This is a genomic window from Butyrivibrio sp. YAB3001 (assembly GCF_900112195.1).
GTDB lineage: Bacteria > Bacillota > Clostridia > Lachnospirales > Lachnospiraceae > Butyrivibrio.
Map to the genome: position 1 here is coordinate 57,672 of NZ_FOKR01000005.1, position 57,671 is coordinate 115,342.

Below are 57,671 nucleotides of genomic sequence, written 5' to 3' on the forward strand. Positions count from 1 at the left end.
AAAAATTAATATGAATCCACAATGGTTTGAAGCTCAGCCATTATTTCTTCTATTCCTGCTTCCTTAAGCTCTTGCCTAAACTCCAAAACAATCTCCTCCGGATCAGAATCATATTTGCCATAGGAAATCTGAGGAATATATTCATCACATACTTCTATTACTTTGTTTAACTTTCTATTAATATCTTCCGATACGAAATTATAACCATCCCAAGGATAATCCTCCGCAACATGCTCATATTCATCCACGAGGTCATAGTATTCATCCCAGGAATATGTAGAATCCTGAATTTCAAGTTCATCCCTGCGGCCCCACCAGAAATTTGTCAGCATGCTATTGGCATTTTCATTGTATCCACTTGGTTTCTCTATCATCCCACTTGAATTGATCTCGTACTGAGTGCCCTGAATTCCATAACGTAAAAGTCTGTAACAATCAACATCATTCCTTATAACATCATAGACCATCAGCGCTTTCTCCGGATTTTTTGATCCCGAATATACTGCCATAGCACCATGTAAAATACTTGTTTTAAGTAAATTCCCGCACTCTTTCCCGAACCAGTAAAATCTTGCATCAGCCCCGGGTTGTTTCAGCTCCATTGTTGGTCTTATGGAAGTAAAATAATTCTGTGTATGATGTTGCTCTAATGCAGTATTTCCACTGTAAAACTCTTTCTGATTATTTCCCGCATCAGATAGCTTCTCTCTCCACGCCCCCATTTCGTCCCACTTTTTCATAAGTCTTGCAAATTCAACAAACTCTTCTCCCTCGTAATATGGTGAGACAATCTTTAGTTTGTCTTCAGCATAAGCTCCAAATAATCCATATATGCCAAGCTCATAAATAGGAACATATTTTTCTTTTGACATGATATAACCAAGAGCGACGATATTATCCGTTCCATCTGCATCCCAGGCAATTAACTCAGGCCTCTTTGTCGCAACATATTCTACATATTCTGATAGGTCTTCAAAGCTTTTTATATCACCAATTCCTGCTTCATCTGCTATGTCGCCACGGTACACAAAGCCATGATTTGTCCACTGAGTAAATTCATTCTCGGGAATAAAATAAATATTCCCATTATAGGAACATTTTTCCCATTGCTCATTGCTGACAGATGCATATGTCATAGGACAAAAAGTACTCAAAAGCTCTTTTGACATCGGATAAAAATTTCCTTTGAGAACATTGGGCCATCCATCAAGCCAGTCAGTTCCTGTTCCAATAAGGTCAAGAGAGGTTATTCCTTCATCCAGCACTCTGTTGTAATTGCTTAGATAATCATTCCATCCAACATAATATATATCCAACTGAGCGTTAACTTTCTTGATAAGAATCTTATTAAGTTCTTCAATCACTTTCTCTGTCTGGCCATTAACAGGCTTATCACCGATCGTCAGATAAGTGATCGTCGTAGGTTCTTCTCTGAAATCAATATCCCATTCTGAATATTCACTATAATGCTGCGGTTTACCACCTCCGCAGGCAGCTACCATGATTACTACACAAATAGTCGTTAGGACGGATATCAGCTTTTTCACGAAAGGTTCCCTTTCTGCTCCTTTTCAGCTTTGTTCCTGGCTCTAAGTTCAACAAAAAACTTCTTAAGTAAATCTCCGCACTCCTCTTGCAAAACTCCCTTTTTTACCATCACCTGATGATTAAACTGAGGGTTATTTAAAATATCCATTACAGATCCTGCACAGCCTGCTTTAGGATTCATGGCTGCCATGATAACCTCGGGTATCCTTGCCTGAACAATTGCCCCGGCACACATCTGACACGGCTCAAGTGTTACATAAAGCTTGCAGTCTTCAAGCCTCCAGTCGCCTATCACCTTGCCTGCTCTTTTTATTGCAGTTATCTCTGCATGTGCCAATGGCGTTTTATCTGTATTTCTTCTGTTATATCCTCTCCCAATTATTTTCCCGTCATGTACAATCACGCACCCGATTGGCACTTCCCCAATTTTATATGCCTTTTTCGCCTGCGCAATTGCAGCTTTCATATACTTAATATCAAGTAACTCCTCGTCTGTAAGTTCATTTAAAGCCTTTACTTTTGAGGTTCTTGGTTCTATATTCATCTTTCTTTCCATTCATTCATTTTTGTAAATCATTTTCCTGCAAAACACGTAGCACAGCGCACATTTTATGTATAAGCAATTTCTTTAGTATTACTTATTTAGCTATATACCTAATATTCCCTTGCAATAATTCAAAGAAACAAGTATTATATTACTACGGCTTTAAAATATGCCGTAAAAAATAACGGTTTTGTGAAGGGTGCATGTAGCAGTCCTTTTGTGTAGGCTCGGGTCTTATGCAATGGAAATCTGCGAACCGTGTCAGGTCGGGAACGAAGCAGCACTAAGTGGAATCTTCCATGTGTTGTAAGGTTGCCTGTTCTTACCAGGAGTAAACGTGCATGTATCCTTCTCAGAACCGTTTTTTTTATCTTTATCTGTTCTCCAAATACTTCATGTAGCTTATGACCATAAGCGCGATCTTAAATGTAAGCGCATCGTCAAAGTTTCTTACATCAAGCCCGGAACTCTTTTCCAACTTCTCAATTCTATAAACAAGTGTATTTCTATGTACAAATAATTGTCTTGAAGTCTCAGAAACATTAAGATTATTCTCAAAAAACTTATTTATGGTATTTAAAGTTTCTTCATCAAGATCATCCGGAACTTCCTTGTCACCAAATATCTCGTCTATGAAAATCTTGCAAAGGCTCTCGGGAAGCTGGTAAATAAGTCTTCCAATACCAAGGGTATTATAGGCATTTACTCTCTTTTCAGCGTAAAAGATCTTTCCTACTTCAAGCGCCATCTTTGCTTCCTTGAAGGATTTACTAAGATCCTTTAATTCATCAACAATTGTTCCATAAGAAACTCTGACATTAAGCATCGCCTCAGTATTCATCATATCAACGATTGTTGTGGCAATCTTATTTACTTCCTCATAGCTCTGGCTTCTTCCAAGGGCTTTGATCAGAATTACACTGTTTTCATCTACTGCAGTCACAAAGTCTCCCGAATGCTGACCATACATGCTTGATAGAAGTTCCTGTGCATAATTATCCTGAGAGTTCTGTGTTTCAACCAAAACTATTACTCTTGGCGCATTCACTTCAATTTTCAATTTACGCGCTCTGTTATATACATCAATAAGCAGCATATTGTCCAGCAAAAGATTCTGGAAGAAATTATTCCTGTCAAATCGTTCTTTATAAGCGATCACCAGATTCTGAATCTGGCTAACACCAATCTTTCCAACCATGTATGCATGTTCGCTGTCACCTTTGGCAAGCAGAACATATACCGGCTCGCCTTCATCCAGCACTTTAAAAAGATGTATATCGCCTATAACCTGTGAATCCACAGGTGAATTTGCAAAGCTTATAACAATTGATACATCAAGCAGATCCTTTTCAGTTGTTGATGCAACTGTCTCCCCTGTCAGGTCCATTACACAAAGATCAACCTTAGTAATGGCTCCAAGTTCCTCTATGCTTGTTCTTATTGTCTGAGCTGAAATCATTTATCTGTGCCTCTCTATTGAAAAAATATTATATCTTTATACAAAAATACTCCATCATTATTATATATCATAAATATTCTTGCGCAAAGGTGGTAGTGCGATGGCTTATTTATATTTAATGAATTACAGAACATAGAGTTTTGCCTGCAAAACTCTCGCGCCGAGTGCGGATGCTTTAGCATCACCTTCATTTCGCGCGAGTGCGCTTCCATAGCGGAGCGTTTTTTATTGAATAGGAATTTCCTATTCAATAAAAAAGGCCACGCATAAAGCGTGGCCCCAAAATCATATTTATTAGTTTGTGATTGTCTTCTCTGTCTCTTTATCGAAGATGTGAATCTTCTCAACATCGAATGCAAACTTAACCTTATCGCCAGGTCTAGCTGTTGTACGAGAATCAACTCTAGCTGTGATAGGGAAATCAGCAAGATCAAAGTACAGATAAACTTCTGCACCAAGAAGCTCGTAAACGTTGATTGTTGACTCGAATACAGCCTTAGATGTGCTAACAACCATCTCTGAATCATCAACATCTTCAGGTCTGATACCGAATGTAACCTTCTTACCAGCATAACCGCCTTCGATAACCTTCTTAGCCTTTGCAGGTGGAAGTTCGATAGACTGACCAGCAATCTTAAGGCAAGCCTTGTCTCCGCTAACTTCTACATCAGCATCAAGGAAGTTCATCTGAGGTGATCCCATGAATCCAGCAACAAAGAGGTTGCCTGGCTTGTCATAGAGGTTCTGAGGTGTATCAACCTGCTGAACAACACCATCCTTCATAACTACGATTCTTGTACCAAGAGTCATAGCCTCTGTCTGGTCATGTGTTACGTAGATGATTGTTGTGCCAAGTCTCTGGTGAAGCTTAGCGATCTCAGTTCTCATCTGTACACGGAGCTTAGCATCAAGGTTTGAAAGAGGTTCGTCCATAAGGAATACCTTAGGGTTACGAACGATAGCACGTCCCATAGCAACACGCTGTCTCTGACCACCTGAAAGAGCCTTAGGCTTACGATCAAGAAGCTTCTCAAGGTCAAGGATCTTAGCTGCTTCTCTAACCATCTTATCGATTTCCTGCTTTGGAACTTTTCTAAGCTTAAGTCCGAAAGCCATATTATCATAAACTGTCATATGAGGATACAGAGCGTAGTTCTGGAATACCATCGCGATATCTCTATCCTTAGGCTCAACGTCATTAACTACTCTGTCACCAATTTTAAGTGTACCTGAAGAAATATCCTCAAGTCCTGCAATCATACGAAGTGTTGTGGACTTTCCACATCCTGAAGGTCCTACGAAAATAATAAACTCTTTATCCTCGATATCAAGGTTGAAATCTTTAACAGCCTCGAAACCATTAGGATAAACTTTAGAAACATGCTGAAGTGATAAACTTGCCATACCTGAATTTTCCTCCTAATTTGCAAATACAATAAACGCTATAAAGAAGTATAGCTTTTCAATTGTTTATTATCTATTCACTATTTTCACAAAGATTTTAGCATTCATTAGCAAATCTGACTAAGTAGTCGCGCATTTTTCCACAATTCAAAAAAATTGACGAATATTCTCCATTATAGCTGTGCAACTTGTCTATTGTTTTATTTGTAAAAGACTATACTGTTCCTTCCGTCGCCTTTAGAAACCGCCAAAGCATCTCTTGCAGCAGACACAATTTCCTCGCCGCAGCCTCCATCTTTTGTAAAAATAGCTCTTCCTGCACTTACATTTACTTTTGTTCCAAACATCTTGTTGTCAGCCTTTATGTCATGCATAAACAGCTGTAACGCATCTGTTTGCTTTCTGATATCCTTCTCTTCTGAAATATCCCGCAGGAATATGAAGAACTCCCCATTTTTTCCTCTTCCAAGAAAATCAGAGCTTCTGTAATTCTTTGTCAGTTTTCCCGAGAATTCTTTTATCTGATTGTCCAGATCTTTGCTTAATGTATCATCTTTCCCTAAAATATCGATATTCAATGCAAAAAGGACTCCGCTATTTACTTCAGACAGTCTGGAATATTTATCTATAGCCAGGATAAACGCTTCTTCATTAAGAAGTCCTGTTTGTTCGTCAAATTCTGTTTCTTCCTTTTCCTTTTTGCCCAAAAACTTTGAAAGCATCCTTTCAACATAATGAGAAAGCAAAAGAATCAGGATATACAAACATATCGCTCCGAATAAAACTCCAACAAAAACCCTGTACCAAACCACATCTAATGCAGTCATTTCAGCTATTGTCTTATTCTCTATCAAAAGGACTGCCGCTCCATTTGTTACATCTGATGGCACCATGAGTACATAACCATATCCCGGCACTTCAGCAAAATATTTTTTTCTCTGTGAAATATTGAGTTTAATTGTATCTTTAGGCACAATTGCATCTGTATTTTCCCAGAAATTCGTGCCTTCATTATCTCCTGCTATAACTGTACCATTCAGTCCAATAAGTGCTGTCGTTATCCCGTTTTCAATTTGTGGAAAGATTCTCTCATGAAGATCAGGATAATAAACCGATGTAATAATAAAACCTTTCATACCATCTGCAAACCCAACATGATTTACAATAGCTATGCTGTGTGGTCTGAAATATCCTTCTTCACTGACCAGGACAAAGCCTTTTCCGCCTCTGCTATAATTATTCTTTACCTCTTCAAACATTGGTGTTCCTGAAAGTGAAATGCTATCGCCTTTTTCATTGTACCCCATGCCATTTTGGTCGCAGACAACTGCTGTTTGCGCATTTTCATATGAAACAGCATGTTTTAGCATCTTAACAATTTTATCCTTGTCTTCATCAAATCGCATTAACTCAAAAGAAACAGCCGCAGTATTATTACATACTTCGGCTGTTTTCACAGACAGATCAGCACTATACAGACTTCTAGTGACTTTCTCTGACAACATATTTATTGTTTGCATTACTGCATTTTTTTTAACAACACCGCCATAAATAAAGCAGGCTACGCCCACCATTACGCACAATGCTGCAATTGGAACCAACCATTTAAGATACGCCTTTTTCATAGGATACCTCTTTAATGTCAGTGTTCTTCGCCCTGTCCTTCCGGTGCAGATTCATCAATCTTCCTGATGGCTGCTTCTAATTCTTCTTCCTCAGTCATTTCTTCAACCTTGGGCTCAAAACGTTTAAATGTTCCATTATATAATAAAGCACAAAGAAATCCCGGTCCGGCAATTCCCATAAGGATGATTATCGGCATAGCCTTCATATCAAAGAAATAAAGAATAACCAGTGGAATAACTGAAACCAGCGCCATCAAAAATGTCTTAGGAAGTGCAAGCACTGCCATAAGCGCTGAATTCTTAAGTGTTCCGGGAACAGTATTAACAAATTTAGACAATAGCGGAAAAATATAAAGAGAAATCATAAAAAGAATGATCGCTATTGCAAAAACAAGATATACATATACTGCCGCGCTGTCTTTCATAAGCATGTAGTCCAATAAAAGAATTCCGCCAACCGCGAACTGAATTACCTGCAAAATAGCTCCCTGCTTGAAATTCTCTTTAAATGACTTAAAATAGGACTTTGTCACATAGCTATCTTCGTTACGAACAAGCTTAAGCAGTACAAAGTGCATTGCTGTAAGTGCAGGTCCCAAAGGTATAGAAAATACAATTCCTAAAAGCCATGCCCAGAAAATCAGGCCTACTGTAATCTGAAAATCCCCAAACAGAACAGGACTTAAAAAGAAAAGCTGTTCCAAAATAAGTGGTATTGCAAAAATCAAAGTAAGTATGTTGATCCACATTATGTCTGCAATCTTTGAAAGTGCCTGCATAAGTGGACTGTCGATGTCAAAAAATCTACCCATAAATCAAATATCCATCCCTTTTATAAACTTTTTCACTATTGTTTCATATCAGGCATTTTCAACTTTTTGTTTGCAGCATGTCACGTAATCTAAGTTCCATCGGAGTATATCTGATACCATCTGCTACAGTCTCAGGTCCCAAATCCTTAAATCCCCTCTTGTGATAAAACTCTCTGGCGTAAGGAGCGGAATTAACAGTTATTCTGTCAAGTCCCTCTTCTTCGGAAACATATTTGGACACATACTTAATAAGGGCACTTCCAACCCCGTTTCCGTGGTAGTTTTCATCAACAAACAAAAGAGAAATATGCTTTTTTTCCCTAAGCGTAAGCATTCCAACATATTTCTCTCTGTCCACAGCCACAAATAGCTGATAATGCCCAGCAATAAACATTTTCCGCAACATGTCATCATTGACAAAATTGTGGAAATTCTGTATTCCCTCCTGGGAATAGTCAGGAGCATCAAACTTGATGAAGGTCTTCCATGCAAGTTTCATTGCTCCATCCCAGTCAGAATGGTAAGCACATCTTACCATTATTTTTGATAAATCAACTTCTTGATACACGATTGGCCACTTCCAAAAGCCACTGATACTGCTCTTCAAAAATCTTTTCCCTGCCAATCTCCTGCTGAAGCTCATGTCTCATTCCATCATAAAGCTTAAGTTCAACATTCTTCATCTGCAACTGATTCTTGTAGATATCGTAGAGTTTCTCGGGTCCTTCACCGTAATTACCTACAGGATCTTCCTTTCCGGCTGTAATGAGTATTGGAAGATTCTTAGGAATGTCCTCCATCTTACCGACATCCTGAACTCTCTTAAGAAGCTCTGCCATTGTTGAAAAGCCGTTAAGAGTGAACACAAAATTATTAGCAGGATTAGCAATGTACTTATCTATGCTCTCTTCATTGTGAGACAACCAGTCAAATTTAGTCCTTGCATTAGGAATCTTCTTCAGATATCCCTTAAATGCCATGTTATTGATCATGTTAGATCGTGTCTTTGTTCCCAGGAACACCTGCATTGTACCAACAAGAGATGCCATCGATTTAATTGTACTTGCCGGCATAAATGCTGTGCCCTGAATGATTGCCCCCTGAATTCCGGTTCCGTAACGTGCAATATACTCCCTGGCAACAAAAGATCCAAAACTGTGTCCTAATATAAAAATCGGAACTCCGGGATACTCTTCCTGTACCATTTTCTTAAGCCTGTGAGCATCTCTTACAAGAACTGTCGCAGGGTCATCCTTGCAGAAAAATCCATATGTCCCGTTTGCTGACACTGATTTTCCATGTCCAAGATGATCATTTCCAGTTACAAGAAAACCCTTGCTTGCAAGAAAACGAGCATATTCATCGTAGCGGTCTATGAATTCCTGCATTCCGTGGATGATCTGAAGAATCGCTACAGGCTTCCCCTCCGGAATCCATTTAATTGCATGAATCATAGTTTCTCTGTCTCTTGATTTGTAAGTCAGTTCCTCTTTCCGTACCATTTGGAGTCCTCCCCATAGTTTGTTAGTTTATAATTATTATATACTAATTATCATATTTACGTACGTATTTTCACACTTCTTTAATAATTTAGAATCTTACTATACAATCAAAATAACCACTCAGTATGAAATAAACATACTGACTATTCTTTTTTTCTTATCAGATCAGCAAATCTCAGCTCCTGATGGCATTGGCTTTTCAGGTGTCATAAGAGCAAGATTTCCTTCAGCATCCTCAGCGCACAGAAGCATTCCTTCAGACATAACTCCTGCAAGTTTGGCAGGCTTAAGATTTACAAGAACCATTACCTTCTTACCAACCATTTCCTCTGGAGAATAGTACTTTCTGATACCTGAAACAATCTGCTTAACCTGACTTCCAATCTTAACCTTTGAGCAAAGAAGCTTCTTTGACTTCTCGACAGCTTCACAAGCGATAATTTCGCCTACCTGGAACTGCATTGTGCCAAACTGCTCATAGGAAATTTCTTCCTTTGCAGGAATATCGATTGGCTCCTGCTCAGAGTCAGCTTTCTCTTCCTTCTTAGGTGCCTTTGCGGGTGCAAGTCCTGCTTTAGCAAGATTTTCTGCTGCTATTCTCTGTGACTTTTCAAAATCAGCTTTCTGCTTCTTAGTGATCTCTGCTGCCTTTTCAAGAACATCCTTCAAATCCTTACGAGCAAAGAGCATCTCAGGTGTCTCAACAACTTTTGTGCCATTCTCGAGCACGCCAAAGTTTGAAAGGCTGTCAAATTCTCTTTCAGGAGAATTAAGCTGTTCTCTGATCTTCTGAGCTGTCTCAGGCATAAACGGATCAAGCAATGCAGCGCCAATAGAAATTGACTCAACAAGATTATAAAGAACTGTTGAAAGCCTGTCCTTCTTGCTCTCATCCTTGCCAAGTACCCATGGCTCAGTCTCATCAATATATTTATTGCATCTCTTGAAAAGAGCAAATATCTCTGTAAGAGCATCTGCTACTCTAAGGTCATTCATCTTAGCTTCAACCTTATCATAACATCCTGTAACAACAGCCTTGAGCTCGTCATCAACAGCTTCTTTTACGCCCTTATCCGCTACAACTCCGCCAAGATACTTGTTGCTCATGGCAATTGTACGGTTTACAAGATTTCCAAGAGTATTTGCAAGATCAGAATTAAATCTCTCTACCATGAGCTCCCAGGTGATAACACCATCATTATCAAATGGCATCTCATGAAGAACGAAATATCTTACAGGATCAACACCGAATAAGCTAACAAGGTCATCTGCATAAATAACATTTCCCTTGGACTTACTCATCTTCTCACCGCCCTGTAACAGCCATGGATGACCGAATACCTGCTTAGGAAGCGGTTCACCAAGAGCCATCAGGAAAATAGGCCAGTAGATTGTATGGAATCTGATGATATCTTTTCCGATAAGATGAAGGTCAGCAGGCCACCACTTCTTGTAATCCTCTGTACTGTTACCCTCAGCATCATAGCCAATACCTGTGATATAGTTTGTAAGCGCATCAAGCCATACATATACAACATGCTTGTCATCAAAATCTACAGGAATACCCCACTTAAATGACGTTCTTGAAACGCAAAGATCCTGAAGTCCGGGAAGAAGGAAGTTGTTCATCATCTCATTCTTTCTGGCAACAGGCTGAATAAATTCAGGATGTGTATTAATATGCTCAATAAGTCTGTCTGCATACTTGCTCATCTTGAAGAAATATGCCTCTTCCTCTGCAGGATGAACAGGTCCGCCACACTCAGGGCACTTTCCATCAACAAGCTGAGACTCTGTATAAAAGGCCTCACACTCTGTACAGTACATTCCCTTGTAAGAGCCCTTGTAAATGTCTCCCTGGTCGTAGAACTTCTTAAAAATCTTCTGAACCTGCTTAACATGATCATCATCAGTTGTTCTGATAAATCTGTCATATGATGTGTCCATGAGATTCCAAAGACCTTTAATTGTCTCAGAAACCTGATCTACAAATTCCTTAGGAGAAGCACATCCTGCTTCTATGGCTCTTGTCTCGATTTTCTGACCATGCTCATCTGAACCGGTCTGGAAATGAACATCAAAGCCATCCTTTCTCTTATATCTTGCGATTGCATCAGCCAGCACGATTTCGTAGCTGTTACCTATATGAGGCTTACCTGATGTATAGGCAATTGCAGTTGTAATGTAATATTTCCCTTTATTCTGCATATCCCCAAATCCTTTCTGTTTCATTATGTATTTGAAAAAACCGATCTGATCAATTTTTCCTTAATAGGCTTGCCGGAAAAACTTCTGACAATCCGTTAAATTGCGATAAATTATCACCAGCAAAGAAGCTCATAGCCGGTCTCAGTGACAAGCAGCTCTACTTCCCACTGTGCAGAAGGCTTCATGTCAGCAGTATATACTGTCCAATCATTTTCTTCATCGATAAATATCTCATCTCTTCCCATGTTGACCATAGGTTCGATTGTAAATACCATTCCCGGAACCATAAGCATTCCTGTGCCCGGTTTACTTACAAAGCTTACAAAAGGCTCTTCGTGGAAGGCATTTCCGCAGCCATGTCCACCAATTTCCTTAACTACAGTGTAGCCATTATCAAGCGCGTGCTGATGAACTGCATGTCCCATATCTCCAATCGGGGTCCACGGAATTACCGCCTTTAAACCTGCTTCAAGACATTCCTTTGTCACATCAACAAGTCTCTTTTTCTCCGGAGAAACATCACCAACACAAAACATTCGTGATGAATCAGAAAAATAGCCGTCAAGGATAGTCGAACAGTCAACGTTTATAATATCTCCATCCTTAAGGATAATATCCTCAGAAGGAATTCCATGGCATACCTGCTCATTTATCGAAGTGCAAACACTCTTAGGAAAACCTTCATATCCAAGATCTGCAGGAATACCTCCCATTTTCTTGGTTGTGTTAAAAACAATATCGTCTATCTCCTGGGTTGACATACCTGCATGGATCTTCTCGCCAATCTCATCAAGAACAGCCATATTTATGACTGCGCTCTTTTTGATTCCTTCAATATCCTTCTCTGTTTTAAAAAGAACTCTGTCAGGAATTATAAAGCCTTCATGCTCATAATGAATCAGCTTATCATCAAAAGCTGCATGACATGTCTTATACTTTTTCCCGCTTCCGCACCAGCAAGGATCATTTCTTTCTAATCTTTTATACATCTTTTTCCTTCTTCTATAACTATAAAATCCGACAAAATCTCAATATTAGTATGCCTTTTGCGCCTGTAAATGTCAATTATGCTCGACTTAATTCTCATAGGATACCGAATTTCCTCAGAAATACGGTATCCGTACTGGACTAGGCTTCACCTTTAGGTGAAGGCGTATCTGCCAAAGGCAGATTTCCGAACGATTTTTCCTTGTTATCGTTCGGAAAGTCATATATTCATGGATATATAATTCATGAATATATGAAAATAGCCTATTTGATCATTTAGCTGTAACAACTGAAAAGATGGAGTTCTTTATCTCTCCGACAGGACTGTGCTTTCTTATGTAATTTATAAGAAGGTCAGGCATTTCATCTGCATAGCTTCCAACGCTCTCACAATCCCCAATACACTGATATCCACCTGTTCCGGTAGCTCGATAATTACTTGTGACAAGAGTAAATGAAGCATCATCCAAAAGCTCTGTTCCGTCCATTTTACGAAGAACTACAACTCTGTCTCCGACAGGTCTTGTGAGGTCAAAAGAATACTCAAGTCCCGCATAATAATCATAGTTATAATGCTCAACTTTAGGCTGCAGGAAAATATTTGAAACCTTAACTTCACCTGTTTCCTGATCATAATCAAAATATTCAGCGCATCTCTCAAGAGCCTGCTTAAGCACTTTCTTAGTCACTTTCTTAACTTCAACTGTGTTTGCAAACTGGTAGATTCCAAGCACATCTCGAACTGTGATCTCTTTCTTTAGTCCAAGAGGATCATTAGCAAGGCTGGTGCACGAAAAATCAGCGCCTGTATAGTCAAGCTGAACCTGATTAAAGAGCGATGCAACCTTACTTCCATGTAAAGCTGTAGGAAGTTTCTCTTCGGGCGCAATCTCTTTTTCCAGACATCCGATAGGCTCATCAAGCCAGGTCTGAACTTTTTGAGATAATTCATCCATAAAAGCATGGTCTTTTGCCATTACATCGTATCTTTCATCCGGAGTATTAACAGTCTCAATTCTTGAAACAACCTGATATTCTGTTTTTCCAGACTTATCAGCATTCACTTCAAGATAGCAGTATTTCATTGCATTTGATGGTGGCTGTACCCCATAGGTTCCCTCTATAGTAAGTCCTTCAACTGTCATGTGCTGATGACCTGTAAGAAGGATATCAAAGCCCATCTCTCTCATTATTTTGCATGCCTGATTTTCTGCTGTTTCTGAAAGAAGCTTACCGGTCTTTAGATCTTCTTCAAATCCGCCATGATAAATGCATATAGTAATATCACATTTATCTTTAAGATATTCATATTGCTCCCTTAAAGCCTCAATAGGATCTGAGACAGTTATCTGAACAAGATGATCTTTTTGTTCCCAGACATTTACAAATCCGGTTACAGCTGCAGTAATTCCAACCTTTGTGCCATCCTCTAATGTGTGGATCACATTCTTTTTAATGTCCACTTTGCCGCCAAGATCATTTACGTTACAGCTTATAAGCTGAGCTTTCATATATTTGGCAAAATCCGCAATCGCATCATAGCCAAAGTTAAAATCATGGTTTCCAAGTGTGTAATAATCAAGTCCCATGGCATTAAAACCTTCAGCCATCGGATTAAAATCATAATCGTTTCTATGCTCCAGGTAATATGAAAGAAGCGGTGTTCCCTGAAGTGAATCGCCACCATCCAAAACCAGTGTATTTCCGTCCTTCTCTATCTGTGAAGCAATGCAAAAAAGCCCCGAATTCTCAGGGCAGTTTTTTGCATAGTTAATTGGATAAAGATGACCGTGTGTGTCAGAAGTAAAAATAATTCTCATTTCATTATCCTCTTGTTAATTTAACTCGTATTTTAGTTGATATGTACTCCATTATCAAAATCAGTATTATAAGTCCGGCAAGGATAGCTCCCGCTTCATTCCAGCGATAAGCATTCATTGCAAAGATAAGCGGAGCACCAAATCCTCCTGCTCCAACCATTCCAAGGATTGTAGCATCACGAAGATTGATATCAAATCTATAGATAGCTGTCGAAGCAAAGTTTGGCATAAGCTGCGGCAAAATACCAAACCTTATCTTTTCCCAGGTATTGCAGCCAAGCGCATCCAAAGATTCAAGTACATGAGTGTCAAGATCCTCGATCGCCTCGATATACATCTTACTTATCATTCCCACAGAACATACACCCATAGTAAGAAGTCCTGCAAATGCTCCCGGTCCGGTAACTCTTATAAACATAAGTCCATAAACAAAAGCTGGTATTGTACGAACAGCCATGATCAGGATTCTTCCCAAAAATGCAATTGGCTTTGGTGTTAAATTTGACGCTGATATAAAAGCCAAAGGAACAGAGATTATAGCTCCAACAATTGTTCCTAAAAATGCAATGCAGACTGTTTCAAGCATCAGATATGGAACACCTGATTTTGTAAGGTTAAAAAGAAATTTAAGGTCAGGTGTAAAAATTCCTTTTAACACATTGAGAGCAATCTGTCCACCACCATTTGTTGCACCGCTTGTTTCTACTGCGCTTGCGCTCCAGATTAAAAGAGCCACAACTATTATCGCAAGTACCATGTTATACACCCAGTTCTTGGGGCGTTTTTCATAAGCTTCTTCAATTCTCTTATTCATCACAAATCCCCCTGTCAAACCAGTTTTTTACGGAAATATCTGCTTATTGATTCAATAATGAATACAGTAATAAACAGAGCAATAAGTATCATTCCAACTGCAGGATAATCACGCCATCCTATTCTTTCGTTAAGAATAAGACCGATACCACCTGCACCTACATATCCCAAAACAGCAGCATATCTAACATTTCCTTCAAAGTTGAAAAGGCAGTTTGAAAGGAAAAATGGAAGTACCTGAGGTATTATTGATGAAATGAATGCTCTTGACTTAGTTGCTCCCATGGCTTCCATCGCTTCAAATGCACCCATATCTACAGTCTCAATCTCCTCATATGTAAGCTTACCAATATATGCAAAAGAAAAAACTGCAATCGCAATTGTTCCCGCAAGTGTTCCAAGACCGAATATAAGTGTAGCAACAAGCGCTGTAACAATGGTTGGCAATGTTCTGATAAGACTGAACAAAAATCTTACTACTGTAACAACAACCTTGTTAGGGCAGACATTTGTGCTTGCAAGCATTGCAAAAGGCACAGATAATAAAGATCCTATAAGTGAGCCCAAAAGAGACATCTTTATGGTATCAAAAAGTGGTTTCCATACTGCGCTTAAATATTCTGTCTTTGGTGGAAACATCTGTCCCAGGATTACAAAGAACTGACCAATACGTGTAACAAGGATGTTCATATCAAATCCGGTTATCTTAACAGACAACACGCACATGAATATTATGACTATTGCTGCGATTGGTGCCCTTGAAGCCTTCTTCTCAACGCTTTTTCCATTATCCAGGGTATATACTTTAGGTTTAAATATTTTGTCATACAAACTCATATTTATCACCCCGCTTCTTCCTTAACGTTTCCTTCACTATCAACCTGTCCCTTGTATATAAGTGAAAGAATCTCACCGTTAACTTCGCTCGAAGGTCCGTCATAAACAATCTCACCTTCTCTGATTCCGATAACTCTTGTTGCATATTTAAGAGCTAGATCAACATGATGGATATTGATAAGGACTGAGATCTTCATATCTTCATTGATTCTCTTAAAGTCATCCATAACCTGTTTTGCAGTAACAGGATCAAGCGCTGCAACAGGTTCATCTGCAAGTATGATATGAGGATTCTGAGCAAGTGTTCTTGCAAGAGCAACTCTCTGCTGCTGACCACCTGATAACTGATCTGCTCTTACAAAGGCCTTATCAAGAATACCAACTTTATCGAGGCACTCTAGTGCCTTCATCTTTTCTTCCCTGGTATATATGCCAAATGTTGATCTAAACCATGGCATGTCAGGAACAAATGCAGTCAGAACATTTTTGATAACAGTTGTTCTTGTTATCAGATTGAAAGACTGGAAAATCATACCGATATTTCTTCTGAATTTTCTAAGCTGTTTTCCAGACAGACTCATGACATCAACACCATCCACGTTGAGAGTTCCGCTAGTAACATCGTGCATTCTGTTTATGGTACGAATCAGTGTGGATTTGCCAGCGCCTGAAAGTCCGATAATTGCAACGAACTCCCCTTGTTCAATCGAAAGATTTATATGCTTTAATCCTTCAAAGCCATTGGGGTACTTTTTTCCTACGTCTTCAAACTTGATCATCTTTCTTCTCCTTAATATAAAAATCGGCTTTTAAAAATAGGGAAGACATTATAAAAATATCTTCCCCATAAAAATACTATATTATCTCAATAATCACCAATAAAATTACTGCATTGACATAATAAGTTCCTGAGCAGCTCTCTCAGAATCATAGTCCTCAGACTTAGCTTCAACATATCCGTTGTGGCTGTAGATAGAAATTACTTCCTTACCAGCCTCTGTGTTTCCAATGTTGATAAATGCCTGTGTAAGTGCAGCCTTAAGATTCTCATCCATGATAGGTGATGTCTTGCTTACGCTGATAGTGTCATTGTAAATACCATCTGTTACACCGATAACGTTTGTCTCATCCCAGATGCTTGCTTCTCTGCCGTACTCAGAATTCCACTTTTCTTCCTGGTCACGTCTTGCATCAGCATATGTTACAAGTACGTCAACCTGTCCTGAAGCAAGTCTTGCAAATGCTGTACCATAGTTATCTGAAAGTGATGTATGAGCAAGGTCTGTGAGGTGCTTGTCATACTTGTTCTGAAGCCAGAGTGAAGGATATACATATCCTGCAGGTGATGAAGAACTCATAACGCTCCAGTTAAGACCGTTTAAATCATCCCATGTAAGCTCTTCGCCATTGTTTACCTTATCTGCTACTGCCTGACCTGCTTCTGAAGGACCTGCAATAATAAGTGCACGATAGAATGTAACCTGTGTATCTACAGGACCTGTAGGCTTCTGATCGTTCCAAGTCTTAGCATCATCGCTCTCGATTGAAAGACCGTTTCTTGTTGCTGTAAGGATTACATCACATCCGTCATCATAAAGAACATATGTTGAACCAGGAATAAGTCCGATATCGATTGTACCAGCTGAAAGTCCTTCTCCAACTGCCTCAAAGCTTGTTCCAACTGTGATATCAACCTCACCAACCTCATAACCAAGGCCAGCAAGTTCTGTTGTAAGAAGCTCTTTAAGTGGTTCAGTTGCTGTAACGATCTCATCTGGTTCACGTGAAGGAACAAAACCAATTGTAAGCTTATCAAGCTTAACTGTCTCTGCAGGTGCCTCAGCGTTTTCTGTAGTCTCTGCAGTTTCTGTTGTAGCAACTGATGCGTCCTGTGTAGAAGCTTCTGTGCTAGTTTCTGTTGATGCATTGCTTCCGCATCCTGCAAGCATTGCCATTGTGGAAATACCTGCGATCATCATTGCGAAAAATCTCTTCATAATTTCCTCCTGCCAAAATTGGCTTTTACATAAAGATTAAAACCAAGCAAAAAGCTCACGTGAATTACACATGAGCTTCTCACTTATTTCACGACGCAAGTATAAGTTATTACTTCCGTTTTGTCAATTAAAAAAAATCAAGAGATGCAGCATAAAATACATCAAGAAATACAATTCAAATATTCCTTAAAATTTTTCCAAAAAGCCTTTTACATTCTCAGTAAGGTTTCCCTTAAACACACCAGAGCCAGAAACTATGACATTAGCGCCAGCTTCCAGAATCTCACTGACATTTTCTATGTATATTCCACCATCAACTTCAATGTCAGTGCCAAGATTTCTTTCATTCAAAAATGTCCTGAGCTTTCTGACACGGCCAACACTTTCAGGTATGAATTTCTGACCGCCAAATCCAGGTTCAACTGTCATGATAAGAATCATTTCAACTTTATCAAGATATGGCAAAAGAGTTTCAACTTCTGTACCGGGCTTTATTGATATTCCGGCTTTTTTCCCATGAGAATGGATTCTGTCTATCACTTCCTGCGCATTATCTGTGGCCTCAAGGTGAAATGTTATCATATCCGCGCCTGACTCCACAAAATCGTCGATGTACCTGACAGGGTCCTTTATCATAAGGTGCACATCAAAAACTTTTTTGGTAACTTTTCTTATACTCTTAATAACCGGCATACCATAGGAAATGGATGGCACAAATATGCCATCCATTACATCTATATGAATATACTCAGCTCCCGCTTCATCAATTTCTCTTATCTGCTCTCCTAAAATGGCGAAATCAGCAGAAAGAATTGAAGGACTTAAAATATTCATTATTTCAAAAATTCCTTTACTGATGCATAAACACCATCACCATCAAGACCATACTTCTTAACAAGTGCAGCAGCTGATCCTGACTCACCAAATCTATCCTGCATACCGATCTTCTTAACAACTGTTGGGCATTCCTCTGAAAGAACGTCACAAACAGCGCTTCCAAGACCACCGATTACAGAATGCTCTTCAACTGTTACAACTTTGCCTGTCTTCTTAGCTGTTGCAACTACAAGCTCTCTGTCGATAGGCTTGATTGTGCAGATGTTAACAACTTCTGCGCTGATTCCGTCTGCAGCAAGCTTCTCTGCAGCTTCAAGAGCAGCACCAACACCGATACCTGTTGCAATGATACTTACATCTGTACCTTCTCTGAGAAGTGTTCCCTTGCCAAGCTCAAACTTGTAATCAGGTCTGTCATTAACTACAGGGCAAGCTGCACGTCCAAAACGGATGTAAACAGGGCCTTCATGCTCTGCTGCAGCTCTTACGCAAGCTCTTGCCTCGATGTCATCTGCAGGGCACATAACAACCATTCCAGGGATTGTGCGCATAAGAGCAAGATCTTCGTTACACTGGTGGCTGGCACCATCTTCACCTACAGTGATACCTGCATGTGTTCCACCAATCTTAACGTTAAGATGTGGATATCCGATAGAGTTACGAACCTGCTCGAAAGCACGTCCTGTTGCAAACATAGCAAATGTGCTTACAAAAGGAATCTTACCAGTTGTAGCAAGACCTGCTGCGATACCCATCATGTTACATTCAGCAATACCGCAATCGATGTGACGATCAGGGAATTCCTTCTTAAACCAACCTGTTCTTGTTGCTGCTGCAAGGTCTGCATCAAGTACAACTACCTTGTCATTAACCTTTGCAAGCTCTATAAGTTCTTTACCATAACTATCTCTGGTAGCAATTTTCTTTACTTCGCTCATTCTAACCTCCAAATATTTTCATTGAATTTCCTAACGGAAATTCATCTGATCGATGCCAAACAATCCGTGTCAGGCAAGTGCCTCACCAATCTTGTTAAGATCATCCATAGCCTTTGCGTATTCTTCATCGTTAGGTGCTACACCATGCCATGAAACCTGGCCTTCCATGAAGGAAACGCCCTTACCCTTTAAGCTGTGTGCAATGATTGCTGTAGGCTGTCCCTTTGTCTCTCTAGCTTCCTTAAATGCAGCTCTGAGAGCATCAAAATCATGAGCATCAACGTTAATTACGTGGAAGTTGAATGCTTCAAACTTCTTATCGATAGGATAAGGTGAGCAAACCTGATCAATAGGTCCGTCAATCTGAAGTCCGTTGTTATCAACAATAACAACAAGGTTATCAAGCTTACGGAATCCTGCAAACATAGCAGCCTCCCAAACCTGTCCTTCTTCAATCTCACCGTCACCAAGGAGTGTATATGTTCTGTAATCTTTATTATCAAGCTTTGCAGAAAGAGCCATACCACAAGCAACTGAGATTCCCTGTCCAAGAGATCCGCTGCTCATGTCAAGACCTGGAAGATACTGCATACTTGGATGTCCCTGAAGTCTTGAACCAAGTTTACGAAGTGTTGTAAGCTCCTCAACAGGGAAATATCCCTTCTGAGCCATAACTGAGTAAAGACCCGGTGCAGTATGTCCCTTAGAAAGAACAAAACGATCACGATCAGGATTCTTAGGATCCTTAGGATCTACATTCATCTCCTCAAAATATAAGTATGTGTAGATATCTGCTGCTGACAGTGATCCGCCCGGGTGTCCGGCACCTGCTGCGTGAACCGCTGTAACAATGCCCTTGCGGACTTCGTTTGCAATCTTCTGCAATTCTTTGTTTGTCATAATTCCTCCACTTCTTTTGCCAATGTTATGCTATATGTGAAATCATCAATTGAAGTATATCCACTATGCAAGTCATATTTCACAAATTCACCGCAATACAATGGAAACTTTTAATTTATCCATTTATATATACCGTTCAGCACAAAAGTTTCATTCTGCTAACCGATATACCATCATGATAATGCATATAAAATGTAACATAACTAAAATCTATCGTCTATCGCATATTTTGCCTAAGTCTTACTATTTTATGCTATTACTTTTGTCCATAATATGCATTAGCGCCGTGTTTACGATAGTAGTGCTTATCCTGTAATTCCTGTGGTGCAGGCTGAACTCTTGGATTGATAACTTCACATCTGTAAGCCATCTTTGCAACTTCTTCTGTAACTACTGCGTTGTGTACTGCTTCATGCGCATCTTTTCCCCATGAAAAAACGCCGTGATTCTTGCAAAGAACTGCCGGAACAGCTACAGGATCTTTGCCCATACGCTCAAATTCGTTAACGATAAGATGTCCGGTATTTTCTTCGTATGCATCCTCTATCTCGTCCTTTGTAAGGCATCTTACGCAGGGAATATCGCCATAGAAATAATCTGCGTGAGTTGTTCCATAGCAAGGAATGCTTCTTCCTGCCTGTGCCCAGCTGGTTGCATAGGATGAATGTGTATGAACTACACCGCCTACCTCTTTGAAAGCCTTATAGATTTCCACGTGAGTCGGAGTATCTGATGAAGGATTAAGCTTTCCCTCAACCTTATTTCCGTTAAGATCCATGACAACCATGTCATCAGGAGTCATAGTCTCATAATCAACACCACTTGGCTTAATTACAAAAAGGCCGCTCTCTCTGTCAATCGCGCTGACATTTCCCCATGTAAAGGTTACAAGACCATACTTGGGTAAAAGAATATTTGCTTCATATACTTTTTTCTTTAATTCTTCTAACATTTTTCTTCCCCTTTTTGTCATATCAAAAGCTTTCCTGAGACCATATGAGCCCAGGAAAGCCATTTTTATCAATTATTTAAGTGAATCCACTGCAGCTCTTTCAATTGCAAGACCTGCGTTGTAATCCTTCATAAACTCATCGAAGCCTTCTGCATCCTCTTTTAAAGGCTCAAAAGTCTCTACCTTACCGGAAACAAATACCTTCTCGTTAAGGAACTTCTCAAGTGTCTCACCCTCTGACTTCTGAAGCATGAAACCTGCAAGAATTGCCTGTCCCCAAGGGCCGCCTTCTCCTGCTGTCTCCATGAGCTTTATAGGTGTGTTGAGGGCTGCTGCCATTACTCTGTCACCAACACCGCGAATCTTGAAGAATCCGCCCTGTCCAAAGAAGAAGTCTGCCTTTACGTTCTCTTCTTTCATAAGGATATCATTACCTGCCTTAAGTGCTCCAAGTGCTGTGTAAAGATGTGTTCTCATGAAGTTTGAAAGATTAAACTTATCATCAGGTCTTCTTACGAACAAAGGTCTTCCTTCGTTGAAGCCTGTAATGCTCTCGCCCGAGAAATAGTTATAAGCAAGAAGTCCGCCGCAATCAGCATCACCTTCCATTGCTTTGCGATAAAGTGTTCCATAAAGAGTATCATCGTCGATATCCTGACCGATAGCTCCTGCGAACTCTCTGAAAAGTCCAACCCATGCATTAAGATCAGATGTGCAGTTGTTGCAGTGAACCATGGCAACCTGCTCTCCGCTAGGTGTTGTAACAAGATCAAGCTCAGGATATGCCTTTGAAAGATCATGCTCAAGAACAACCATTGAGAATACACTTGTTCCTGCTGAGATATTACCTGTTCTTACGCCAACTGAGTTTGTAGCAACCATACCTGTTCCTGCATCGCCTTCAGGAGGACAAACAGGGATTCCTGCCTGCAGTGTTCCTGTAGGATCAAGTTTTTTTGCACCCTCTTCTGTAAGAGTGCCAGCTGCTGCGCCTGCAGGTAGTGACTTTGGAAGAATTTCACGAAGCTTAAAAGAAAAGCCTTTCTCTGCGATAAGTTCATCAAACTGTCCAACCATCTTCTCGTTGTAATCACATGTTGCAGAATCAATAGGGAACATTCCTGATGCATCACCTACGCCAAGAACCTTCTCACCAGTGAGCTGCCAGTGAATGTAACCTGCAAGTGTTGTAAAGAAATCAACTTTTCCTACATGCTCTTCGCCATTTAACATTGCCTGATATAAATGAGCAATGCTCCAACGCTGTGGAATGTGATATCTAAAAAGCTCTGTAAGCTTTTCTGAAGCCTCTTCAGTAATAGTATTTCTCCAGGTACGGAAAGGAACAAGAAGCTCTCCTGCCTTATCAAAAGCCATATAGCCATGCATCATAGCTGAAAATCCCATAGCTCCAACCTTTGTAAGCTTCTCGCCATACTGCTTTTCAACATCCTGTGCAAGCTTTGCATAACAATCCTGAAGTCCGCCCCAGATATCCTCAAGTGTATATGTCCAGATTCCATCATCAAGTCTGTTCTCCCAGGCATGTGAACCTGATGCAATCGGATTATACTCATAATCCGTAAGAACAGCCTTTATTCTTGTAGAACCAAACTCGATGCCAAGAAGCGTCTTCCCCTCTGCGATTAAACTTTTTACGTCACCCATTTTGTCTCTCCTTTATCTGTAAAATTTACTATTGAAACCAAGTTGTATATAAAACTACCTGAAATCCTCCATGTGACAAATCTGTCAATTATTCTTTCCTGACAGTTCTTGGATTGAATCCCTGATTATCACATCTTCTTCAAATTCATATGTGGCATTACAGAACTTACCGGAACTGTGTATAAGCCTTATCATGTTCTGAGCCGCCTTATTTCCGAGCCTTGCCTTAGGATGTGGAATGGAAGAGATCGTAACTCCGGAAACTCCTATCTTTGCCAAATCGGAATCATCCATGCCAATAACCGACATTTCTTCAGGAAGTTTCATCCCATCCTCGATCAGAACCTGCATCAGCATTCCTGCCACCTGATCGTTATAACAAAAGACCGCGCTGCACCCCTTTAGTCTCTCTTTGACTCTGACGAGACTTCTTTTCCCATCCTTGATATCTATCGTATCTATCCAGTTCACATGGTCATAGGTAAAAGAAAGTCCGCATTCCGTCATTGCCCTTAAATATCCACGATACCGCTCTCTCCCCTGCCCGTCATCGAGCTTAAGTACACATCCAATGTTCCTGTGCCCCGCATCCGCCAAAGCCTTAACCGCTCTGTAGGCACACTCCTCATCATTTATAGATACGTGAGGAAGATCAAGCTCAGGATAATAGCTATTAATGAAAAGAACTTTAATCCCCTTATCAATCAGCTTATGGTAAAGCTGTATGTTGGGATTTGGAAGAGCGCTTTTCACCGGTTCCATGATAACCCCTGCAACATCATTTCTCTCGATAAGATCCTCTAAAATCTGCTTTTCTTTACCCGTAGTATTGTTGGTAAAAGATAATTGCATCGAGTATCCCTTTGAGCTAAGGCTACTCTCGATACCTCTTATAGTACTTGGAAAAATATAATCATCCAGATACGTTGTAACCACCGCTACCACAGATTTATTGCTTCCGTCTGCCCTCTGATCGGCAACATACGTCCCGCTTCCTCTGCGGCTTTCCAAAAGTCCATCCTCAGAAAGCTTGGAAATTGCATGCCTCACTGTCTGCCTGCTTAGCCCAAACTTTTCACACAGGATATTTTCTGAAGGAATTTTCTCACCGGGACTAAGCTTGCCCTCATCTATATTCTTGTTTATCCAATCAATAATTGTTTGATATTTAGCCACCTTCTAACACCCAAAGAAAAGTTGTATTATTTTCATAAGTTGTACTGTTTTGTGTATTCAGCTTCACACGCCAATCATACGTGTTTTATCGTATAACCCACTCTTCTTTCGGTCAATGACAAATTTGTACAATTTTCCAAAGTTGTATATGTACAAATATATCAAAAAACCGGAAAGCATCATATTTTGCTCTCCGGTTTATATGACTTACTTCTGTAATTTTTCTTCTCTTGAATAAAAGAATAGATACTGCTGCATCACTCCATTGTACGGCCTGTATTTATCAAACAAAAAGCCTTCCGGATATTTAAGCTCCAGAACCTTATTTATCCATACATCTTTAGGAAAAGCATCAAGCCTGTGAAATCCAAACAAAATTTCACAGTTGGCGACCTTTACACCGACTCCGTATATTTCCAGTAGCTTTTCCAGCAGCTCTTTATCATCAAGGCTGCTCCATTCTCTTACATTCGAAACTCCGCTTGCCACATCAAGTGCCGCCTGATGGACATATTTGTCCCTATACCCAAGACTGCAGGCAGTAAGCTTTTCAAGTGGAACAACTACAAGCTCCTCAGGTGTTGGAAAAGAGTAAACTGCCTTACCCTTAGCATCATTTCCAATCTCTTTCCCGCAAAGCGCACATATCTTCTCAATAGAAGCTTTTATTGCCGGGATATTTTTTCGCTGGGATATTATAAAAGAAATCAACATTTCCCAGGGGTCCTGCCTCAGAATTCTGATACCTTTTCCATATTCAGAAGCAGCATAAAGATATCCGTCTTCATCTGCATCAATAAGGCCTCTTATCTTCCTGTAATCCGTCTTAAGGTCAAAATACTCTTTCCAAAAATTCTCATAATCCTCTTTGGAGCATGAAAAGTCATACTTCTTATCATCAACCTGTTTAATGAAAAGATATTTATCCTGTGCAAGAACGCTATACCCGTCAGCGCATTCATTAAACCTGAAGCACTGTCCACTGTCAGCTATTTTCTTTAAATCAAAATCATCCTCAATTGTTACGATCATAATCCTCGCCTTGCCTGTTTATCAGCACCTTATGGAAGTCTCTTAAGCCTTTTTTCTTTTTACTTCTTCCTCTTCCATGGCATCCACATATCCTCTGTCCCACAGAACAATCTTAAGTTTCTCTGCAAGTTCCATTGCAGGCTGAGTGAAATACTGATTAGTCATGACAACTCCAACCATGCAGTCATAATAATCTCTTCCGGCATAAATCTCCTGAACTGCCTTCACCCCAATTGGTTTATCATAGCATTTGCACTGTACAGCATAGGATATTCCATCCTTTTCAGCAAGAATATCAGCTCCGAAATCCCCGCTTCCTCTTGTCACTTCCACATCGATGAAACCGTGTTTTTTTAGAAGCTCAGCGCAGTAATACTCAAAATCATGCCCTTCCATCTCATCCATCGGAAGAGGCTTGTTCCTTATGGCCTTTATAACAAAAAAGATAACACCCGCCAAAAGAACAATTCCCGCCCCAATAAGGCAGGCAAAATAATACTCCTTACTCATCAACAATACTTCCTAACCAAGCCTTAATCACTCTGCCCATCTTACCATCAATCGAACATATATTCAATCAATATTATACTCTAATTATTTCTCACATCTTGATTATTCCAAGTACGTTAAGAATTGAGCTGATAAGGATTATTGCCACAAATATCGGGCAGATTTTTGTTATCATCACAGCAAAAGTCTTTTTCCTGCTAAAAGGATGTCCGTCCTGCTCAACTTCGCTCGTCAGTGTGTCGATTCCCATATATTTAGTTATCAAAATACATGTAAACAGTGCTGCGATTGGCATCATGATTGAATTTGTCAGGAAATCAAAGAAATCCAAAAGCTGCATCTTCATAATGGTAACTCCCGCAAGAGGACCATTGCCAAGAGAAGACAAACTTCCCAAAACAAGCATTATAAAGGCCATTACGACAACTCCGCGTCTTCTGCTCCACCCAAATTCATCTGAAAAAGTAGAAACAGCGCTTTCTGTAAGAGCTATAGCGCTTGTAACCGCTGCAAACAAGACAAGTGCAAAGAACATTATTCCAATCACCTTACCAAAGCCAAGACTTGCAAATATCTTGGGCATGGTAATGAACATCAAAGATGGTCCTGCTTTAAGCTTGGTCTGGTCTCCGTCATAAAAAGAGAACACTGCGGGAATTATCATAAGACTTGCCATAACAGCAATTGCTGTATCAAATATTTCAACCTGCCTTGTGGACTCATCTATACTTACTTCTTTCTTGATATAGGATCCAAAAGTGATAAGAATTCCCATAGCGATGGAAAGAGAATAAAACATCTGTCCCATAGCTGTAACAATGGTCATTATCGAGAAATTAGCAAAGTTTGGAACAAAAAGATATTTAACTCCCTCAAGCGCACCTTTCCTCGTCACAGAATAAACACACACAAAGAAAGCAAGCACAACCAGCACAGGCATGACAAATTTGGAAAATCTCTCTATTCCATTCGCAACACCCATAAATATTACTCCAAGAACCAAAGCAGCAAATACAATAAACCAGATTTCTGAATCAGCGCCATCTGTAATAAAATTCACAAAGAAATCATCTGATGCAATTCTGTTAATATCACTTCTTATGTATTCAAACAGATACTTACAAACCCATCCGCCAATTACCGAATAATATGGAACGATAAGAATAGGAATTATGGCATTTATCCATCCGCCAAATCCCATGACCTTGTTTTTACCAAGATTGTTGAATGCGCCTACAGGACTCTTCTTTGTATATCTTCCTATAGCAGTTTCAGCCACAATCATAGTGTAGCCAAACGTAAGCGCCAGCAGTACATACACAAGTAAAAATATTCCTCCCCCATACTTTGCGCAAAGATACGGAAACCTCCAGATATTGCCAAGGCCAACAGACGCTCCTGCTGCCGAAAGCACAAATCCGATTTTTCCAGAAAAAGATCCCCTATCCTTCTTCAAAACTACTTCCTCCCAAAATCAATAATTTCCGACCTGAAGGCCATTACACACTATACCATAAAAACATGAGCTTCTGTGCAGTTTATTTCATAACTCCGCAAAAATTATATTTATTTTTTATATTCCTAATACTTTGCCCAGATAAGACTCAAACTGCCTTTTCTTTCCGCATCCATATCAAGAAGGATTTCAAGCTCTTCCGTCTTAGGATTCTCTATTCCTGCGTAAAGCTTCATCCCACTCTTATGAAAAAGATATCTCGGAATCTGAATAGTACACTCCGTTTCTTCTCCCTGAGCAAGTTCTTTTAAATCTATATCAAGCTTTATCTTTACCATTCCTTCTGCATCAGTACCCGCCTTAGCATACCCATCATTGTTAAATGCTATATTCTCATCAGTTTCTTCCGGTAAAGTAATATAAAGGCAAGGCACTGAATCAAAATATATTGGCGCAACACCATCATTTATCATGGTTATTGTGACATTTGAGTATTTCTGTCCAATCGGATTTTTAATTAGAAGACTCTTTATTCTGTACCTGTATCCAACATACCTGAGTGCTCTTTTCGCAGCATCATAAAAATCCTTATCTTCCCTCTTCATATAAGGAACCATTGGTCCAATAAAACTCATATGGGATTTTTCCAAAAGACTTATCGTCTGGTCATAATCACTCCCAAGCATAGTGCTGATCGGAACAGAACTTGCAAATTCTCCTCCAACCGGCGCAGTCTTCCAAATTTCAGGGACTGCCTTAAGCGCATTCTTTTCCCCTGAAGCATTAAAATCTCCGCCTTCCTCTATCCAGGAAAGCCAAATACTTGTATCATGGCTTATTCCCGTCATATCATTGAACACTCCAGCACCTTCCGGAAGCTCCGCAAAAGGTCTTCTCATCAGCAGTTTGCAGTAATCAAAATACTTAACATAATGAGAGACATACATAGTTCTCACTGCAGTCTTAGGCATCCGTGGAAGACCACCGGTATAATAGGTGTGCCACTCTCCCCAATGTCCCAGACTTCCAAGCTCTACATAAACAAGGAAATCATCATTTCTAAAGTGATCTGCAATTTCTTTTATCACTTTTTCATGTTCTTTTATAAAAACAGTATTGTTGTAGTCAGGACAATACCCCTTTCCGTATGAAATATCATAGAATACTCCATCGCCTGTTTTATCATAGAGCCACTGAGGGATATCCATATGCTCACTTGTCTTTGGCGTATCACAGACAAATCTGAGGACAAGCTTCTTTCCTTCGTCCCGCCATCTTTCCAAATAAGCATTGGTTTCTATTGTTTCCCAATCATATACACCTTCCTTAGGCTCAAGGTCACTCCAGTGAATCTCCAAATAAACAAGACTGGTATTTTCACACAGACTGGTACTCGTGCAACTGGGAGCATAGCCAATATAGGGATTTGTCAATGTCTCATTTCCCTCATCATATTTATATGATTTTCCCGTAATACTCCTGATATACATTTTGTGAGCTCCCAAGCCTATTATCACTACAATAAGAAGAATAAATATTATCTTAAAAATCTTTTTTATCATTACAATGACCACCGTATCATTCCACAACCGTATAAACCGATATACTGTTATCTTTATTTATATAAAAGCATAAAACGCCGTATATCTTACCGCTGTCTACCTCATAGTAATCAAAAGGATCCTGTGTTTTCCCACTTTCATTAGTGGCCTGCACCTTCACAAAGTACTGTCCAGGAGAAAGCGCCTTCCCCGTATATTCAGGCCAGTAGTCCTCATAGCTTTCGACCACATCTTTAAACTCATAATCCCTCGCAACAGTCATCTTATACTTCACATCTTCCTGGTTAAAATCATAGCTCATCTCCCAGTTGTACTTTATCTTACCATTTTCAAAGACTGGCACTCCAATATAAAATGGCATAGGTCTGTCCAGAGTATCCAAATATTTTTTGTAATACTCATCCACAAGTCCGGGTAAATCCGCAGCTACCTTCTCATACTGCTGCTTCGTGATAGGCGCATAATTAAGATCCGGCTCTTTGTACACATATGGTTCAACTACTTTTCTGTATGCTTCCACCATTTCTTTTAGCCGGTCTTTACTCATATAATCCTTGAGTTCAAGAATGGCATCATTAAGCTCATCTCTGAACTGCTTGGACTTAAGACATCTTTGAAAAAGAACATTCCCCCAATAATTGCTTATTCCACATTCCCAGCTTTCTCCATCTGTCAGACCTTTCATGTGGTTTTCTTCAAGACGAAAAGATGCATCAAGATCCCAGCAGTACAGATACCAGGTATCTGAATTTTGTGGGCTGTACAGATATGTATTTCTGCTCTGCGTATCATAATTTCCGGTAAGTATATTAAAGGCCATCCAATATGCCAGATTTTCCATGTCAAAATGTTCCTTTATCACATCTTCTATAGGAACCGACATATTATTAACATCTTCCAGCATCTCTATCAGTTTGGTATGATCTTCATTACCCTTTATTTCCAGATATTCTTCAAAAGCCTTCTTGTCATACCCCGGTTCATCAGCTTTTTTTATCACATCTTCATATCTGTAAAATTCAAAGAAATTTATCTTGTATAAATGGCCTGTCCTGTCTAGTCCATGTGTTCTAAGCGCAGCTTTATTTAGCTGTTCCACCTGAGTGTAAAGCCCATAATCCTGAAATCCAAGATCTTCGTCATCAGTAAGATCATTGACATACAGATGCACAAACTGCGTTCTTAGCCCCATGAGCTGATCAATACCTTCCAATAGGTCAAAACCAAGCTTATTTCTAAATCTCAGTCCGTCAGTCATGTGCTTATTAAGCGCGATAGTTGTCTGTCCATTCCAGGAACCCTGATTTTTCTTAAGCTCTATCTTATAGTTCTTTTGAGGATTCTTACTCGATGTCTGTCCTCTTATCTGTACTGTGGCATTAGGCGCTTCTCTTCCATATCCAAGAGCCCCTTCCTTAACTCCATTCTCATCACCAACCTGCAAAAGAGCTTCCACTTTGTATCTGTCAATCCCACGCTCATCATAATAATATGCTGAATAGGTATTGACCTCTTCCCAGGTGTGATTAGTTCCATCTGATTTGTTGCCTTTCCTGACAGTCAGATACATAGTGACCACGCTGTTGTCATCGTCATAAATAAGCTTCTTGTCCCTGATATGAGTAACATCACCTGATGAAGCACTGTCTTTTTGCAAATTACCTTCAGCCTCACCATCATTCAAGCTATTATCTTCAGCGATTTCATCTTCTGTTTCCTCATTGGATGCATTATCTTCAAAGTTTTCTTTAGCCTGACGCCACATATTTGCACATAATATCGCAGCAAATAGAATAACAGCCGCTATAATAATTTTGATGGAATCTTTTTTCATTTATTTTCTGTGCCTCTTAAGAAACAATTGTTACTCTTTACCCGAAAACTTAAGTATCGCTATATAAAGCTTAGTCCCAAGGCCCTTCTTGGGTTCTACCAGAAGCGGCTGAGAGCTCAAAATGTGATAAGGCAACTTTTTGGTGTACTTCATAAGCCTGAAAATTGAAATGCAAAGAAATAAAATACTGCCAAACGCAAATGCAAAACCGTAATACTTCGCATCAATAAACAAAGAAGCAATGGATAAAACAGTTGTCGATAATGCAAATACTGTCGTCGCAATCTTTGCATCCTCATAAGCTGTAAAATACATGAGTATAAGGGTAAGAACATTTCCAACTGCATATGCCCCATAGCCAACGCATAGTATTCTAAAATACCCTTCCATCAGGGCATCAAATCCAAGAGGCAGTCTTTCAAGAATTATCAGGCCCACACTCAGCATCAGCGCTGTACCGTAAAACTGTCTTCTCGCAGTGTAGATAAGTTCATGATCAAGAACTGTAAGCATCTCTTTTTCTGCCTGTTCTATTTCCGTTATTGATCCCTTACCATTAAAAAGATCATAATATCTTCTATATTTCGGATATAGATTAACCTCAACCGATGCCACAAAATTTATAGTCGTAATAAGAATTGTCATAAAGGCAAAAAGGGCTGCTATATCATGCTGCGGAGCAGAATAAAAAAGCCCCTTTATCTGATGCCCGATACTGCTAAACCACGCAATTATAAGATGTGCAAAAAGACCAATATTTGTCATAAAGCTTATGGCTATAAGGTCAGAATACTCATCAAACCAGGGAAGAAAATCGAAATGTCTTTCTTCAGAGTTTGGAAAAAATCCATATAAAAGCGCCATATCAATCGCCATCATGATTCCATAACCAAGAACCACGCTGAACAATAGAAGTTCAACGCTTCCACCAAAGATCATGAATCCGACAATTGATGTTGAAAGCGCTGCCAAAATTGAAATCACATACGAAAGAAGGATTCCTTTGTAATCCTTTATTGCAGAGAGATAATTCATCTCAGTCCAGGCAGCAAGAAGTTCAACAAAAAGAGTGAAGGATAAAAAGCCTCTGGTAAAGGTTGCCCCCGAAAAAATAAGGAACAATATCCATAATGCTCCGCCGGATGGAAGCAGGAAAAACAATATGCCTTCAAGAGAGGGAATAACATCCTCTTCCTTTTCTTCGTACAAAAGGTCTGCGACAAATCTCGTCATTACCATTGAAAAAATACTGCTATACATCATCGAACCAAGAAGCGAATATGTGATAAGGCTTACCAATAATTCACTCTCACCATTACCAAGTCCCATTCTTTTTGCAATAAGCTGAATCGCAAGCAGGAAAAGAAAGCCCAAAAGCATTGGACCTGCTGTAACCATACCGGTATAGCCATATGCCCTTAATTTACTAAGGACACCGGTAGCCTTAAATAGTTTTTTTAACTCAAAGCCTATACCTGCCATTAATTTAACCCCTGATATAGTGAAGCAAAACGCTCTATCATCATCTTGTGTCTGAAAAACTTCTCAACTCTTGTTCTGCCAATCTCACCCATCTCTTCACGCCTTTCTTTGCTCTCACAAAGCTTCTCCATAGCCTGGGCAAGACCTTCTCTGTGCATTGGAGGAACGCAGAATCCCGCTATTCCAAAGAAATCACCTTCTTCTCCTTCGATAAGCTGCCTGCAGCAACCAACATCCGTTGTGACAACAGGGCGTCTTGCGGCAAAGGATTCAAGAACTGATAAAGGCTGGCCCTCTGAGATACTTGTAAGCATTGTAAAATCAAGTTTTTTCATATACTCTATGACATTGACCTGACCGGCAAATATTACATTCTTAAGATGAAGACTATCCACAAGTTCATGGCACTCCCTTGCATAATCCTCATCATCGGTTCCGCCAAGAATATGCAGCCTTATATTACTCCTCATTGCTTTAAGTTCATTAAAGGCATAGATCAAAGTCTTAACATCCTTGATCGGCGCAAGTCTGATAACCGCTCCGATATCCACGAAGCCGTCGTCTTCTTTTAAGGGAATATCACAAAATTTCTCGTAATGAATACCGTTTGGTATTACTTTGCACTTATTCGCCTCTGCACCAAGCTCTTGCTGAATCTTGCTTGCATTCCCAAACAAACTTGTTATAAACGTAGCTCTTTTATATGCCACATCAGAAAGCATGTAAAAGAACTTTATCCACTGTCTCTTAAATGCCGGTATAACCCAGTTTGCCCTTATTATTTCCTCTTCTCTCTCTCTTGAGTAAATGCCATGTTCAGAAAGGATTATCGGTCTTCCGGTTTTGAATTGTCCAAGCGCCGCCAAAAGCCCGCCATATCCCGTACATATTGTGTGATAGCAGTCTGCCACCGGCACTTCACTTCCAATAAGATAGAGCACAGGAAGAAGCATTGACCTTATCGTATGAAATGTCTCTGCAAAAGCCACATATGGATATTTTGTTTTGCAAAGGTCTGTAAGCACATCCAGAAAAGATTCACTCATAAGAAAACTGGCCGGATTATACTTTTTATCCTGGTACATACTAAAAAGCACGTTCCAATCAGGCCTCTCGCAATCTATAGCATCGTACAAAGCCTGTTTTTCATCATCATCAAGCTTAAACTTATCATTCTTGTTAGCTCTTACCTTAAGTGCATCATCCAAAAACACTTCTGTGACACCCGTAACATTTTCCGGAAGCTCATACTTAAACTTTCCTCTGTCACTGGCTCTTGCTCCAATAACCCAAAGGATAAATTCATGCTCCGGCATCGCCTTTATGTAATTGTGCATCCAGGATGAAACGCCACCATAAGCATATGGATAGCTCCCCTCCAGAATAAGGCATATTTTCATCAGAGCTTATCTCCTTGTTATTGTTACCCTATGGGACTTAACCTTTAAAAGATAAAGAGTGTCATTAAGCTTCGTAAGCTCACCACCATAGGCTTCTGCAATCTCTCCCTCATTTACTCTGATCAGATAAAATGCAGTATCAATAAGCCCTGTGGTATTTAGGACAATGTTCTCATTTTTAACGCTGTAATAACTCGGTATTAGATTTACGTATCTTTGCACTGCGCCGCCCATCTCTGAGCCTGTAAGATGCCTTATATTTTTTCCTGATTCGTCAACCCATCCCATATAGGCATCCAGCCTGTTCTTCTGCACTTCCCATCCAAGCTCAGCTCCTCTGTCTTCATCGAGAAGATCGTCAGGATGCATAAAATGAGAACAAACAAAATGAAAATTCAGCTCAGACAGCGCTGTTATTTTCATATAATCATCCAAAACTCCACCCGAAATAACCCTTGGAGTTTCAATCATTCCATCACTTGAAACTGAAAACTCCTGAACATACTCATCTTCGCCCTCCAGATAAATACTTGCTATTACCTTCACCTGCGGATAGCCTATACCAAGAAGCCTTCTTCCTTCCTCCGATAATATGTCTGATGGCGGCACATAAACCGTCATCTTCTGAGTTGGAAAAATACTTCCCGAAAATCTTACAAGCTCATCAAAAGACGCCTTCATGGTGTCATAGTTTTCCCAGATTTTATAGCCAAGTTCCTTGTGGTATACATAGTTTTCAAGACATAAGGGCTGATGATTATAGCCGTGATATCCCAACTCTCCCCCCTGATTCAAAAGCATATTTCCATAGTAGTAGTAGTTGGCTGTACTATCGTTTGCAGGAAGGTCTCCATAGGTCTGATCCCTATAAGTCTCTATAATAAGTCCGGTATACTTAATGTCATGCTTTCTTCCAAGGGTTAGCATATCCGGCCACCACACTCTGGAATAGAACTCAGCTATTCCCATGTTGTAGTCTCTTTTTACATATTCGCCATTACCATCAGGCACAGGAGATGGAAAATCATCCAGATAGAATGTCGAAGCATTTATTACAGGATAGATAAAATAATCTTCAAGCAGCGTATAAGCACTTGCATATATTCCTCTATAAGCTTTTTCTGAGTATCCGAAATTGCATACAACAAATTTCCCCTTCTGATAGTCTCTCGACCACACAAGCGGAACCTTCCCATCTTCTGTATGAGCATAAACTTTGCACTTATCATCCAGAACCACTGAAGTAGACGACTCATATCCGTCAACAATCGGATAGGTAATCTGCGCTCCGAGCATATAATCAGGCTCAGACACAAAATCATCCACTCTCGAATATGCATAATTTGAACTGATTATTCCAAGTTTAGAACTTACAAAATCAAATATATCAGTCTTAAATGGCGGGATTCCAAGTAGTAATCTTCCACCTTTTCCAACCCATCCCGTTATTGTCAGTATATTTCTCCCAATACAGTCAAAATCACTTATGGCTATCACCATGGTCTTGCATCCTGATAATGCTTCTTCATAGTCACCCTCTTCATTGACATCCATCACCTTGAAAGGGACGCGCATATCGATCAAAACCTGATTATATATCTTATAGGCATTCTGGCTTGTCGTGTCTTCTGAGTTCCATAACAAAAGACATGTTTTTTCTCTTGAGGATTCCTTCATATGAACAATCTGGTCATCGGGAAGAATCTGTATATCAGGTTCTTTTTCCTCATACATAATGCCGATTCGTTCAACCACAAGAACTGTAAAAAGGAGAATAAATCCAATCGCAACACCGATCAGGTCACGAAATCTCTTATCTTTCATGCCCTCTGCTCCTCTTTATTGCCAATATCCCAAAGATCAACCAGATCCCTGATCTCTCTGGAATAATAATTTCCACTATTCTTAACAGTATCCACTATTTCTTTGATCTTATTTCCCGCGCCGGTCTCATAATAATATCTAAGCCTTAGTTTGATGCACCTTTCATCCTTTGGCCAACTGGTCTCCATTTCAGAAAGCACAGTATCCGCAATTGAAAACTGTTTTTCTGCAAAAAGAGCATTTATAAACGAAACGTAGTCCTCCTGCCTTGAATTTCTCGAAACTTTCTCTGCAAGAAGCTGCATCAGTGTATTTCTCTGAATTTCAAGGAGCTGCCCCTGTATCATATTGCTGGAGACATACTGTTCAAGAAAAGATATATAGTCTTCCAAAAGCCCGTCTTCCTCAGGATTTTCCGCATATCTGGCACTATATTCCTGTGCCTTAAGTTCAAACTCTTTTGACAGCTCAACCATGGCAGTCGTGGCATAATGGACAACTTCCACATCATCATTCATTCTGGCTTCATTGATAACAGGGATATAGCTCTTTGTCCCGCTCATCAGAACATCAAGCATCACACTCCTTCTTACAGAAGGATCATCCATGATAAGGGCATCCTGCAAAGGCACTACATTCTCACTCTCAGGAGCTTCCACCACGATTGTGTCTCCACTTTCATCCGAACTCTTCATATTTTCAAGGTTCTTATTGTTTACTCCAACCCGCTCCGTAAGTATCATAAAGCTCACAATAAGCGCGCTTAACATACCCCAGAAGGGAATGCACACAATTATGACAAACATAATTCTGTCAATTTTGAGCATTCGTTTTTTCATGAGGAAAAAAGCAATAATTACTATGAAAATATGAAGAAAAAGCATTATAAATCCTATCAAGCCACATTCTCCACAACATCACATTTAAGCCCCATATCTCTAAAGCGCTTTAATACGATGCTTTCACTGTTATCGTCAACCTGAGCCGCTAAAAGATAGATATTCCCATCATTTCCAAGCCCCAATACATCGTTGTTTCTTATCTTTGACTGGAACATCTCATCGATTTCTTCCAAAGTTTTATCCTTAATAAAAAACCTGATAAGTCTGAAACTTGTCCTCTTGTTCACCATCATCTCTTTCTGAATCTCAAACTGAGAAATAAAGTATTCAGTTTTTGTTATAGAAGTTCCTTCTATAAATGTCTTTTCTGCAACAGCCCTCTGATATTCCCATGCCTTAATGATGAAGTTCTCCATAAGACCTCCGAGAATCCTTATCAGATTGGAGTAATAGGTGCTTATCTGAAGATATTCCACGTTATAGATCATTATCAAAACTGAAAGATGTCCTTCAGATTTAATGCCCGCAACATACGTTGGAAACCCTTCCCTTACACTGTTATTAAACCAAATATCATTTTCCTTTAATGTCTCCAGAACGCTTGCAAAATCCTCAAGGTTTATGGATTTCTTTAATTGCCTGCTTATTTTCTCAGAAGAAACGTTTAATCTTGCAAATCTTGCATTAGGATCATTTATTGTATAGATGGCAATAGACTTATTATCAAGTACATCCTCCATTACAGGTATTGATTCCGCAAAGATTTCTTCCGGCACTGTTGTACTAAGTCTTTTTACAACATCAAAAATACGTCCGAATCCGTCACGACTTCCGATAAGGTCTGCTTTATACCTGTTCTTGTAATCCATTGCTTCATGATACAACTGCGAAACGAACGCATTCTCAGATTTCAATGCCTCATTCTCTTCATTGACAAAAGAAATGTCCTCTTCCTTCTTCTGCTTGATATATCCGCATATTGCCGCCGCTACTAATAATAGGATAAAAGAAATCCAGTTTCCGGGATCGTAAAACAGCAATATGGCATTCGTTCCCTCTGCTTTGTATGCAAGAACAAGCGATGTAATCTCAATAAAAGCTGTAAGGACTCCGATTCTCGCCCCGTAAACTAAAGACATAAGTATTACGAATAACAGTCTTACATCTATCATGCTGAACTGAACGCTTCCACTGGAGAGATAGTTATAAACTTCAACCAGTGCCGTACCGCCGATCAGCTCTAAGATCATTAGAAATCTGCCGCCAACCTTAAATCTTTTTATCAATCTCTGGGTAATGGACGGCTTAACCCGAAATGCATTTTGAAAATTAAAGATGTACTCATCAAAATCCCAGCATGCATCATGCCTTGCAAACCAACCGTACTTTTCTCTGGCTATATTTTCGCCATGTTCTATTTGGCCTTTTATCCCCGATTTAGACAAAAGAATTTCCGCATTGGGATAAAACTCCTTAATTGCTTCTCTTATCTCTCCGTAAGTCGTTTTTGCGCCGCTCTTTAGATATATCCTTTCAATCTCATTTGACTCGGTATCAATCTCATCATTCCACACATCGAATAAGTGATAAAAAAACTCCATCAGGTCAGATGCTTTTAGAAAAAAAGCAATCTCATCTTCCAAAAAATTAATCTCAACCCTTTCCTTATCTTCAATTTTTTTCAGGATCCTACACCAGTAATCATCCTTATAAAGAGGATTCATAAGATACGGGCTATATACCATCTTTATATCTATATTGTAGTTTTCAGCATAATACCTGCAGATATTTTCAGAAGAATCAAAGATTACCGAGTCGCTGTTATTCACATCGACCAGTGCTTCGTCTGAGACAAGATAAACAAACTGGCTGATCTTATTTTTCTGACTCAGCGAGCAAACTCGCCTTAGCTGTTCGATCTCGCCAGTTTCATTGCTATCTTTATTTAGAGAATATGAAAAAAAGATAACTCTCTCAAAAGAAAAAGTATCAAACAATCTACGGAACTTATCGCTCATTATGTCCTGGGCAAAGAAACTAACGTTTCCATCCTTGTGGGCACGGCAGTCTGCATCACAAACAACTACGTTGTCAGATGAAAACGCAATCTCAATGGTTTCTTTAGTTAAATAACCTGTGTTGCCCACTAAAAGAGTATCCATTAAAGATTAGTCCTTTCAGTAAACCCAGACACCAGAGCAAAGTTCCATGATAAAATATATATATATTATCTTAATTACGTCATGGTTATTAACATTTTACCATACATTTATTTACTTTGTTAAGTTTGACTAATAAAGCTTATCTCAACCTTAGCTCCACAAGTCTCTTTAGAATTAGCGAGAATAATCTTTCCGCCGTGCTCCTTAGCGACTTTCTTTGCAAAGAACAATCCTATACCATAATGAGAGCCACCGGTTCTACTGGAATCATCCATGAAAAACTGTTCTGTGCCATGGGCAAGAGCTTCCGGCGTGAAGCCACATCCTGAATCCTCAACGGCAAAGACAAATTCTCCGCCTTTGTAAGTAGCCATAATATTCATTACGCCGCCCTTAGGCGTGTGCTCAGCAGCATTCCTCACAACATTCATAACAGCCCTGACAACGTGGTCATACACGATGCTTATAGCAGACTCGCTATTTTCTAATTCTTCCCTCCAATTTATCTGAAGCTGATAAACTTCCGAAAGTCCCAGTGTCTGCTTTTTGATATCAGCGATAACATCAGAGATATTCACCTTAACAGGCGCCTGTGAAATACCCTCCTGAGACTTCGTAACTTCTATTAGAGTCTGCACATAGTTCTGAATCTGAAGTGCGCTTTCTGAAATATAGTCCGCATAGTTCTTCTGCTCCTCCGTAAGCTCTGTCTCAAGTAAAAGCTCGGAATTTCCCCGAACCACTGTTAGAGGAGTCTTAATGTCGTGGGCAAGAGCTGACATCTGCCTGTTCTTTTCCTGCTCGGTCTCCCACTGCTTCTGAAGGGAAGTCTTAAGCGCATATCGCATGTCATCCAGTCCCGCCAGGCATTCATCAATCTCCCTAACGCCTGAATAGTTAATTTTAAAATCCAGGTTCCTGTCTCTAATCTGCTCTAAGGCATCTCTCATGGGGGTCATTTTCCTTCTGATGCTTGAGCCAAATTTTTTAGCAAAAATCTGCATGATTCCCAAGCAGCAGATAAGAATGAAAATCGTCAGGAGATTTTCAGGATTTGGCAGATGTTCATTCATCCACATGGATTTATACTGTGGCTTAAGTCTGTACTGCAAAACAACATATTCAGCCGGACGGATAATAATTTTATAGAATCTGCCGTCGCTATAATTATTATTTGACAATACATTCCATGCTGTTTCTACATCCTTTTCGCCAAGGTCACCGGAGAGGACTTTTCCATCCTCTGAAAAGACCACATAGCGGCATACTTCTGGAATCAGATCAGCCGTCACTTCGTCTGCTGTTTTAATCTGTTCAAAAGCATCACTTATCCTATATTCCGCGTAGTTAGCCGGGTAGATAACTCCGGCATTTATAAGCAGGTTAAACGCAAAAAGAGAAATGCCAGCCCAGATAAGGAGTGCAAATCCCATTAAAAGAATATAGGCCTCGAACATGCTTCCAAGACCCAGCGTACCTCTCTTATTCTTTTTATTCTTACTCTTTACTCCTCCCATTTATATCCAATCCCCCAAACTGTCTTAATCGGCATATACTCGAAGTGCGAGAGCTTCGTTCTTATGTTTTTGATGTGCGTAATGATTGTGCTTTCGCTACTCTCACTATCGTATCCAAGCACCTTTTCAAGTATCTGTTCTTTTGAAAAAATCTGACCGCGGTTCTTTGCCAAAAACTCGCATATGTCATACTCAGCCCTTGTGAGATTTATTTCTTTTTCATCAATCATCATCTTTCGTGCTTCAAGCATAAAGCAGATTCTGCCAAGGGCAAGTCTTGCCACGTGTTCGCGCTTTTCTCTTCGAAGGTGCGCACCGATTCTCGCACGTAGCTCCATTACTCCAAAGGGCTTGCAGATATAATCATCTGCGCCAAGGGCAAGTCCATTCACAAGACTTCCCTCATCCGTCTTTGCGGTGATAAATACAATCGGACAATCAACCACGTTCCTTATCTTCGAGCAAAGCTCAAAGCCGTCAATTCCTGGCATCATCACGTCCAGTAATACAAGGTCGAAGCGTGAGAGTTTATCCATCTCAATTTTCGTAGGATCATCAATTTTTGTAACAGTGTGAGAGTCCTTAATAAGAACCTTCTCAATCATGTTTAGAATGGCGTTTTCGTCGTCAACTGCAAGTATGTTTGCCATATTCTGTTTTCATCCTCTTTTTCATTATATGATGTAATCGTCAAAAGTGATAACACGGATTGTTCCGTACTTCGTACTCCCACAATCCTCCGAAATATTCGGATAAAAGTGTGACTTACGTCCCACTTTTATCCGAATATTTCCGCGGGTCTTAAAGTATTTCACCCACTTGCAAGCGAGCTTGCAGTGTTCTTATACTTTTGACCCTGTTATCATTATATTTGGAGCTGATTATTCAGATATCCTACTACCCTCATAGTTTGCAGCGAAAACAAAATATCCCACAAAGCATACGATGGCAACTACCAGGTAAATCGATGCCTGTGACTTGATCTCGGAAAGTGCTCCGCTATCTGCAAGCTTGTATACAAGGAATGTTTGTGGCATTCTGGCTGTCCATGAAAGAGGTACGATTTTCCATGCATACATTCCCATATCCGTAAGGAAAAGTGCACCGATAAGTCCAGAAATCAAACCTGCACCTATCACAAAAGCTTTTCCAAAAACAAATGCAAATATCTCAAATATCAGATAAAGCGGAATCGCGGAAAGCCACATCACAAAGGATGCCATAACGAACACACCCATTGAAGCAACACTCTGTCCGTGAATCATGTTAAAGCCAAATCCGAATAAAACTGCTGTGAATAACAAGGCGAAGAGACTAAGTAAAAGTAATGTCACTGCCTTTGAAAAGAGCGCTGCCGTCTTACTTCTTAAAGTAAGTAGATTTTGGAACGCTCCCGCATTTTGCTCCTGTTCCATTGTACTTGCAATGAATATTCCAATCAATACAGGAAATGCAAATCCAATAGCCTCATAAAAAGCGGTTATCTTATCAGTCTCATTCCATCCGGAAATCGCATAATAAGCAAGAAACATTGCACTAACCACAATCGGGATTATAATATGACTAATTGTCACTGGACTTCTTTTCATCTTATAAAAATCTGCACGAAGACATCTTAAAAACATTTTTATTTCACCTCTCTTTTTTCAAACCAGTTAAGATACAGATAAGTTAAAAGCACAAACCAAGCCAGTGCTATGAAGATTCCGGGAAGGATTACAGAAGCGCTAAGAAGCGGATCTCCTGTCTGCGCTCTCAGACCATTTGGAAGTACATGAAGAAGCGGAGTAACAACTCTCATGGATATTGCTGATACGAATAAAAACCATTTTCCTGAAGGTGCAACGACAATTCCAAGTACAGTTATGAACAGACAGACTATGAGTTCAACTACCATTCCGAATTTTTCACTGAGGAATAAGAACAGTGGTATCTGCCAAAGCTGTACGATAGTAAGAACGATAACCGTTATAGCTGCTCCAACTACCGGAACACTTGTTGTTAAAAAGATGCTCCCAAAGGTAGCTCCCGCAAACAGAACCGCATTTGATACAAGTACAAGGATTCCAAGATAGAATATTTTTCCAAGCATCAGATTTTTTTTCTCGATGGGCAGAGTCTTGATGTTGAAGTATCCGTTTTTCTTTTCTCTCATTACAGAAAGGTAACTTACAATAGCGATCATTCCTGGAAGAAGAAGCGTATACCACCAGTTCCATGCGCTCTCTGCATAGGCGTTTGTAATACCTGCTGTAAGCACAAACGCCATTACAAGTGCGATTATAGGGAATGCGAATATGAGTTTACTGCTCATGGTTCTCTTTGATTTTAAAAACTCTGCTCTTATTATGTTAGTCATTGCTTTAGTCCTTTCATCTAAACTATTACGTAGTTGGCAGTTTATGCTCTTTATGCGATATCCTGGAGCTTGCGGTTTTTCTTAACAACATCCATGAAAAGATCTTCTAGGTTCTGTTCCGGAAGAAGCTTACCTTCATATCCGAGCACTCCGTCTGAGATTATTCCGATATAGTCGGCACACATCTGAACCTCTGAGAGAATGTGGCTTGACAAAATCACGGTGATTCCCTGCTCCGGGAAGGATTTTATAAGTTCTCTAAGTTCTTCAATTCCGATTGGGTCAAGTCCATTTGTGGGCTCATCTAGTATAAGGAGCTTGGGATTTGCAAGAAGCGCAAGTGCAATTCCAAGCCTCTGCTTCATTCCCAGTGAAAACTGACCTGCCTTCTTTTTTCCTGTATTAGTAAGTGAAACTGTTTTTAAAACTTCATCAATTCGACTCTTTGGCACTCCAAGAAGAATTGCTCTTACTTCAAGATTTTCTCTTGCTGTGAGGTTTTCATAAATTGGAGGATTCTCAATCAGCGCTCCAATCTCTTCAAGCACTCCTCTGCTCCATGGCTTTCCGTCATAGATTATTTCACCGTCTGTGGGCTTCATGATTCCCGTTATCATCTTAAGAGTTGTTGACTTTCCTGCACCGTTAGGTCCAAGGAGGCCATATACACAACCCTTAGGTATATTCAGTGAAACTTTATTTACAGCTTTCTGATCTTTAAATATCTTGCAAAGTTCGTTAGTTTTAAGCATCATTTCCATTGTTTTTCCCCTTCTTTTCCGATATATAAATCTGTTTTTTGTTTTGTTATCACAGGTGTTTTTCAATCTGAAAACAGAATACGAAGAAAAAATAAAGATTTGATGAAGATTATTAGAAAAGTTTTCATACATCCATAAATATTTTGCCGCAAAAAATAAGAGACACTCTATAATAGAATGCCTCTTTCCCATCAAATCATCTTAAAATACTTAAATGCTTCTGTAATAGCCTTCTCCTTTTCCGGAGTCGTCCCTGGTTGTCTACTATCCTCAGATTTGGGCTTATTATAGTTTTCACGCTCTATAATCCCATGCTTCTGCTTTACCTGTGCAATATTCAGATTCGTCACATGAAATCCATAGTGCTCCTGCACCCATTCCTCAATCTCTTTATATGTTGCTTTAGCTTCCGCACTTGTAAGATCAAGCTCGTCCATATCTACCTTTACGTTGATATGGTGCTTCGCCTCATGAAGTTTGGACAATAAACATACAGTCTCGACATGTGTTCTAATGTACAAACCAAAGTAACAAAGAAAAAGAACGAGCAACCCGCACACTGTAACATGATCCGCGGTAAAAAACCCGTTCCCAAAGAATTCTTTCTTATGCAGCAGCATCAATCAGGATCTTGACATTATCCGCTGTGAATACATAAAAACATTTGGATGGGCGGCGTATCCATCATATCAGATTCCACTTAGGGAGCGCAGGGTGCCTTTCCTGCTCGTCAAATGTTCTTATATCCGGAGTATAACATCAGATATTTCGCGTAGTCAAGTGGTTTTAACGAGCCTTCCTGACCTTATGTAAGAATCAAGCTTTGCCCCCTTTATGTCAAACATTGTGGCTACATAATACCTATTTTTTTTACATCAAGTTTTATAGTGATAAAAATGTTGTCCTTATAGCATTTCACCATCTCGAGTATACTTCCATTTAAGCCTATATAATCCGGGTTTGTAATAATATCCGGCAAATAATCATAATATTTCGCAGCTTGAAAATGTTGTCTCTTAATCAGATGAGCAAGAAGTCCCTTAGAGCGAAAAATAATAAAAGCATCATAATCAGTATCCAAATACCGATTAAGCTCAGTATTAAAACGAGCTACCGCAATCAACTTATCTTTCTTCCCCATGTCAAGCCCTAATTTCAGCTTTAGTCAAGATTACGTTTCGTCTCCAGTCTACTATCCCCGGTATCAACACAATTTTTGCAATATTACCATTTGATAATAGATTCATTGCTATATCCTTGTTAATTCCTAAAGACACACCTGGCTTATCACAATACAACCAATCCCCTTCATCATCAAAATCAACCTTATTGAGCGTCCATATTAAATTCTCTAATATATTGAACTCCCTAAAGTCTCTGCCAAGTTTCACATCACTAATCTTAACATTATCGAAATCTGTATCGTCACAATATTCTTTCCAATATACTTCACCCGATAACACTCCGAAATCTGTATAGATATATTCGTCGTCAAAAAGGACCTCTTTAATACAGTTCTCACCTATAATAAACGCTAATAAACCGACAGAACCTCTCTCACATACGGTCAAAAATTGCAATTCTAGTCCGTTTTCAGCAATGCTATTCATATTGATGAATGCCGGATCTTTTAATTCCTGAAGTTTTTTATTATAAGATTTTAAGGATGAACTCCTGCTCTCAAAAGATTTGCTGATTCTTTTAATCTCATCAGGGATATCATTTTTGTTTATGAAATCATCAATATTGCTATATCCCGATTGATATGCCTGGTGTTCAAGTAATTCCTTTGCCAGCATATATTTTATTGGGTAAAGTTTGCAATAATTGTTTATCCGACACTCTAACGTTTCGACATATGTTATCTGCATATTAACTTCCGATGTATTATGCCTGCAATTAAGAAGATTATTGTACTTGCTTTCCTCGATAAGCAGTCCATATTCATCAGATACCTCATATGCATCAGGGTTCTCTTTAATAAAGACCTGTTCTGAACTATATCCTAAGGCATTAATACAATCTGCCATTCTCAGGTAAACTGTTTCATCTTTGATAATCCTATACTTAAAATCCATACGCCTATCCATTGAAAAATATTACCCAATGCGTTATAGTAACCATTGGATAATGGGTATTATAAGTTATCCAATGGTTACTGTCAATAAATTTTTGAGGTACAAAAATGGAAAACCAATTAATTCCGGAACGTTTGAAAATGGCTCGTGAAAAACTCGGGATTACCATGGCCGAAGCATCCCGAAGACTAAACTTATCTAAAATAGGATATTGCAGATATGAATATGGAGAAAGAGTACCTTCATATCAAACAGTAGAAGTAATTGCAAGATGCTTATGCACTTCTGTCGATTATCTTGTAGGTAAAACAGATGATATGTCCCCTGATTATCTTGTAATTAGTAAAAAAGATGCGCCTTATCTGTTTGAATTGGTGCAAAATGCCTATAGCTTTGATTCTGATACCCTGAAACGATTAATAACCTATAGCACAAGAATATGTGAATCACAACTTACCTCCAAAACCGACAAATAATTTATCAGGCATGCCAACAAGCCCTGAAATATAGGCAGAATTCACCTCGCAGAATCTACTGCCTTCCATTCGAACCTGTCGGAATTTCCAACAGGTTGATTTTTCATCTAATTTGCCCTCTTCCACTTACCTTGTCGAATATTCCGCTTTTTTAAAAATAGGCGCACTCATACTTACCGCCGAGTAAGTACCGAAGTGCGCCATTATATTTTTTATCTACGATTCTCATGAATATATAATTCATCGTTTCATCAGTAAATCACTCATATCATGCATAATACTGTGCCTGTGCATTCCAAAGTTTGAAATACTGACCATCTGTTTCTTCTACCAGCTTAGAGTGTGCGCCCTTTTGCACGATTTGTCCCTGATCAAAAACTGTTATTTCATCGCAGAACTGACAGGATGACAACCTATGACTGATATATATGGCTGTTTTATTTTCGACCATATTACTGAAGTCTTCATAAACCTGTGCCTCAGCCAAAGGATCAAGTGCTGCCGTAGGCTCATCAAGAATAATCATAGGCGTACCTTTGTAAAGAGCTCTAGCCAAAGCAATCTTTTGTGCTTCTCCTCCTGATACTTCCACTCCGTTTTCCGAGATATCTTTATACAAATATGTATCAGGTCCATTCTCCATAGACTGGTATCTTTCGTAAAAAGATACTTTTTTCATACACTCTTCAAGCTTCTCTTTATCGTAACTTGTATCCGCTGCGATATTTTGCCCCAAAGTAAATGCAAAAAGTTTAAAGTCCTGAAAAACAAATGAGAAGAGTTTTAAGTATTCTTCATAATCGTACTTCTTAATATCAATACCGTTTAGGAGTATCTCTCCTTCCGTCGGATCATACAATCTGCAAAGCAGTTTGACAAAAGTAGTTTTGCCGGCTCCGTTCGTTCCTACAAACGCCTGCTTTTTCCCTATACTTAGTTTTGTATTTATGTTCTTTAAAGCATATGTATCACTTCCCGGATATTTGAAGGAAACATTTTTAAATTCAATACTATAATCATTCTCACCATTGTCACAAAAATAGTCTTTGGGAACCGGTAATTTCCCCTGATACTTATTATTGGGAATATCAAGATATTCAAACAGTTTTTCCAAATGCCTTGTATATACTTTGTTTTCAGAATAAATCCATGTGAGCAAACCCACGCATCCCACAAGTTCAGTAAGTGCACCTACGTACTGCACAATACTTCCAACATCAAAAGCTCCCGTAGAAGCTTTGGCAACCACGAACAAGTAGCATAATGCGTTACAGATTCCCTGAGCAAAATAGAGCCGTCCCTGACAAAAACTCATTTTTCTAATGAATGCATTATCACTTCGGTTATGCTCCTCCATTTTTTTCATTTCTCTGTCAGCGATTTTTTCCTGGCCATAAATTCGTACATCCTTCGCTCTTGCAGTACTGTTATATAGCTCATGTCCATAAAACATAAAGGCTCTGTTATACCATACCGTTCCCTTGGTCCACTGCTCAAAAACCACATTTTCTTTGTGTGTCAGGTAGTTGTTAATAAACCCAAAAAAGACGAGCACGATAATGATTCCCAGTACCCAAAGCTTAGAATCTGTAATACTGTCCCCCGACTTTGACATAAAAAGAGAAGCTGTCAAGGAGATGGAAGCAACAATTCCAACTATTACTTTTACAAGGCTCGTTGTATCCCAGATGAGCTGCCCTAACCCATTTCCAAACATAAACAGATTTTCTTCTGCTTTCTGCCTCATTTTCTGAATGTCTTTATTTTCAAGAATGGCGTAGTCCATGCTCATTTGTTTATCTGAGAAGATCTTATTAAAGTAATTCCACATTCCGGATTCTTTGTCATTGACGATCTTCTCCATTATGTCCTTTATCATGGAGAACAACAAATGAATTCCTATTACCAAAATTACATAAAGGACAAGTACATTCTGTCTTCTGTCATTCAATAGTTCATTGATAATTCTTGCAGAAAACCAGACTGTTACAAACGGAGAAAGGGTTTCGAGTACAGCTGCGATTGTTTTCGCCCTGACAAGCCCCGGTACATATTTATTTAAAAGAGCATAACCGCGTTTGGTTATCTCAATTCTCTTTTGAATCTTCATCGGTGCTCTCCTTTCCTTCTCTATAATATTTAGCCTGAGTTTCAAACAGCTTGCTGTATATGCCTCCTTTTTTAAGAAGCTGGTCGTGAGTCCCTTCTTCCACAATCTTTCCGTTTTCTATAAGCAAAATACGATTGCAGAATCGTGTAGATGCTAATCTGTGAGAAATAAACACTGTAGTTTTATTCTTCATGATTTCATCGTATGACTCATATAAATTGTTCTCCGCTATGGGATCCAATGCTGCTGTCGGCTCATCCAATATAACAACAGGTGTCTGTTTATACAGCGCTCTAGCCAGCAAAAGCTTCTGCTTTTCTCCACCGGACAGATTGATACCATCATCCCAAAATGTTCTGTCAAACTTGGTCTTGATTCCATTATCCAGGGCCGATATCTTCTCCCACAGCCCCGCCTGTTTTAAGCATTTTTCCACTAAATCAGAATCCACATTTTCTTCAGTTTCTTCCGCTACTATTTCTTCTATTGTTACCGGCAAAATAGAATAATCCTGAAAAACAGCACCAAAAAGTTTATAGTACTGAATTCGGTTAAGTTCTTTTACGTCAGTTCCATCGTACAATACCCGGCCTTTGGTAGGGTCTGTCAGCCCACAGATGAGCTTAGCAAGCGTCGTCTTTCCCGCACCATTTAATCCAACAATTGCAATGTGCTCTTCGGCTTTTATATTAAGGTTCATATCCTTGATAATAGCTTCACCGTCATCAGTATAGCTAAAGCTAACATTTTCAAAGGTTATCACTCCCGGAGCATCGGTTTTCTCGACAGGAATTCCATCTTCCCTTTTATAGTACTCAGGATACTCCAGATAAGAACGGAAACGGTTCATTGCCATGCTTAGTCTTTTAAGATTATTCATCTGTCCAAGAATACTGCTAAGCCACACTGAAAAACCGGCAACCAGATTGAAATACAAAACAAACTCAGCTACAGTTATCTGATTTTTCCATATCATTCCGATCAAAACTATATAGGTTATTCCCTCTCTGATAAATGTCAGGCCGCTGTCTACTGCAGATACTCCAAATATTTTTGCAGTGTATCTGCGATACCAAGAAAGAAGTCCTGTCATGTTCTCTTTGTAGATCCGATCCATCCAGTCAGTCATATGGTAAAGCCTGATATCCTTAGCTGCCTGAATATCGTCTGATGCGCGGATGATATACTGCATCCGTTGTTCATATCCGACTTTTTCCTCGTTATTTGTATCAACCCACTTTAACAATCTTCTGTTTAAGATGAAGCTTATAAGCGTAGTTGCACACAAAATCAAAATCAGTAGCGGATTCAGGCTCATCAGAATACCTGTAAATGCCACAAACCCTGCTAAATTTGAGAAAAATAACACTGCCGAATCATAGGTCTGTGCATAATATGAAAAATTGCCATTGCAGCTTGAAAAGCTTTCACTCTGCAATTTTCTAAAATGCTCATTCTCCTGATTCCTGTAATCTGTCGTAAGTCCTTTTCGAGAAACCATCTGCAGGAAAAAGTCATTCATTGTAAACTTGTTCCAATAGATCAGTTTATCTAAATACTTCTGCAGGCCTGTCAATATAGCCAGAGAAAATGTAAATGCTACCGTCACTAATAGCAGATTCATCATTTGGCTTTTTCCAGTAATCATTCCTATTACTGTTTTGGGCAAAAAAGCCGTAATCACCGGAATAAGTGCATTTATCACGATAATGCATGAGCAATATACCAAAAGCGGAGGATACTTTTCTTTTGTAACCCTCACACAGTAGGCCAGATTTTGCAGGATTGTATACTTTTTATCTTGATTCATCCCTTTGTCCTTTCGAATTTCTTATGCTTGCCTCAATATACCACAAATAAAAAGCCACTCACGTTTGTTTCGCGAGTGGTCGTAATATGCACCTGAATGGCATCTATTTCATAGGCAATAATATTTCTGTAGCAAATACACCATCCTCATGCTGACGGTTTATAAATCCGTTATTCTTTTCAACTATATAATCAATACGTGAGAGTCCAAATCCGTGATTATCTCCACCCTTCGTCGATAAATACTGATTCTTTTTGCCCTTTTGGGGTTTCCCGTTCATAGAATTATAAACAGATATGTATAACTGCTCTTTCAAGATACCGACAAATATTCTCACAAATCTGTTGGAATCCTGTTCCTCACGCATTACTGCTTCCATTGCATTATCTAAAAGATTTCCGATGATTGTACATAAATCTATCTCTGAAACAGAAAGCTTTTCAGGAACAATAGCTTTTACATTAACCTCTATACCTTTTGAGTTCATTACAGAGATTTTACTGTTTAGTATTGCATCTACCATTACATTTCCGGTCTTTATGACTGTATCTACAGTTGTCAGATCAGCATTCAGATTCCATAGATACTCCCTGGTCTTCTCTTCATCCCCGCACAAAGCGAGCAAAGTCTGAATATGATTATGATAATCATGTCTCCAACCGCGCATAGTTTTATAAATATGCTGAACTTCTTCACAGTGTTTTTCAATCAAGTCAGACTGATATTCAGCGATACGTCTGTCTATCATTCTTCCAAATAGCCTATCAAATAAATTCATTGCCTTTTATATCTTTCCTTTAAAATACCGGATAAATGCAAGATTCACTTCATTATATTTTCGCCTGGACAGTGGCACTATTTCATCGTTTTCCAAAACAATTTCTGTTTTGCCGATTTGCTTAACCCTTTCAAGATTGACAAGATAAGAACGATGCACTCTAACAAACTGCTCTCCGAAACTTTTCTCCAGTTCAGTTATGGATACTTTTTGTTCAATCAAACCGCTTGTTGTATGAATCACGCAGGAATGCGAAAACACTTCAACATATAATATATTTCTTAAATTTAGCCTGAGAGTCTCGCCCTTTTCCTGCAATATGATATAAGGTTCAACCAGCCTTATACGCTCTATTGCTTTATCCATAGCTTTATAGAATCTATCTCGTTCCAAAGGCTTCATTAAGTAATGAATAGCGTCAACATCATATCCTTCTGCTATAAAATCAGGAAAACCTGTAACAAAAACGATTTGCAACTCGCTGCTACCCATCCGAAGTTCTCTGGCAAGCTCCACCCCATTCATTTTTCCCATTTCAATATCAAGGATCAAAACATGATAATCTTTTTCGTCGGCATATTGAAAAAGAAATTCCTCTGCAGAGATAAAAGTATGAATTTCAATAGATCTGTAATTTAAACGTGCCCATGTATTTAGGAAGCCTATGACATAGTCCTGATCCACATTGTTGTCATCACAAACAGCAATCTTATATTTCATAAGCTCCTCCTTTCCATGAACATTATAATTTTATAATTCATCAGGAATCATCTGAAAATGTCTCAAAGCATCCTCTATTGCTTTAACCTTGACTTTCTTACTGGGTATTTCGCCCTTGGAAAGCAAGACAACAGTCTCAACATGGACGCTGTGACTAAACATATCACAGGGACGTATTGCCTTAAGAGCATAACCACCATCAGTTAATATTCTAAGATCTCTTGCAAGAGTTGCGCTGTCGCAGCTCACATATACTATACGCTCAGGTCTCATATTAAGCATGGTCTCAAGGCACTTTTCATCACAGCCTTTTCTTGGCGGATCCACAACAATCACATCAGGATGAAGTGCTTTTTCTTTTTGTGAATCTGAGCCATTTGCATCATCATTCCTTGTAAAGCTTCCCTTCCCTTCATAGAAATCCGGCAAAACCTCCTCCGCTTTTCCACAATAGAAGTCAGCATTATCAATTCCGTTTCTTTTTGCATTTTCCTTCGCATCTTCAATTGCATCAGGTATTATTTCAACGCCATAGACATGTCCTGCTGCCTTTGCCATAGACAATGTAATAGTGCCTATTCCGCAGTACAAATCCCAGACAGTCTCTTTTCCTGTAAGATCTGCATAGTCAATTGCCTGCTTGTAGAGCTTTTGTGTCTGAACCGGATTCACCTGATAAAAGGACAATGGTGAAATATCAAATTTTAGCCCGCAAAGAGTATCTGAAATAGTATCTTTTCCCCAGATTGTATGTATCTCAGTTCCCATTATTACATTGGTCTTTTCTGTATTGATGCTGACAGAGATACTCTTCATTCCCTTTATCTGCGAAAGTCTCTTTACAAGTTTGCTTTGTTTCTGGATATATTCAACTGATAACTCTTTCGTGGCTGTCTTTTTTCCATGTGCAGCGCTATTATCCACTTTTCCTCTTCCAGCTCCTCTGTAGTTGATAACAAAGCATACCATTATCTCACCGGAAGAAAAACCCTTTCTTATAAGCACATGCCTAAGAAGCCCTTTTCCGCTTGCTTCATCATAAGCCTTAACATTATTCTTTTTCATATGTGAAAGAACAATGTCCAATATCTCTTTGTTTTCCTCAGTTCCGATGATACAGTCAGAGACTGGAATAATACTATGGGTTCTTCCCGCGTAAAATCCGGCAACAGGATTACCATTTTTGTCAGTCCCTATAGGAAACTGAGCCTTGTTGCGATATCTCCATGGCTCTTCCATCCCAATTATCGGTTCCATAATGCTATCAATAAATGACTCATCAAAGCCGCCAAGTCGTACTATATTATTCCTGACTTTGCTTTGTTTAAACAAAAGCTCTCTCTCATAAGTCATGTTCTGAAGCTGACATCCACCGCACTGTCTTGCAATCCCGCACGGAGCCTCTTGTCTGAACCTGGAAGGACTGATCACTTTTTCAAGATGAGCATAGGCATAGTTCTTTTTTGCCTTCATTACCTTTGCGCTCACCACATCTCCAATGACAGCGTCCTTTATAAAAAGGGTATAGCCATCAACTTTGCCTATACCCTCCCCATCAGTACCAATATCAGTTATTTCTACAGTTAATATATCATCTTTGTTATACATGAAATCTTGTTTTGCTATCTTTTTATTCATGAATTACTCTTTCCAATGCAGTCTGTGCAATTCCCCCTGCTGCTCAAGTCCTGCAAAATTATTTTGTCTAAGCGCTTCATAAAGCACAATAGCTACAGAATTTGACAAATTCAAAGATCTGATATCATGCCCCATTGGAATTCTGATACAGGTCTCCTCATTATCCACAAGAATTTCCTCCGGAATTCCTGCGCTCTCTTTACCAAACATGATAAAATCATCCATTCCAAACTGAACATCCGTGTATGATTTCTTTGCTTTAGTAGTAGCCATCCATATCTTTGCTCCGGGATGTTTTTCCTTAAAATCCTCAAAATCCACATATCTGGTAACGTCAAGATGTTCCCAATAATCCATTCCGGCTCTTCTTAAATCTTTTTCCCCAAGCCTGAATCCCAGTGGCTCTATCAAATGAAGACTACTTCCTGTTGCCACACAGGTTCTTCCTATATTTCCGGTATTCTGAGGTATCTCAGGCTGATGTAATATAATATGCATTTTATTCCTCTTCATCCATCGCAGCCGCTTTAGGCAGCGAGAAAATAAATTCTGTTCCAACACCGGTTGTGCTGATAACATTTATGTTTTCTTCGTGGGCTTTAATGATTTCTTTTACGATAGCAAGCCCCAGGCCTGTGCCTTTTTTATCTTTTCCTCGTGAAAGATCAGATTTATAAAATCTGTCAAAAATAAGCTTCTGATCCTCCTTGGGAATTCCGATTCCGCTATCCTTAACAGAGACAAAAACCTTACTGTGTTTCTCTGTAGTTTCAATCTTGACGCTTGATTCCTTATGACTGAATTTGATGGCATTATCCACAAGATTGTAAAGAACCTGTTGAATCTTGCTCATATCAGCGTTGACAAGCATTTTCTCATCAGTAAGTACAAGTTCTATCGCAATCTTTTTATCAATGCAGATTCCGCCAAAAGACTCTGCCACGTTTCTAATAACCTGGTTTATATCAAAATCACTTCTATCAAGCAACATTCCCTTAGTATTAAGGTTGTTCAGAGTAAGAAGTTCGTTGGTAAGCTTAGTAAGTCTGTCAGTTTCATTTATAACAATTCCAAGATACTTACTGTGCATCTCTTCCGGAATTGTCCCATCCTGCATGGCAACCAGATATCCTCTTATTGACGTAAGCGGCGATCTGAAATCATGAGAGACGTTTGCAATAAACTTTTTCTGATCATCTTCCTGCCTTGCGATCTCTCCTGCCATATATGATAGAGATGCCGCAAGATAGCCCATTTCATCTTCTGATTCAACAGAAAATTCATAGCTCATATTTCCTGCCGCATACTGCTCTGTTGCGGTAGTTATTTTCCTAAGCGGAACATACACAAGCTCCGTGAAGAAAATAAGGATTATCATTGATAGCAAGAAAAGAACTATCAGCATCAGGTAAGAAATGTTCAGAAATTCATTTGCAGAATTCTGAATATCCGCTATCGAAGTGTGTACTACAACATAAGCCTGTACCTTGAAATTGGCTGTTATCGGAGCAAATACACTAAGCACATCCCTGTCAAAACTTCCAAAAAAGTTTCCTGTCGTGTAATAAGAACTACCTGTTACCGTCGGATCAAATCCCTCGATCACTATCTCCTGTCCCGGTCCAAGATTTCTTGACGAGTCAAGAACCAGTCTTCCTGAAGGGTTTACTATCCATATAGATGACTTATCCATATATTTGGACAATGCAACCAGCTGCATATGCACTGTTTCAAGAGAAGTCTCACTGTTATACAGATCAGCCGCATAAGTATTGGCTATCTGGGTTGCAACCTGATACATGGAGTCAGCCTTGTCACGCCTTAGTCTTTCATAAGTCATGCTGTAAACAAAGGTAGCAACTACAACAAATCCGAAGATTCCAAATAAAAGATATGCCAGCAAAAATTTTAAATAAAGAGTTCTCTTCATTTACTGTTGTACCTCAAATTTGTAGCCAATACCCCAGATTGTAGCAAGTCTCCAATTATCGTGGTCGCTAAGTTTCTCACGAAGTCTTTTTATATGAACATCTACAGTTCTAGTATCACCGATGTACTCATAACCCCATATCTGATCCAAAAGCTGTTCTCTTGTGAAAACATGATTTGGAGAAGCTGCAAGAAAATACAAAAGCTCCAGCTCCTTAGGCGGCATATCAACTCTCTCACCCATATAGGTAACTGAATAATTGGTCATATTTATCTCAAGATCAGGATATCTGACAACCTTGTCATTAGTCTCCTGAGGCTCCTGAACCTGAGGTTTATAGCGCCTTAGAACTGCCTTTACTCTTGCCACAAGTTCTTTTGAATCAAAGGGCTTCTCCATGTAGTCGTCAGCCCCCATCTCAAGTCCCAACACCTTATCAAAAACCTCTCCCTTTGCAGAAAGCATAATGATAGGTGTCTGAGATTTGGTTCTAATTTCCCTGCATACCTGATATCCATCTATCCCCGGAAGCATAAGATCCAAAAGCACAAGATTAGGCTTAAAAGTATCAAATGTATTTATAGCCGTCTCGCCATCATTACAAATTTTTGTTTCAAAGCATTCCTTTATCAGATACAAAGAAATCAGCTCTGCTATATTATTATCATCATCCACAATTAGAATTTTTTGTTTTGTAGCCATTTAACCCCTCACTTAATAAAAGTAACAATTGTAACCCCTGCATCACCCTCGCCGAATTCCCCAAGCTTGAATGATTTAACATATGGAACGCCCTTAAGATAATTGTGCACTGCCTGTCTTAAAATGCCGGAACCTTTTCCGTGAACAACTCTAACGGTATTAAGATGAGACATATAGGCATCATCCAGATACTTATCCAGCGCAGAAATAGCATCATCACTGTTTTTACCGATAAGATTTATTTCTGTTCTGATACTTGCTGCCCTTGAAAGATCCATCTTACCGCCACTTGTATTTCTTCCGTAGAATTTCTTCATGGCGCTCTTGCCATCGTCGTCAGCCACAAGCACAAGATCTCGGATATTTGCCTTGGTCCTCATGATTCCGCACTGTACAAAAAGATATCCGTCTTTATCAGGCTTGGAACTTATCGTGCCCTTTAATCCCATAGAAACTATCTTAACTGACTCACCAAGCTTAAGCTGAGACTCTTTTAAAATAGGATGCGTCTCTTTTGAAAGGTCTTTCTTTGCAGAAATAGCTTTATTCTTGGCAGAAATCTTCTGACCCACATTGGTCCTGGCCCTCTCAAGATCCTGAATGCTTGCTCCCGGTCCAACTTTTCTGAAAGTCCTTATCGTCTCATCAGCTAAATCCTTGGCCTCCTGTAAGATATTTCTTGCCTCTTCATTAGCTTCTCTGATAATCTCTTCCTTCTGCCTGTCAAGCTTGTCAGTTTTTTGTTCAAGTTGCTCTTTTAAGTCTGCAATCTCTTTCTTATAGCTGGCAATTTCCTCTTTCTCGCTCTCAATTGTCTTCCTGCTCTTTTCAAGGTCTGCCAAAAGATCTTCAAACCTCTTATCTTCTGTGCCAATCTGTTCCTTGGCAGCTTCGATAATATCATCAGACAATCCAAGCTTTGAAGATATCGCAAAAGCATTACTCTTTCCGGGTATGCCGATAAGAAGTCTGTAGGTCGGACGAAGGGATTCCACATCAAACTCGCAGCTTGCATTCTGAATTCCCGGTGTGTTAAGGGCATATACCTTAAGTTCACTATAGTGTGTCGTAGCAAGAGTGCGCACCTTCCTGCTGTGAAGATTATTAAGTATCGCTATTGCGAGCGCTGCGCCTTCTGTGGGGTCTGTTCCTGCACCAAGCTCATCGAAAAGACAAAGCGAATTCTCATCAGCATTTTTCAATATGGAAACAGTGTTTGTCATATGCGATGAGAAAGTTGAAAGGGACTGCTCAATACTCTGCTCATCACCAATATCCGCATAAACCTCATTAAAAACAGATAGTTCTGACCTGTCACCTGCCGGAATTGCAAGACCTGCCTGTCCCATAAGTGTTAAAAGACCTACAGTCTTAAGGGTAACCGTCTTACCACCTGTGTTAGGTCCTGTGATAATCAGCATATCGAAATCACGTCCGGCGTATACATCAATAGGAACCACCTTGTCTTTTGCAATAAGAGGATGTCTTCCCTTTCTGATGTTGAAAGCATGCTGATCATTAAAAACAGGTGTTATGGCATTTATTTCAAGAGCATAGGATGCTTTGGCAAAGACAAAATCAAGATCTGTCATTATCTCTGAATCATACTTAATTGCTTCGACATGCTCTGCTGCCTGAAGGCTAAGCTCCAGCAAAATCTTCTCAATCTCTGCATTTTCCTGAAGCATAAGTTCTTTGATCTTATTATTCAGCTCAACCACTGCTGCAGGCTCAATAAAAAGAGTAGAACCTGACGAAGACTGATCATGAACAATACCATTTATCTGTGACTTAAACTCAGAACGAACAGGAACGCAATATCTGTCATCACGCATGGTAACAACCGCATCCTGCAGATAAGTTCTCATGGAACCGTTTATCAGTTTGTTGAGCTGTTCATGTATCCTGTCATTTGTAAGCATGATCCCGCGTCTTATATGCTTAAGTGCAGGGCTTGCCTCTGAGCTCATCTCTTCATCTGAAATTATGCATCTTCTTATCTCAGTTGAAAGAGGAGTTAACGGCTCTAACATGCTAAAAGATTCTGTGAGTGAATCTCCGGCCTCATCATCCCTCTGACTTCTTCCATATGCCTTGATACGACTTACGTTTTCAAGAAAAGCTGCAATCTTAAGAAGTCCCGGCATATCAAGAGAACTGCCTATCTTAAGCGCCTTTAGTGAACCGCTAAAATCTCTATTGTCACCAAAAGAAACTGAACCCTTCTTAAAAATTCTTGCAATAGCATCTGATGTCTTTTGCTGATTCTTCCTAATCTCATCAATATCAGCAGATGGTACAAGTTCTCTGCACAGTTTCTTACCGGGCTCAGAAGTCGCATGTTCTGTAAGTCTTTCTATTATTTTATCGTACTCAAGTACGTGTAATGCTTTCTTATTCATAACTATTCTCTTCCCTTTTTTACATAAACTCCCAAATTAAAGTTTATCATCATAATCGCGCCGTGACTAGAGGATTATTAACGTTATCATCAATCGTCGACATGTGCAGCATAAGCGCCTTTCTGCATGAACACTGGCATTGATACAGTACATAAAAACATATATAATTAAAAAGATGTTTGTCAAAGGCTGTTAATTGACGGCTTCTACAGTGGACTAATCAATTATTTCCAATAGTTTTGCAATAGTACAGGGGAAA

Annotated in this window: 49 protein-coding genes and 1 other RNA gene; 2 read left to right on the forward strand and 48 right to left on the reverse strand. The window is 39.4% G+C overall.

The window, feature by feature from the left end:
- Window positions 1-5: 5 nt before the first annotated feature.
- Window positions 6-1,547: a DUF3502 domain-containing protein gene (locus BM086_RS07190; RefSeq protein ID WP_141107707.1), complete on the reverse strand. Its 1,542-nt coding sequence runs from the start codon at window positions 1,545-1,547 to the stop codon at window positions 6-8.
- On the reverse strand, window positions 1,544-2,092 hold the full coding sequence (tadA, locus tag BM086_RS07195) for a tRNA adenosine(34) deaminase TadA (protein WP_092325483.1): 549 nt from the start codon (window positions 2,090-2,092) through the stop codon (window positions 1,544-1,546). The genes BM086_RS07190 and tadA overlap by 4 nt, the downstream gene beginning before the upstream one ends.
- Window positions 2,093-2,317: 225 nt before the next feature.
- On the opposite strand from tadA, the gene ffs reads away from it, so the two are divergent.
- An RNA gene (gene ffs, locus BM086_RS07200) (signal recognition particle sRNA small type) lies at window positions 2,318-2,417 on the forward strand.
- Between the two features lie 48 nt (window positions 2,418-2,465).
- Here the strand turns inward: ffs and BM086_RS07205 are convergent.
- The 37 genes from BM086_RS07205 to BM086_RS07385 all read right to left on the reverse strand — a co-directional run bounded on the left by BM086_RS07205 (window position 2,466) and on the right by BM086_RS07385 (window position 44,846).
- A complete protein-coding gene (locus BM086_RS07205; protein WP_092325296.1) occupies window positions 2,466-3,551 on the reverse strand; it encodes a PucR family transcriptional regulator in 1,086 nt (361 codons plus the stop codon).
- 294 nt (window positions 3,552-3,845) lie between these two features.
- A complete protein-coding gene (locus tag BM086_RS07210) occupies window positions 3,846-4,955 on the reverse strand; it encodes an ABC transporter ATP-binding protein (RefSeq protein WP_092325298.1) in 1,110 nt (369 codons plus the stop codon).
- Window positions 4,956-5,155: 200 nt separating this feature from the next.
- Window positions 5,156-6,580 (reverse strand): GGDEF domain-containing protein, encoded by a 1,425-nt coding sequence (locus BM086_RS07215; protein ID WP_092325300.1) that lies wholly within the window; start codon window positions 6,578-6,580, stop codon window positions 5,156-5,158.
- Between the two features lie 17 nt (window positions 6,581-6,597).
- Complete coding sequence (locus BM086_RS07220; RefSeq protein ID WP_092325302.1) at window positions 6,598-7,392, reverse strand: YesL family protein; 795 nt, start codon at window positions 7,390-7,392, stop codon at window positions 6,598-6,600.
- A gap of 58 nt (window positions 7,393-7,450) precedes the next feature.
- Window positions 7,451-7,960, reverse strand: a complete 510-nt coding sequence (locus BM086_RS07225; protein WP_242952142.1) for a GNAT family N-acetyltransferase — start codon at window positions 7,958-7,960, stop codon at window positions 7,451-7,453.
- On the reverse strand, window positions 7,944-8,894 hold the full coding sequence (locus tag BM086_RS07230; RefSeq protein ID WP_092325304.1) for an alpha/beta fold hydrolase: 951 nt from the start codon (window positions 8,892-8,894) through the stop codon (window positions 7,944-7,946). Before BM086_RS07230 ends, BM086_RS07225 begins: the two co-directional genes overlap by 17 nt.
- A gap of 165 nt (window positions 8,895-9,059) precedes the next feature.
- Entirely contained in the window at window positions 9,060-11,102 is a 2,043-nt protein-coding gene (gene metG, locus BM086_RS07235) for a methionine--tRNA ligase (protein ID WP_092325485.1), read from the reverse strand.
- A 113-nt stretch (window positions 11,103-11,215) separates the two neighbouring features.
- The gene (locus tag BM086_RS07240) at window positions 11,216-12,091 is read right to left on the reverse strand and encodes a methionyl aminopeptidase (protein WP_092325306.1); all 876 of its coding nucleotides are present in this window, start codon (window positions 12,089-12,091) and stop codon (window positions 11,216-11,218) included.
- A 270-nt stretch (window positions 12,092-12,361) separates the two neighbouring features.
- The gene (locus tag BM086_RS07245; RefSeq protein WP_092325308.1) at window positions 12,362-13,909 is read right to left on the reverse strand and encodes a bifunctional metallophosphatase/5'-nucleotidase; all 1,548 of its coding nucleotides are present in this window, start codon (window positions 13,907-13,909) and stop codon (window positions 12,362-12,364) included.
- A gap of 4 nt (window positions 13,910-13,913) precedes the next feature.
- The gene (phnE, locus tag BM086_RS07250) at window positions 13,914-14,723 is read right to left on the reverse strand and encodes a phosphonate ABC transporter, permease protein PhnE (protein ID WP_092325310.1); all 810 of its coding nucleotides are present in this window, start codon (window positions 14,721-14,723) and stop codon (window positions 13,914-13,916) included.
- Window positions 14,724-14,737: 14 nt separating this feature from the next.
- Window positions 14,738-15,559, reverse strand: a complete 822-nt coding sequence (gene phnE / locus BM086_RS07255; protein ID WP_092325486.1) for a phosphonate ABC transporter, permease protein PhnE — start codon at window positions 15,557-15,559, stop codon at window positions 14,738-14,740.
- Between the two features lie 5 nt (window positions 15,560-15,564).
- Complete coding sequence (phnC, locus tag BM086_RS07260) at window positions 15,565-16,338, reverse strand: phosphonate ABC transporter ATP-binding protein (protein ID WP_092325312.1); 774 nt, start codon at window positions 16,336-16,338, stop codon at window positions 15,565-15,567.
- Between the two features lie 105 nt (window positions 16,339-16,443).
- Window positions 16,444-17,556 carry a phosphate/phosphite/phosphonate ABC transporter substrate-binding protein gene (locus BM086_RS07265; protein ID WP_092325314.1) on the reverse strand — a complete coding sequence of 371 codons (1,113 nt, stop codon included), beginning with the start codon at window positions 17,554-17,556 and terminating at the stop codon, window positions 16,444-16,446.
- 186 nt (window positions 17,557-17,742) lie between these two features.
- Window positions 17,743-18,393 carry a ribulose-phosphate 3-epimerase gene (rpe, locus tag BM086_RS07270; RefSeq protein ID WP_092325316.1) on the reverse strand — a complete coding sequence of 217 codons (651 nt, stop codon included), beginning with the start codon at window positions 18,391-18,393 and terminating at the stop codon, window positions 17,743-17,745.
- The gene (locus tag BM086_RS07275) at window positions 18,390-19,331 is read right to left on the reverse strand and encodes a transketolase family protein (RefSeq protein WP_092325318.1); all 942 of its coding nucleotides are present in this window, start codon (window positions 19,329-19,331) and stop codon (window positions 18,390-18,392) included. The genes rpe and BM086_RS07275 overlap by 4 nt, the downstream gene beginning before the upstream one ends.
- Before the next feature lie 69 nt (window positions 19,332-19,400).
- Window positions 19,401-20,231 (reverse strand): transketolase, encoded by an 831-nt coding sequence (locus BM086_RS07280; protein WP_092325320.1) that lies wholly within the window; start codon window positions 20,229-20,231, stop codon window positions 19,401-19,403.
- Window positions 20,232-20,487: 256 nt separating this feature from the next.
- Entirely contained in the window at window positions 20,488-21,183 is a 696-nt protein-coding gene (locus BM086_RS07285) for an L-ribulose-5-phosphate 4-epimerase (RefSeq protein ID WP_092325487.1), read from the reverse strand.
- 72 nt (window positions 21,184-21,255) lie between these two features.
- Window positions 21,256-22,851, reverse strand: coding sequence for a xylulokinase (locus BM086_RS07290; RefSeq protein ID WP_092325322.1), 1,596 nt, complete (start codon window positions 22,849-22,851; stop codon window positions 21,256-21,258).
- A gap of 84 nt (window positions 22,852-22,935) precedes the next feature.
- Entirely contained in the window at window positions 22,936-24,027 is a 1,092-nt protein-coding gene (locus tag BM086_RS07295) for a GntR family transcriptional regulator (RefSeq protein WP_092325324.1), read from the reverse strand.
- 207 nt (window positions 24,028-24,234) lie between these two features.
- Complete coding sequence (locus BM086_RS07300) at window positions 24,235-25,059, reverse strand: DNA-3-methyladenine glycosylase family protein (protein ID WP_092325326.1); 825 nt, start codon at window positions 25,057-25,059, stop codon at window positions 24,235-24,237.
- A gap of 42 nt (window positions 25,060-25,101) precedes the next feature.
- Window positions 25,102-25,569: a restriction endonuclease gene (locus BM086_RS07305; RefSeq protein WP_092325328.1), complete on the reverse strand. Its 468-nt coding sequence runs from the start codon at window positions 25,567-25,569 to the stop codon at window positions 25,102-25,104.
- Window positions 25,570-25,660: 91 nt separating this feature from the next.
- Entirely contained in the window at window positions 25,661-27,025 is a 1,365-nt protein-coding gene (locus tag BM086_RS07310; RefSeq protein WP_092325330.1) for a sodium-dependent transporter, read from the reverse strand.
- Between the two features lie 125 nt (window positions 27,026-27,150).
- Entirely contained in the window at window positions 27,151-28,587 is a 1,437-nt protein-coding gene (locus BM086_RS07315) for a DUF4832 domain-containing protein (protein WP_092325332.1), read from the reverse strand.
- 16 nt (window positions 28,588-28,603) lie between these two features.
- Complete coding sequence (locus tag BM086_RS07320) at window positions 28,604-30,421, reverse strand: CotH kinase family protein (RefSeq protein ID WP_242952143.1); 1,818 nt, start codon at window positions 30,419-30,421, stop codon at window positions 28,604-28,606.
- A 30-nt stretch (window positions 30,422-30,451) separates the two neighbouring features.
- Window positions 30,452-31,903 (reverse strand): exopolysaccharide Pel transporter PelG, encoded by a 1,452-nt coding sequence (pelG, locus tag BM086_RS07325; protein ID WP_092325334.1) that lies wholly within the window; start codon window positions 31,901-31,903, stop codon window positions 30,452-30,454.
- Entirely contained in the window at window positions 31,903-33,303 is a 1,401-nt protein-coding gene (pelF, locus tag BM086_RS07330) for a GT4 family glycosyltransferase PelF (protein WP_092325336.1), read from the reverse strand. The genes pelG and pelF overlap by 1 nt, the downstream gene beginning before the upstream one ends.
- 6 nt (window positions 33,304-33,309) lie before the next feature.
- Window positions 33,310-35,127: a DUF2194 domain-containing protein gene (locus tag BM086_RS07335; RefSeq protein ID WP_092325338.1), complete on the reverse strand. Its 1,818-nt coding sequence runs from the start codon at window positions 35,125-35,127 to the stop codon at window positions 33,310-33,312.
- On the reverse strand, window positions 35,124-36,026 hold the full coding sequence (locus tag BM086_RS07340) for a hypothetical protein (protein ID WP_092325340.1): 903 nt from the start codon (window positions 36,024-36,026) through the stop codon (window positions 35,124-35,126). The genes BM086_RS07335 and BM086_RS07340 overlap by 4 nt, the downstream gene beginning before the upstream one ends.
- A complete protein-coding gene (locus BM086_RS07345; protein ID WP_092325342.1) occupies window positions 36,023-38,131 on the reverse strand; it encodes a hypothetical protein in 2,109 nt (702 codons plus the stop codon). Before BM086_RS07345 ends, BM086_RS07340 begins: the two co-directional genes overlap by 4 nt.
- Window positions 38,132-38,250: 119 nt before the next feature.
- The gene (locus BM086_RS07350; protein WP_242952144.1) at window positions 38,251-39,648 is read right to left on the reverse strand and encodes a sensor histidine kinase; all 1,398 of its coding nucleotides are present in this window, start codon (window positions 39,646-39,648) and stop codon (window positions 38,251-38,253) included.
- Window positions 39,636-40,298 (reverse strand): response regulator transcription factor, encoded by a 663-nt coding sequence (locus BM086_RS07355; protein WP_092325344.1) that lies wholly within the window; start codon window positions 40,296-40,298, stop codon window positions 39,636-39,638. Before BM086_RS07355 ends, BM086_RS07350 begins: the two co-directional genes overlap by 13 nt.
- 231 nt (window positions 40,299-40,529) lie before the next feature.
- Entirely contained in the window at window positions 40,530-41,273 is a 744-nt protein-coding gene (locus tag BM086_RS07360; protein WP_092325346.1) for a lantibiotic immunity ABC transporter MutG family permease subunit, read from the reverse strand.
- 2 nt (window positions 41,274-41,275) lie between these two features.
- The gene (locus BM086_RS07365; protein WP_092325348.1) at window positions 41,276-42,007 is read right to left on the reverse strand and encodes a lantibiotic immunity ABC transporter MutE/EpiE family permease subunit; all 732 of its coding nucleotides are present in this window, start codon (window positions 42,005-42,007) and stop codon (window positions 41,276-41,278) included.
- 50 nt (window positions 42,008-42,057) lie between these two features.
- Entirely contained in the window at window positions 42,058-42,768 is a 711-nt protein-coding gene (locus tag BM086_RS07370; RefSeq protein ID WP_092325490.1) for a lantibiotic protection ABC transporter ATP-binding protein, read from the reverse strand.
- 191 nt (window positions 42,769-42,959) lie between these two features.
- Window positions 42,960-43,205: a 23S rRNA methyltransferase gene (locus BM086_RS07375; RefSeq protein ID WP_242952145.1), complete on the reverse strand. Its 246-nt coding sequence runs from the start codon at window positions 43,203-43,205 to the stop codon at window positions 42,960-42,962.
- Between the two features lie 413 nt (window positions 43,206-43,618).
- Window positions 43,619-43,909, reverse strand: coding sequence for a PBECR3 domain-containing polyvalent protein (locus tag BM086_RS07380; protein ID WP_092325350.1), 291 nt, complete (start codon window positions 43,907-43,909; stop codon window positions 43,619-43,621).
- A gap of 1 nt (window position 43,910) precedes the next feature.
- The gene (locus BM086_RS07385) at window positions 43,911-44,846 is read right to left on the reverse strand and encodes a hypothetical protein (protein ID WP_092325352.1); all 936 of its coding nucleotides are present in this window, start codon (window positions 44,844-44,846) and stop codon (window positions 43,911-43,913) included.
- Window positions 44,847-44,953: 107 nt separating this feature from the next.
- Between BM086_RS07385 and BM086_RS07390 the strand changes: the two genes are divergently transcribed.
- Window positions 44,954-45,322: a helix-turn-helix domain-containing protein gene (locus BM086_RS07390; protein ID WP_026496216.1), complete on the forward strand. Its 369-nt coding sequence runs from the start codon at window positions 44,954-44,956 to the stop codon at window positions 45,320-45,322.
- A gap of 268 nt (window positions 45,323-45,590) precedes the next feature.
- Here BM086_RS07390 and BM086_RS07395 read toward each other — a convergent pair whose 3' ends face one another.
- The 9 genes from BM086_RS07395 to BM086_RS07435 all read right to left on the reverse strand — a co-directional run bounded on the left by BM086_RS07395 (window position 45,591) and on the right by BM086_RS07435 (window position 57,412).
- Window positions 45,591-47,432, reverse strand: a complete 1,842-nt coding sequence (locus BM086_RS07395) for an ABC transporter ATP-binding protein (RefSeq protein WP_092325354.1) — start codon at window positions 47,430-47,432, stop codon at window positions 45,591-45,593.
- Window positions 47,410-49,242 (reverse strand): ABC transporter ATP-binding protein, encoded by a 1,833-nt coding sequence (locus BM086_RS07400; RefSeq protein WP_092325356.1) that lies wholly within the window; start codon window positions 49,240-49,242, stop codon window positions 47,410-47,412. Before BM086_RS07400 ends, BM086_RS07395 begins: the two co-directional genes overlap by 23 nt.
- Before the next feature lie 103 nt (window positions 49,243-49,345).
- Window positions 49,346-50,020, reverse strand: coding sequence for a sensor histidine kinase (locus tag BM086_RS07405; protein WP_092325358.1), 675 nt, complete (start codon window positions 50,018-50,020; stop codon window positions 49,346-49,348).
- 6 nt (window positions 50,021-50,026) lie between these two features.
- A complete protein-coding gene (locus BM086_RS07410) occupies window positions 50,027-50,740 on the reverse strand; it encodes a LytR/AlgR family response regulator transcription factor (RefSeq protein ID WP_092325360.1) in 714 nt (237 codons plus the stop codon).
- Window positions 50,741-50,770: 30 nt separating this feature from the next.
- A complete protein-coding gene (rlmD, locus tag BM086_RS07415; RefSeq protein WP_242952146.1) occupies window positions 50,771-52,378 on the reverse strand; it encodes a 23S rRNA (uracil(1939)-C(5))-methyltransferase RlmD in 1,608 nt (535 codons plus the stop codon).
- A gap of 3 nt (window positions 52,379-52,381) precedes the next feature.
- Window positions 52,382-52,876: a tRNA (cytidine(34)-2'-O)-methyltransferase gene (locus BM086_RS07420; RefSeq protein ID WP_092325362.1), complete on the reverse strand. Its 495-nt coding sequence runs from the start codon at window positions 52,874-52,876 to the stop codon at window positions 52,382-52,384.
- 1 nt (window position 52,877) lies between these two features.
- A complete protein-coding gene (locus BM086_RS07425; protein ID WP_092325364.1) occupies window positions 52,878-54,308 on the reverse strand; it encodes a sensor histidine kinase in 1,431 nt (476 codons plus the stop codon).
- Window positions 54,309-55,010: a response regulator transcription factor gene (locus tag BM086_RS07430; protein ID WP_092325366.1), complete on the reverse strand. Its 702-nt coding sequence runs from the start codon at window positions 55,008-55,010 to the stop codon at window positions 54,309-54,311.
- Window positions 55,011-55,018: 8 nt separating this feature from the next.
- On the reverse strand, window positions 55,019-57,412 hold the full coding sequence (locus BM086_RS07435; protein ID WP_092325368.1) for an endonuclease MutS2: 2,394 nt from the start codon (window positions 57,410-57,412) through the stop codon (window positions 55,019-55,021).
- Window positions 57,413-57,671: the final 259 nt, after the last annotated feature.

Bases quoted from the DNA above. Each gene is read 5' to 3' on its own strand.
- tadA (WP_092325483.1), bottom strand. From the start codon at position 2,092: ATGAATATAGAACCAAGAACCTCAAAAGTAAAGGCTTTAAATGAACTT.
- BM086_RS07205 (WP_092325296.1), bottom strand. From the start codon at position 3,551: ATGATTTCAGCTCAGACAATAAGAACAAGCATAGAGGAACTTGGAGCC.
- BM086_RS07210 (WP_092325298.1), bottom strand. From the start codon at position 4,955: ATGGCAAGTTTATCACTTCAGCATGTTTCTAAAGTTTATCCTAATGGT.
- BM086_RS07215 (WP_092325300.1), bottom strand. From the start codon at position 6,580: ATGAAAAAGGCGTATCTTAAATGGTTGGTTCCAATTGCAGCATTGTGC.
- BM086_RS07220 (WP_092325302.1), bottom strand. From the start codon at position 7,392: ATGGGTAGATTTTTTGACATCGACAGTCCACTTATGCAGGCACTTTCA.
- BM086_RS07230 (WP_092325304.1), bottom strand. From the start codon at position 8,894: ATGGTACGGAAAGAGGAACTGACTTACAAATCAAGAGACAGAGAAACT.
- metG (WP_092325485.1), bottom strand. From the start codon at position 11,102: ATGCAGAATAAAGGGAAATATTACATTACAACTGCAATTGCCTATACA.
- BM086_RS07240 (WP_092325306.1), bottom strand. From the start codon at position 12,091: ATGTATAAAAGATTAGAAAGAAATGATCCTTGCTGGTGCGGAAGCGGG.
- BM086_RS07245 (WP_092325308.1), bottom strand. From the start codon at position 13,909: ATGAGAATTATTTTTACTTCTGACACACACGGTCATCTTTATCCAATT.
- phnE (WP_092325310.1), bottom strand. From the start codon at position 14,723: ATGAATAAGAGAATTGAAGAAGCTTATGAAAAACGCCCCAAGAACTGG.
- phnE (WP_092325486.1), bottom strand. From the start codon at position 15,559: ATGAGTTTGTATGACAAAATATTTAAACCTAAAGTATATACCCTGGAT.
- phnC (WP_092325312.1), bottom strand. From the start codon at position 16,338: ATGATCAAGTTTGAAGACGTAGGAAAAAAGTACCCCAATGGCTTTGAA.
- BM086_RS07265 (WP_092325314.1), bottom strand. From the start codon at position 17,556: ATGAAGAGATTTTTCGCAATGATGATCGCAGGTATTTCCACAATGGCA.
- BM086_RS07275 (WP_092325318.1), bottom strand. From the start codon at position 19,331: ATGAGCGAAGTAAAGAAAATTGCTACCAGAGATAGTTATGGTAAAGAA.
- BM086_RS07280 (WP_092325320.1), bottom strand. From the start codon at position 20,231: ATGACAAACAAAGAATTGCAGAAGATTGCAAACGAAGTCCGCAAGGGC.
- BM086_RS07285 (WP_092325487.1), bottom strand. From the start codon at position 21,183: ATGTTAGAAGAATTAAAGAAAAAAGTATATGAAGCAAATATTCTTTTA.
- BM086_RS07290 (WP_092325322.1), bottom strand. From the start codon at position 22,851: ATGGGTGACGTAAAAAGTTTAATCGCAGAGGGGAAGACGCTTCTTGGC.
- BM086_RS07300 (WP_092325326.1), bottom strand. From the start codon at position 25,059: ATGATCGTAACAATTGAGGATGATTTTGATTTAAAGAAAATAGCTGAC.
- BM086_RS07305 (WP_092325328.1), bottom strand. From the start codon at position 25,569: ATGAGTAAGGAGTATTATTTTGCCTGCCTTATTGGGGCGGGAATTGTT.
- BM086_RS07315 (WP_092325332.1), bottom strand. From the start codon at position 28,587: ATGATAAAAAAGATTTTTAAGATAATATTTATTCTTCTTATTGTAGTG.
- BM086_RS07320 (WP_242952143.1), bottom strand. From the start codon at position 30,421: ATGAAAAAAGATTCCATCAAAATTATTATAGCGGCTGTTATTCTATTT.
- pelG (WP_092325334.1), bottom strand. From the start codon at position 31,903: ATGGCAGGTATAGGCTTTGAGTTAAAAAAACTATTTAAGGCTACCGGT.
- pelF (WP_092325336.1), bottom strand. From the start codon at position 33,303: ATGAAAATATGCCTTATTCTGGAGGGGAGCTATCCATATGCTTATGGT.
- BM086_RS07335 (WP_092325338.1), bottom strand. From the start codon at position 35,127: ATGAAAGATAAGAGATTTCGTGACCTGATCGGTGTTGCGATTGGATTT.
- BM086_RS07345 (WP_092325342.1), bottom strand. From the start codon at position 38,131: ATGGATACTCTTTTAGTGGGCAACACAGGTTATTTAACTAAAGAAACC.
- BM086_RS07350 (WP_242952144.1), bottom strand. From the start codon at position 39,648: ATGGGAGGAGTAAAGAGTAAGAATAAAAAGAATAAGAGAGGTACGCTG.
- BM086_RS07355 (WP_092325344.1), bottom strand. From the start codon at position 40,298: ATGGCAAACATACTTGCAGTTGACGACGAAAACGCCATTCTAAACATG.
- BM086_RS07360 (WP_092325346.1), bottom strand. From the start codon at position 41,273: ATGTTTTTAAGATGTCTTCGTGCAGATTTTTATAAGATGAAAAGAAGT.
- BM086_RS07365 (WP_092325348.1), bottom strand. From the start codon at position 42,007: ATGACTAACATAATAAGAGCAGAGTTTTTAAAATCAAAGAGAACCATG.
- BM086_RS07370 (WP_092325490.1), bottom strand. From the start codon at position 42,768: ATGGAAATGATGCTTAAAACTAACGAACTTTGCAAGATATTTAAAGAT.
- BM086_RS07375 (WP_242952145.1), bottom strand. From the start codon at position 43,205: ATGGACGAGCTTGATCTTACAAGTGCGGAAGCTAAAGCAACATATAAA.
- BM086_RS07380 (WP_092325350.1), bottom strand. From the start codon at position 43,909: ATGGGGAAGAAAGATAAGTTGATTGCGGTAGCTCGTTTTAATACTGAG.
- BM086_RS07385 (WP_092325352.1), bottom strand. From the start codon at position 44,846: ATGGATTTTAAGTATAGGATTATCAAAGATGAAACAGTTTACCTGAGA.
- BM086_RS07390 (WP_026496216.1), top strand. From the start codon at position 44,954: ATGGAAAACCAATTAATTCCGGAACGTTTGAAAATGGCTCGTGAAAAA.
- BM086_RS07395 (WP_092325354.1), bottom strand. From the start codon at position 47,432: ATGAAGATTCAAAAGAGAATTGAGATAACCAAACGCGGTTATGCTCTT.
- BM086_RS07400 (WP_092325356.1), bottom strand. From the start codon at position 49,242: ATGAATCAAGATAAAAAGTATACAATCCTGCAAAATCTGGCCTACTGT.
- BM086_RS07405 (WP_092325358.1), bottom strand. From the start codon at position 50,020: ATGAATTTATTTGATAGGCTATTTGGAAGAATGATAGACAGACGTATC.
- BM086_RS07410 (WP_092325360.1), bottom strand. From the start codon at position 50,740: ATGAAATATAAGATTGCTGTTTGTGATGACAACAATGTGGATCAGGAC.
- rlmD (WP_242952146.1), bottom strand. From the start codon at position 52,378: ATGAATAAAAAGATAGCAAAACAAGATTTCATGTATAACAAAGATGAT.
- BM086_RS07420 (WP_092325362.1), bottom strand. From the start codon at position 52,876: ATGCATATTATATTACATCAGCCTGAGATACCTCAGAATACCGGAAAT.
- BM086_RS07425 (WP_092325364.1), bottom strand. From the start codon at position 54,308: ATGAAGAGAACTCTTTATTTAAAATTTTTGCTGGCATATCTTTTATTT.
- BM086_RS07430 (WP_092325366.1), bottom strand. From the start codon at position 55,010: ATGGCTACAAAACAAAAAATTCTAATTGTGGATGATGATAATAATATA.
- BM086_RS07435 (WP_092325368.1), bottom strand. From the start codon at position 57,412: ATGAATAAGAAAGCATTACACGTACTTGAGTACGATAAAATAATAGAA.